Here is a 57671-nt window from a genome sequence, read left to right on the forward strand (position 1 = left end):
GCGCGATACAGCGCGATCATGAACTGGGCCTGCAGGTCCTCGTGCAGCGGGTGGCGGGCGGCCAGGCAGCCCAGCTCGCCCAGGATCTCCCGGTGGCGGCCCAGCGCCAGGTCGGCGTCGATGCGCTGCTTCCAGGTGGCCAGCCGGGCCTCCTCCAGGCGCTGCGCCTCGACCCGCAGCACCGGGCCGAGCCGCACGTCGACCAGCGCCGAGCCGCGCCACACGGCCAGCGCCGCGCCGAGCAGGCGCGAGGCGTGCTCGTGGTCGCCGCAGAGCTGGGCCAGCCGTCCCTGGTCGGCCAGCCGCTCGTACTCGTGCAGGTCGAGCGAGGCGTCGTCCAGGTGCAGCTGGTAGCCGTCGGCGTGGGTGACCAGCAGTTCGCGGGCCACCCGGGCCGGGTCCATGCCGCAGGTGCGGGCCAGCATCCGCCGGATCTGCAGGATGTAGGTCTGCAGCGTGGTCAGCGCGCTCGCGGGCGGCTCGTCGTCCCACAACTCGGTGGTGAGCAGGTCGATCGGCACCACCCGGTCGGCGTGGACCAGCAGCAGCGCCAGCACCTTGCGCGGTTTGGGTGCGGTCAGATCACCCGCCACCCCGCCACTGCGTACATCCAGCGGGCCGAGTACTCGACATTGCATGTCCACTCCCGAATGGCTCGTCGCGCTCGCGATGTGCGAAAGCCGCCTCCACCACTATTAGTGCTCGCAAGGGGCGATCTGTCCCATTCGGCGGAACTGGTGACGATCTTTCTCGGGTGGTGCCAGGGCCGGTCCGTGGACCCGCGCTGATCGCGGCGTGGTGGCTTGACCTGGGCATTCAAGCAGGTTTCCACCGGTCCTCAAGTGGCCGGCTGCGACGGTTCATGGCAGACCGGTTCGCCGCGGACTGACCGCGTGCGGCCGAAATCCCCATCCCGGCCCGTAGAGGAGCGCCGATGTCCAAGAACAAGGTGTACACCGAGACCCAGCGCGCGGAGGTCGACGCGCCGGCCGCGGTCGCCTTCGAGCTCATCAACGACCTGCGCCACTGGCCGCAGTTCTTCCCTGACGGCGTACACGCCGAGCCGGACGCCGACGGCGCGAACGTGCGCTGGTGGGCCCTGGACGGCGACGAGGTGCGCCAGTGGAGCACCACCCGCACGGTCGACAGGGCCGGGCTGCGGGTCGTCACCGAGCAGCGGGACTGCGCCGCACCGCTGGTCTCGGTGCGTACCGAGTGGACCTTCGCGCCGCGCGGCGAGCAGGCCTGCGAGGCCGAGCTGACGGTGACGGTGACCGCCGTGCCGGGCGAGCAGGGCGCGGACGCCGCCGCCGCGCAGCTGGAAGGCGCCGAGCAGATCGTGTCCCGGGTCAAGGCCCTGGCCGAGCAGTGGGACGAGCTGGAGCAGCTGGTCATCTCCTTCGAGGACCCGCTGTTCATCGCCGGCCAGCCGCAGCAGGTCTACGAGTTCCTGTACGCGGCCGACAAGTGGCCCGAGCGCGTCCCGCACGTCACCGCGCTGTCGATGACCGAGGACCAGCCCGGCGTGCAGTTCTTCGACATGGACACGGTCACCCCGGAGGGCCGCGCGCACACCACCCGCTCGGTGCGCGTCTGCCTGCCGCACAAAATCATCTACAAGCAGATCGGCCTGCCCAAGCTGCTCGACGCGCACACCGGTCACTGGCACTTCGTGGAGACCCCCGAGGGCGTCACCGTGCACGCCCGGCACACCGCGACCATCAAGCCGTCGGCGCTGAACCTGCTCGGCGAGGACACCACCGTCGCCGACGCGCGCCGCTACCTGCGCCGGGTGCTCAGCACGAACTCGCTGCAGACGCTGCGCCACGCGCAGGCGTACGCCGAGGAGCCGGCCCGTGCCCACTAGCACCGACGCCGTCGCCGCGGAGCGGGAACTGGCCGACGTGCTGGCCCGCTCCGGCGGCACCCTCGACGGGCTGCTGCGCCGGGCCGCGGTCAGCGCACCGCACCGCATCGCGGTGCAGGCCGGTTCCCGCGCGATGACGTTCGCCGAGCTCGACGCGGCTGCCGACGGCTTCGCGGCCCGGCTCACCGCGCTGCTCCCGCGCGATGCGGCACCGCCCCGGCCGGGCCTGCCCGGCGCGGTCGTCGGCGTCGCGTCGGCGCTGCACCCGGCCTTCGCGGTGGCCTACTACGGGACGATCAGGGCGGGCCACGTGTGCGCTGTGATCAACCCGCTGCAGGGCGAGGAGGAGCTGGCGTACGCGCTGGAGTCCGCCGGGGTGCAGGTGCTCGTCGGGGTCGCCGACATGGCGGACCGGCTGCAGCGGATCCGGCTGGACCTGCCGCGGCTGGCGCACGTGTTCTACCTGGACCGTCCGGGCGAGCACTGCGTGCCCGCGGCGGGGGCCCCGGCGGGCCGCTCGGCCCGGTTCGACTCGCCGGTCGGCGACCCGGACGCGGCGGCGGTGATCCAGTTCACCAGCGGCACCACCGGGCGGCCCAAGGCAGTCCTGCTCACCCACCGCAACCTGGTCTTCAACGCGGCGCAGGTGGTGGGCGTGCACGGGCTGGGCCCGGACACGGTGACGCTCAACCACCTGCCGACGTACCACCCGATGCACCTGAACTCGGCCGTCTGCGCCGGGTCCACCCAGGTGCTGTGCCCGGACGCCGACCCGACGCAGGCCGTCGCGACGGCGGCCCGCACCGGCGCGACGCACTTCTACAGCCTGCCTGTGCGGCTGGCCCGGATGGCCGCCGACCCGCGGCTGCCCACTTGGCACATGCCCGGGGTGCGGGCGATCCTCTCCGGAGGGTCCGCGCTGGCCCCGGCCGCCGCGGCCCGGCTCTGCGCCGGGCTGGGCATCCCGGTCATCCAGGGGTACGGCCTGGCCGAGACAGCGCCGCTGACCCACTGCGACCGGATCGACCGGCCGTCGGCGGGTTCGGTCGGCAGGCCGGTCGCCGGGACCGAGTGCCGGGTCGTCGACCTGGACACCCGGCAGCCGCTGCCCGCCGGCACCCCCGGCGAGGTGCAGCTGCGCGGGCCGCAGCTGATGGCGGGCTACCTGACCCCCGACGGGGTGCAGCGCCCGTTCGACGCCGAGGGCTGGTTCGACACCGGCGACGTGGGACGGCTCGACGAGGAAGGCACGTTGTTCCTGGTCGACCGGCTCAAGGACGTCTTCAAGTGCGACAACTGGCTGGTCTCACCCGTGGAGCTGGAACGGGTGATCATGCGCCATCCGGCGGTGACCGACTGCATGGTCGTCGACATGCCGCACGAATACCGCGGCGCGGTCGCGTACGCCCTGGTCGTCACCGACGACGAGCAGGTCGGCCCGGACGAGATCGTCACGTTCGTCAACGCGGGCCTGCCCGAATACCAGCACCTGCACGGCATCGAGCTGGTGCGGGAGATCCCGCGCTCGCCCAACGGCAAAGCCCGCCGCCGGGACGTGCGCACCCATGTACACACGCGGCACGCCGCCGCGTCCACCCGAAGGAGCGACCACATGGTCACGTTCATCAACAAGATCACTGTCAGCGGCGACGTCGCCCGGTTCGAGCAGGTCCTGGAGGAGATCTCGGCGTACATGGGCGGCCAGCCCGGCTTCATCGGCCGGCAGCTCTACCGCTCGCGCCGCCAGCCGGAGGTCTTCATCGAGACCGTGCAGTGGGCCGACGCCGCCGCGCACGCCAACGCCGTGCAGACCCCGGGTTTCCGGGAGCAGGTCATGAAGCTGGCCGGGCTCGCCGTCCCGGAGCACGACCTGTACGACGCGATCGGCGAGCACGCGCCGCTCGCCGCTGCCTGAACCAGCCCGCCGATGCCTGAACGGAAGGGAGCGCGTCATGAACGACTTCACCATCGAGGACGTGCGGCGCATCCTGCGCGATGTCGCAGGGGCGGACGAGAGAGTGGACCTGGACGGGGACATCGCCGAAACCAGCTTCGCGGACCTGGGGTATGACTCCCTGGCGCTGCTGGAGACCACGGCCCGGCTGCAACGCGACCTCGGCATCCGCCTGCCCGACGACGCGGTGCTGGCGGTGAGCACGCCTGGACAGCTGATCGACCTGGTCAGCTTGACCCGGGCGGGAGCCTTGTCGTGACCGGGGACGGGGCCGGGCCGGGCGACACGCCCGGCCCGGCCGGCCCGGCCGCGTCGTGGGTGTCCTGCGGCCGCTGCCAGGCCGTCGTCTACGGCAAGCGGCTGGCCCGCAGCAACGGCATCTGCCCGCAGTGCGGCTACTGCCGCCCGCTGGCCGCCTGGGACCGGCTGGCGCTGCTGGCCGATCCCGGCTCCGTCGAGCCGCTGGACCTGGTCGCCGAGGCCGCGGACCCGCTGCGGTTCGTCGACGACAAGCCGTACCCGCAGCGCATCGCCGAAGCGCGGCACGCGACCGGGCTGGCCGAGGCGGTGGTGTGCTGCAAGCTGCGGATGGCGGGCACGCCGGCGATCGCCGCGGTGATGGACTTCCGCTTCATGGGCGGCAGCCTGTCCGGCGCGGTCGGTGAGCTGATCACCTGCGCGGCCGAGACCGCGCTGGCCCTGCGCCTGCCGCTGCTGCTGGTCACCGCCTCGGGCGGGGTGCGCATGCAGGAGGGCGTCATCGGCCTGATGCAGATGGCGAAGACCGCGCAGGCGCTGCACCAGCTCGACGAGGCGGGGCTGCCCACGGTCTGCCTGGTCACCGACCCGACCTACGGCGGGGTGGCCGCCTCGTTCGCGATGCTCGGCGACGTCGTGGTCGCCGAACCCGGCGCGCGGCTGGGCTTCGCCGGTCCCCGGGTCATCGCCCAGACCATCAAACAGGAGCTGCCGCCGGGCTTCCAGACCGCGGAGTTCCTGCTGGACCGGGGTTTCCTGGACCTGATCTGCCCGCGCCCGGCGCTGCGCCACCGGATCGGGCGGCTGCTGGCCATCGGCACCCGCCGCGACGCCGTGCCGCCGACCCCGGTCGAGGGCGGCGCGTCCACGGTGGTCCGTGATCCCGCGCTGCTGCCCGAGCGGCGGGCCTGGGAGGCGGTCCGCCGGGCCCGCAACGTCGCCCGGCCCACCACCTCCGACTACCTCAGCATGATCCTCGACGACTTCGAGGAGCTGCACGGCGACCGGGTCGGCGGCGACTGCCCGGCGATCGTCGGCGGGGTCGGCCGGCTCGGCGGCACGCCGCTGGTCGTGATCGGCCACGAGAAGGGCCACACCACCCGCGAACTGGCCCGCCGCAACTACGGCATGCCGGGCCCGTCCGGCTACCGCAAGGCCGCCCGGCTGCTGCGGCTGGCCGCCAAGTGGGGCCTGCCCGTGGTCACCCTGGTCGACACGCCCGGTGCGTATCCGGGCGTGGACGCCGAGGAGCAGGGCCAGGCGACCGCCATCGCCGAGAACCTGCGCCTGATGGGCTCGCTGCCGGTCCCGGTGGTCACCGTGATCACCGGTGAGGGGTGCAGCGGCGGGGCGCTGGGCATCGCCGTCGCCGACCGCGTACTGATCATGGAGAACGCGGTCTACACCGTGATCAGCCCCGAGGGCTGCGCGGCGATCCTGTGGCGGGACGCCGCCGCCGCGCCCACGGCCGCCGAGGCCCTGCGGGTCGACGCGCGCTCCCTGCTCGAACTCGGTGTGGTGGAAGGCGTCATCCCGGAACCGCCGGGCGGCGCCGAGGCCGACCACACCGGTGCGGCCGCCGCGCTGCGCGCCGCCGTCCATGCCGAGCTGGCCGAACTCGCGGGGCTGGACCAAGCCCGCCTCGTCGCGCAGCGGCGTGCCCGCTTCCGCCGTTTCGGCAGCTCGCGACGGCCCGATGGGGCCGTACTGATCCCGACCGAAGGAGGTTCGTGGTGACCGGTCTGCTGGATCCACACCTGCGCGTGCCACCCGTACCGGTGGACACCGCCGACGTCTGCTCGATGCACGACGCGCTGCCCGACACCGCCCGCACCGTCGCCGACGACCTCGACGACGTACGCCGCAGCGCCCAGCAGTTGCTGTCCGGCGTGGACCGGCAGCCCACCGCGCTGCGTATCCGGGCCGGTGACGTCCTCGTCGAGCTGGAGTGGGCCGACGAGAACGCCGTCGTGCCGATCGAGGCCGCGCCGGTCGCGGCGGTGGCCGCCGTGCGGACGGAGACGTCCACGACGGTCGCGGTCGCCGCCGCCCCGGCCCCGCCCGCCGACGACGGCTTCGCCGACATCTGCGCGAACACCGTCGGCACGTTCTACCGCGCGGCGGAGCCGGGCACGGCCCCGTTCGTGACCGAGGGCGACCACGTCCGGCGCGGCCAGCAGGTCGCGATCATCGAGGTGATGAAGCTGATGATCCCGGTCGAGGCCGAACGGGACGGGCAGATCGTCGCCGTGCATGTCACCGACGGCACCTCGGTGGAGTACGGCGACCGGCTGCTGACCCTCGCCCCGGCGACCGGGCGCTAGGGGGCGGGCGTGTTCACCACCGTGCTCATCGCCAACCGGGGCGAGATCGCCCTGCGCGTCGCCCGTACCTGCCGCGAGCTGGGGCTGCGCGTGGTCGCCGTCTACTCCACCGAGGACCGTGACGCCGCGGTGGTGGACCTCGCGGACGAGTCCGTCTGCATCGGACCCGGCCCGGCCCGCGCCAGCTACCTGAACATGTCCGCGATCCTGGAGGCCGCCCGGCGCACCGGCGCGGACGCGGTCCATCCCGGATACGGCTTCCTGTCCGAGGTGCCCGACTTCGCCGAGGCCTGCGAGGCCCACGGCATCACCTTCGTCGGCCCGCCCGCGCCGGTGATCGAGCGGCTGGGCGACAAGGCCGCCGCGCGCGCCGCGATGGCCGCCGCCGGGCTGCCCATGCTGCCCGGCAGCGACGGGCCGGTGCAGTGCCCGGACCTCGCCGTCAAGGTCGCCGCACAGATCGGGTACCCGGTCATCGTCAAGGCGGTGGCCGGGGGCGGCGGGCGCGGCATGCAGGTCGTGCACGAGCCCGGCGACCTGGTCCGGCAGTTCCGGGAGGTGAAGTCGGCGGCGCAGTCGCTGTTCGGCGACGACCGGCTCTACCTGGAGCGCTACCTGCCCACCGCCCGCCACGTCGAGGTGCAGATCCTCTGCGACCAGTACGGCCACGGCGTCTACCTGGGCCTGCGCGACTGCTCGGCGCAGCGGCGGCGGCAGAAGATCATCGAGGAGACGCCCGCGCCGGGCCTGGCGCCCGAACTCGCCCGCCAGATGGGCGAGGCGGCGCTGCGCGGGGCGCTGGCCACCGGCTACGTCGGCGCGGGCACCTTCGAGTTCCTGGTCGACGGCGACGGCGGCTTCCACTTCATGGAGGTCAACTGCCGCATCCAGGTCGAGCACCCGGTCACCGAACTGACCCACGGCATCGACCTGGTACGCGAGCAGCTGCTGATCGCGGCAGGGGAGCGGCTGACCCTGCGCCAGGAGGACCTGGCTCCCCGCGGCGCGGCCATGGAGTGCCGCATCAACGCCGAGGACCCGTCCCGCGACTTCGTGCCCGCCCCCGGCCGGCTGACCGAACTGCGGCTGCCCGCCGGACCGTTCGTACGCGTCGACACCGACGCCTATCCGGGCGGCCGGGTGTCCCCGGCGTACGACCCGCTGCTGGCCAAGGTCGTGGTGTGGGCCCCGGACCGGCCGCAGGCGCTGCTGCGCATGCGGCGGGCGCTCGGGGAGTTCCACGCCGCCGGGCCGGGCCTGGCCACCAACCGCGACTTCCTGCTCGCGGTGCTCGACCACCCGCAGTTCATCGAAGGAACCCACGACACCTCGCTGGTCGGCGGCATCAGCTGCCCCGGCGCGCGGGGTCTGACCGAGGAGGCATCCATTGGCTGACAGGGACAGCGACGTCCTCACCGATGTCTGCGTGATCGGCGGCGGGCCGTCCGGGCTGGCGCTCGCGCTGCTGCTGGCGCGATCCGGCGTCGACGTCACCGTGGTGGAGAAGTCGTCCAGCTTCGAACGCGCCTACCGGGGCGAGATCCTGCAGCCCAGCGGGCTGGCGGTGCTGGCCGAACTCGGGGTGCTGGCCGCGGCCCGCAACCGGGGCAGCCACGTGCACGACCGCTTCCAGCTGGTCAACAAGGGCCGGGCGGTGCTCGGGGTCGACTACCGCGAGCTGCCGGGGCCGTACAACTACATGCTCAGCGTGCCGCAGCAGTACATCCTGGAGGAGTTGCTGGCGGCGTGCCGCCGCGAGCCGACGTTCCGCTACCTGGCCGGGACCCGGATCACCGACCTGGTGCGCGACGGCGGCGCGGTGCGCGGCGCGGTCGTCTCCGGCCCGCGCGGGCAGCGCACGGTCCGGTCCCGCTGCGTCGTCGGCGCGGACGGGCGCTACTCCAAGACGCGGCAGCTGTCGGGCATCCCGTACGACCGCCGCGACGTGTTCACCTTCGACCTGCTGTGGTTCAAGCTGCCCGCGGCCGGGGACGCGGTGCGCGACGTGACCATCCGGGGCGGCGGCGGCCGGATGCTGCTCAGCTACAGCAGCTACCCCGAGGGCATCCAGCTCGGCTGGGCGCTGCCGCACGGCGGCTACCGGCAGTTCGCGGCCCGCCCGTTCACCGAGTTCCGCGACCAGCTCTGCCAGGCGGTGCCGGAGTACGCCGGGCGGGTCTACGAGAAGGTGCGCGGCCTGGCCGACCTCAGCCTGCTCGACGTGTTCGCCGGGACGGCCCGCGAATGGGCGCGCGACGGGCTGCTGCTCATCGGCGACGCCGCGCACACGCACAGCCCGCTCGGCGCGCAGGGCCTCAACCTGGCCCTGCAGGACGCGGTGCTGGCCCACCCGGCCCTGGTCGCGGCGCTGCGCAAGCCCGGCACGGTGAGCGCGGCCGCGCTGGCGGGCTACACCACCACCCGGGGCGCCGACATCAGCAAGGTGCTCAAGTTCCAGCACCTGCAGGCCAAGGGGATGCTGGGCAGCCCCAGCCGGGCGCTGGAGGTGGGCCGGCAGGCGGTGGCCTCGATCATGCACCGCACTCCGATCGGCCACAAGCTCACCCGGATGGTCGCCTTCGGCAACCCGCGCTGCCGGGTACGCACCGACCTCTACGCCACCGCGACCGGCACCGGCGCGCCCTCCCCGGGCTGACCGCCGCCGCGCACGCCCGCGCCGCTCACCCCGGGTCGCGCCGCCCGGCCGCCCGGAATCCATCCGTTCCAGCGAGGAGACTGCACATGCCCATCATCGACCTGTCCACGCCCGTGGACGCCGCGGCCTGGGAGCCCGAGCCGGTCATCCACGACGTCATGACGCCCGCGCAGGGCGCGGTGCACATGGCCGAGGAGATGGCGCTGCACTTCGGCGTCGACTTCGACCCGTCCGTGCTGCCCGACGGCGAGCTGCTGTCGGTCGACACGCTCACCCTCACCACGCACACGGGCACGCACATCGACGCGCCGTCGCACTACGGCAGCAAGGCCAGCTACGGCGTACCGCGCCACATCGACGAGATGCCGCTGGACTGGTTCCACCGGCCCGCGGTGTGCCTGGACCTGCGCTCGGCGACCGGCCCGACCGTCGACGCGGACTTCCTCGACAAGGAACTGGCCCGCATCGGCTACCAGCCGCAGCCGCTGGACATCGTGCTGCTGCACACCGGTGCGTCGGCCTGGGCGGGCACCCCGCGCTACTTCACCGAGTTCACCGGCCTGGACGCCAGCGCCACGAACTTCCTGCTGGACAAGGGCATCCGGGTCATCGGCACGGACGCGTTCAGCCTGGACGCGCCGTTCGGCGCGATGCTCAAGCGCTTCAACGAGACCGGCGACCGCGGCGTGCTGTGGCCCGCCCACTTCACCGGCCGCGACCGCGAGTTCTGCCAGATCGAACGCCTGGCCAACCTGGACGCGCTGCCCCAGCCGTACGGCTTCACCGTGTCCTGCCTGCCGATCAAGATCAAGGGAGCGGGTGCGGGCTGGACCCGCGCCGTGGCCATCGTCTGACCTCACCGACCATCCGCAGTCTTCCCATCACCGAAGGAGCGAACCATGGCGATCACCGCCCTGCCCGAGGTCACCGACACCTCCGCGATGTACCTGTCCGTCCAGCAGTTCTACGCCCGCCACATGCACCTGCTCGACTCCGGCCGGGCCCGCGAGTGGGCCGACACCTTCGCGGCCGACGGCACCTTCACCGCCCCCGGCCTCGACGCCCCTGTCCGCGGCCGTGAAGCCCTCGCCGCCGCCGTCGAGCAGACCCACGCCCGCCTGGCCGCGTCCGGCGAGACCCACCGCCACTGGCACGGCATGGTCTGGGTCACCCCCGCCGCCGACGGTCGGGCCCACGTCCGCTGCTACGGCATGGTCATCGCGATCACCGCCGACGGCACCCCGCGTATGCACCGCCACTGCATCTGCGAGGACGTCCTCGTCCCCGCCCCCGCCGAACCCGAGGGCTGGCTGGTCCAGTCCCGCCACGTCACCCCCGACGCGGCCCCGCCCACCCACTGACCCACCCACCACCGCACCGCCCACCGCGCCTCCCACGCGTCGCGCCGCGCCGCGCCGCGCATAGACGGTGGCCTATTACGTTGACTTTGATCTACGTTTTTTCAACGTAATAGGCCATCGTCTATGGAAAAAACGGACCGGGGCCACGCCGCGTGCGGCAGGGCCCCGGTCCGGGTCGGGTCGGGCGGGTGGTGGGTCAGGCGGGGAGGCGGAGCTTCATGACGCTTCCCGTGGTGGCGCAGACCGAGCAGGTGGTGATGAACGCGCTGCGGTTGCGGATGGCGATGCCGCCGGGGTGGTCGACCTTGTCGAGGACCATCTCGGGGGCCTTGCCCTCGCCCTTGATGCGCATCAGCGCGCCGACGCCACGGCTCGGGCCGAACATCGACGTGTGCGTGAACTCCAGGGCGTACAGGGAACCGTCGGGGCCGAAGGCGATGTCGACGACCGTGGTCAGGCCCTCGGTGTACACCGTGGGCTCGTGGCCGGGCACGACCTTGAAGATGCGGGCCGAGCCCTGGGTGAACGGGCGTCCGGTCAGCTCGGCGACGTAGTACGCACCGTCGCGGTAGACCACGCCCATCGGCACCGACTGCATCGGCAGCATGGTGCCGGGCGGCAGGTTGAACGAGGGCGGTGCGGGCATCTGCCGGTCGGGGAAGACCGCCAGGGTGCTCACCTGGCCCGCGGGCGTGACGAACAGCAGCGTGTTCGCGCCCGCGTCGACGACCGCGGCCCCGCCGGGCCCGAACGCCACCGACTGCGCGTTGGAGTCCAGCTCCCCGCCGTCGGGGTTGTTGGCGGCCTCGTGGGCGGTGATGTCGGCGATGCGCTGGGTGGTGAGGTGCTGCGAGAACCAGTCGCCCGACCAGTCCCGGCGCACCGACAGCAGGCGGCCCATCTGGCTGCCGGGCTCGGGCAGGCCGTCGCGGACGGCCGGGGCCTCGCTGAGGCCGACCGTGAGCAGGGCCCGGTCGTTGCGGTTGAACGCGATGTCGTCGGGCCCGATCGCCTCGGTGCCGTCGGGGCCCGCCAGCGAGGGCAGGCCGGTCAGCACGCGGGTCACGGTGCCGTCGCGGCCGACGCGCGACAGTGCGCCGGTCGCGCCCAGGCAGCCGATGCCCTGGGGCCGGGGCAGGCAGACCGGGTTGGCGGCACCGTCGGCGCCCCGCCCGGCCTCGGTGACGTACAGCGTGCCGTCGCGGTCGAAGGCGAGGCCGCGCGGGTTGCTCAGCCCGGTGGCCAGGACGGTCACGTCCGGCGCGGCCGAGGCGGGCACGCCCTGGGCGACGGCGGACAGGAGCACGGCCGACGCGATGGCCAGCCGTTTGATGGATACGAACACGAAGTTGCCTCCGGCGGGCAGGGTCAGGTGTCCGTACCAATAAAACCCATATCGCCTCATTTACCCTGCGTGACGCGCCCGCCACGCTGTGCCATCTCGACGCGGCACCCGGTCAGCAGGGGGCGGGCTCGGTCGCGGGGACGGCGGCCGGGGAGGCGGTGGCCGGGGCCGGGGTGCGGCTGTGGACGGTGAGCATGGGCAGGAAGAACTGCGCCAGCGGGCCGATGGCCAGGGCGTACAGGATGGTGCCGAGTCCCGCCTTGCCGCCGAGCGCGAAGCCGACGGCGACCACGGCGATCTCCAGCACGGTGCGCCAGCCGCGCAGTGACCAGGTGCGAGCCGCGAGCCCGGTCATCAGCCCGTCGCGCGGTCCCGGACCCAGATTGGCTCCGATGTAGAGGCCACTGGCGAAGCCGCACAGCACGATGCCGCCGATCATGAAGGCCCAGCGCACGAGCACGTGTGACGGCTCGGGCAGCACCTGGTTGGCCACGTCCACGACCAGCCCGATCACCACGATGTTGGCGATGGTGCCGATGCCGGGCCGCTGGCGCAGCGGGATCCAGCACAGCAGCACGGCCGCGCCGACGATGATCAGCACGGTGCCGACGCTGAGCCCGGCGCGCAGCGCGACACCCTGGTGGAGCACGTCCCAGGGCTGGTTGCCCAGGTGCGCGCGCAGCATCAAGCTGATGCTCACGCCGTACCCGAGCAGGCCGACGAGCAGCTGGAACAGGCGGCGGGGGAGGCGTTCGCGCAGGGGCATCGGCGCCGGGCGGCGCGAGGCGGGGGCGGTGGCGACCCGGCGCTGGGTCGACCCGAGTGGCATGGGCAGTGGCTTGCGTGCGCCTGTCATGTCTGCCAGTCTGGAGGCCAATCGAGAAGCCAGAAAGGGCCAATCCGGAGGGACTGGCCTTACCGGCAGGGGAGTAGCGATGACCGTCTCCGTCCGCGGGGTGCAGCTGGCCCGGCTGCTCGGCCGCTGGCACGCCCTGCCCGCCCGGCGGCGCAGCCCCGACTACGCGGCGCTGGCCTCCTCCGTGCGTGGCCTGCTCGCCGACGGCCGCCTGGCCCTGGGCGTACGCCTACCCGCCGAGCGCGAACTCGCCGACGCCCTGGAGATCTCCCGCACCACGGTCAGCGCCGCCTACCGGGAGCTGCGCGACTCGGGCCACCTGACCAGCCGCCGCGGCGCGGGCAGCTGGACGACCCTGCCCAGCGGCCACCGGGTGGCCAGCAGCGGCCTGTGGATGGCCGACGACGAACTCGACCTGATCGACCTGAGCTGCGCCGCGCTGCCCGCACCCGAGCCGCTGATGGCCGCGGCCCGCGAGGCCGTCGAGGAGCTGCCGCACTACCTGGGCGGGGTGGGCTACCACCCGAGCGGCATCACCGAGCTGCGTGAGGCCGTGGCCGACCAGTACACCGAGCGCGGCCTGCCGACCAGCCCCGAGCAGATCATGATCACGAACGGGGTGCTGCACGCGCTCGACCTGATCCTGCGGCTGCAGGTGCCCGTCGGCGCGTCGGTGCTGGTCGAGTCGCCGACCTACCCCAACGCGCTGGCCGCGTTCGCCGCCCGCCGCGCCCGGATCAGCACGCACGGGCTCGACGAGGGAGGCTGGGACGCCGAGCTGCTGCTCGGCGCGCTGCGCCAGACCCGGCCGAGCCTGGCCTACCTGATCCCCGAGTTCCACAACCCGACCGGCCACGTGATGCCCGCCGGGCTGCGCGAGCAGCTGGTCGCCACCGCCCAGCGCACCGGCACCGACCTGGTCATCGACGAGTCCTTCGTGGACCTGCCGCTGGACGGCCAGCCGATGCCGCCCGCGGTGGCCTCCTTCGACCGGCACGGCCGGGTGCTCACCATCGGCGGCATGAGCAAGCCGTTCTGGGGCGGCCTGCGGGTCGGCTGGATCCGCGCGTCGGCCCCGATCGTGCAGCGGCTGGCCGCGGTGCGGGTCGGCGTGGACACCGCCGGGCCGGTGCTGGACCAGCTCGTCGCGGTGCGCCTGCTCAGCCGCGCCGCCGAGGTCATCCCGCAGCGCCGGGCGCTGCTGGCCGCGCAGCGCGACGCGCTGGTCGCCGCGGTGCACGAGCACCTGCCGAGCTGGCGGGTGACCGTGCCGTCGGGCGGGGTCACCCTGTGGGCCGAGCTGGACGGCCCGGTGTCGAGCGCGCTGGCGCGCGCGGTGGAGCCCCTGGGCGTACGCCTCGCGCCCGGCCCCCGCTTCGGCGTGGACGGCACCCTCGAACGCTTCATCCGGCTGCCCTTCACCCAGCCCGTCCCCGAACTCGTCGACGGCGTACGCCGCATCGCCGCCGCCCGCTACGACCTGGACCGCACCGGCCGCCCCCAGTGGAGCGAACCCGCCCTGATCGCCTGACCCGAGACGTGCAAAAACGTAGGGGCGGCTTGTGGCCGCCCCTACGTACCTCACTGCGTGGGAAAGAAAGACCTCGCCGGATCAGATTTCGACGAGGGAACCCTGGTACATCTTCTCGATATCCGAGGCGAAATTGGTCTCCACTGTGCGTCGCTTCAGCTTCATCGAGGGGGTGATCTCGCCGTGCTCGATGGTCAGGTCGCGCGGCAGGATGGTGAACTTCTTGATGGTCTCCCAGCGGTTGAGCTTCGCGTTCAGCTCGTCGATGTGCCCGCCGACCATGGCCTTCGCCTCGTCCGAGGTCACGATCTCCTGGTAGCTCCTGCCCTCCAGCGGCGTGCCCGCCGCCCAGCCGGTGATCGCCTCGGGGTCGAGGGACACCAGCATCGAGCAGTAGTTGCGCGAGTTGCCGATCACGAGCACCTGCGAGGTGTACGGGCACAGCGCCTTGAACAGGCCCTCGATGTGGCTCGGCGCGATGTACTTGCCGCCTGAGGTCTTGACCAGGTCCTTCTTTCGGTCCGTGATCTTCAGGAAGCCGTCGGCGTCGAGCTCGCCGATGTCGCCGGTGCGGAAGAAGCCGTCCTCGGTGAACACGGCCGCGGTCTCACCGGGCAGGTTGTGGTAGCCCCGCATGATCGGCGCGCCGCGCAGCAGGATCTCGCCGTCCTCATCGATCCGGATCTCCAGGTCGCCGAGCGGCTGGCCGACCGTGCCGATCTTCAGCGCGCCGGGCCGGTTGACGAACGCGCCCGCGCAGTTCTCGGTCAGGCCGTAGCCCTCGCTGATGGGCAGGCCCGCGGCGGCGAAGAACTCCGCGATCGGCACGGACAGCGCGGCCGAGCCGGACACCATGTAGCGGATGTTGCCGCCCAGCCGCGCGTGCAGCTTGCTGAACACCAGCTTGTGCGCGATGCCGTACTTGCGCATCAGGCCGCTGGGCACCGGCTTGCCCGCCTGCTCCAGCGCGACCCGCTCGCGGCCGACCCGCACCGCCCACGCGAAGATCTTCGCCTTGAGCCCGCCCGCCTCGGTGGCCTGGCTGACGACGCGGTTGTAGACCTTCTCGAAGATGCGCGGCGCGCCGCACATCAGCGTCGGCTGGACCAGGCCCAGGTTTTCGACGATCTTGTCGACCCGGCCGTCCACGTACGTCGGCACGCCGACGTGGATGATGCCGCAGATCAGGGTCTTGCCGAACGAGTGCGACAGCGGCAGCCAGAGGAACTGCACATCGGTCGGCAGCAGCACGCCGACGTCCGACTGCGCCACGCCCTCCCAGGTCCAGCCGCGGTGCAGCAGCTCGACGCCCTTCGGGCGGCCGGTGGTGCCGGAGGTGTAGATCAGGGTGGCCAGGTTGTCCGGGCCGATGCCCGCGATCAGGTCGTCGACCAGCGACGGGTTGGCCGCCAGCGCCTCGGCCCCGCGGCGCTCCAGGTCGGCCAGCGTCAGCTGCGGGAACTCGGCGGCCGGGTCGGCCTCGCCGTCGATCAGCACGATGTGGGTGAGCGTCGGCACCGCGGCGCGGCTCATCTTGGCGGCCTGCGCCGGGTTCTCCGCGATCAGCACCCGCGACCCGGAGTCGGCGACGATGAAGCACGCCTCCTCGGGCTCGGTGGTCGGGTACACCGTGGTCGTCGCGGCGCTGGAGCACATGATGCCGAGGTCGGCGACGATCCAGTCGAGCCGGGTGTTGGCCAGGATCGCGACGCGGTCCTCGCTGCCGACGCCGAGCGTGGTCAGACCGGCGGCGATTGCCTTGGCGCGCTCCGCGATCTGGGCCCAGGTGTACCAGACCGGCGCATTGTTCGCGTCCGGGCCGCCGAAGGCGCGGGCGTCGGGGGACGCCGCCACTCGCTGCAGGAACATGTCCGGAATAGACCGGTAGGGCACATCAATGGTCATGAGTCGGGGCCGCCTCTGGTAGGCAAGAGTGACGGGGGACACGTTAACTTGGTGTTACCGAAGGGTAATGCTGCGCACGGGCTTGGGGAACCCCTCGAGAAGATCTTTTCTAGGGGTCAGCAGGGCTGTCACCGGCCCGCGGGCCTGCCGCTCAGACGCCCAGCCGCGCCCCGCGCAGCCGGGCCGCCTGCTCCGGCGGGCCGTCCAGGCTGGCCCGCGCGTGGCCCTGCCGGCCGGACAGGAACATCAGCAGCTCGCCCGGCGTGCCGGTGAGGTTGAGCGGCTGCGTGCCGGCCCGCCCGGTGGTCACCGTGCCGTGGCCCGGCGAGATCACCCGCACCTGCACCGGGTAACGGCGCAGGACCAGCGACGCGCGCCGCCGGGCCTGCCCCCACAGCGCCTCCGACAGTCCCGGGCCCAGCTTGCGGGGTGCCCAGTCGGCGACCGCCCGGCGGATGTCCTCCAGGTGGATGAACATCTCGGCCAGGTTGACGGCCTCGTCCAGCGGCCCGAGCCCGGCGGGGCTCCACCGCGGCGGATGCCGCAGCTCGGTGAGCAGGGTGTCGAAGTCGCGGGCGGCATAGCGTCGCTGCACCCTGGCGGTGTGCCCGGCGAAGCGCTTGATCAGGATGCCCGCGGCGGCGTCGGGGCGGCGCTCCCGCAGCAGCAGGTGCGCCAGGAGATCGCGCACGGTCCAGTCCCCGCACAGCGTGGGGGCGTCTGGTCCGACCTCGGCCATCAGGTCGGCCAGGGCTAGCCTTTCAGCGAAGGCGTACCGGGTCATGTCGGCGATCCTACGTACCCGCGAGGGCGGTGTGATGCCCGGCACAGGCCATACCCGCTCGCCTGGAGCAGCGGCGTCGGTAAGGATAGGAAGCCAAGCTAAATACTTACCGACCTTGACGACGGGGATACCAGTGGCAGGGCAGACTGCCGGCGACGCGCCGGCTAAACCGGAGATCACCGGTCGCGACGTGCTCGCCCGCGGGGCGCGGGTGATGTGGCGCGGAATCCGGGACGAGCCGCGCCGGTTCACCACGGCCGTGCTGGGCAGCTGCCTGTTCGGCGCGCTGGTCATCGGGCAGGCCATCGTGGTCGGCTGGCTGGTCGACGAGCTCATCCAGCCCGCCACCACCGGCGGCGACGTCACCGCGGGCGCGATGGCGCTGGGTGCGACGGTGCTGATCGCGATGGGCCTGGGCCGGGTCGCGGGCATCTTCGGCCGCCGGCTGGGCGCGGGCTTCATGCAGTTCGCCCTGCAGGCCAGGTACCGCCACGAGGTGACGCGCCGCTACCTGCAGTTGCCGGTCTCCTGGCACCAGCGCCACGCCACCGGCACGCTGCTGTCCAACGCCAACTCCGACGTCGAGGCCGCGTGGTTCCCGGTCGCGCCGCTGCCGTTCGCCGTCGGCACCATGTTCATGCTGGTCGTCGCGGTCGGCGTGCTGTTCTCGGTGGACTGGGCGCTGGCCCTGGTCGGCCTGGTGGTCTTCCCGGTGCTGTTCGTGATGAACGTGGTCTTCTCCCGGCGGATGGCCCCGCGCCAGGCCCGCGCGCAGCACCTGCGCGCCGAGGTCGCCGCGATCGCCCACGAGAGCTTCGACGGCGCGCTGGTGGTCAAGACCATGGGCCGCGAGGACCTGGAGACCCGCCGCTTCGCCGCGCGGGCGGGCGAGCTGCGCGACGCGCTGATCAGCGTCGGGCGGCTGCGCGGCCTGTTCGACCCGCTGATGGAGTCGCTGCCGTTCCTGGGCACGCTGCTGGCGCTGCTGGTCGGCGCGTGGCGGATGGACCAGGGCGCGATCGGGCTCAACGAGGTCGTGCAGGTGACCTTCCTGTTCACCGTGCTGGCGTTCCCGGTGCGGGCCATCGGCTGGGTGCTCGGCGACCTGCCGCGCTCGGTCGCGGGCTGGGACCGCGTCGAGCACGTGCTCCAGTCGACCGGGCAGATGCCGTACGGCGCGCAGGACCTGCCCGGCTCCGGCGCCGCCGAGCTGAGCTTCCGCAACGTCGACTTCGCGTACGACCCGGCCCAGCCGGTGCTGCGCGACGTCACCTTCACCGTGCCCGCCGGGCGCACCGTGGCACTGGTCGGCCCGACGGGCTCCGGCAAGTCGACCATCGCCACCCTGGCCGCCCGCCTGCTCGACCCCGAACAGGGGCAGATCGCGCTCGACGGCACCGACGCGCGGGGGCTCAGCTCCGCGTCGCTGGCCCACGCGGTGGCGCTGGTGCCGCAGATCGCGTTCGTCTTCGACGACACGGTGCGCGGCAACGTCGCGCTGGACCGGCCCGGCATCGACGACGACCGGGTGCACGAGGCGCTGGCCACCGCGCAGGCCGACACGTTCATCGCGCGCCTGCCCGAGCACCTGGACACCCAGCTCGGCGAGCGGGGCACCTCGCTGTCGGGCGGGCAGCGCCAGCGGGTCACCCTGGCCCGCGCGCTGGCCGGGCAGCCGCGGCTGCTCATCCTCGACGACGCGACCAGCGCCGTCGACCCGCGCGTGGAGGCCCGCATCCTGGCCTCGCTGCGCGGGTCCGCGCAGAGCACGACGATCCTGGTCGTCGCGTACCGCCGGGCCACCATCGCGCTGGCCGACGAGGTCGTCTACATCGAGTCCGGCCGGGTGATCGCCACCGGCACGCACGAGCGGCTGCTGGCCACCGTCGGCGGGTACGCCGACCTGGTCACCGCGTACGAGAAGGCCGAGGAGGAGCGCGAACGCGACCGCCTCTACGACGAGGCCTCCGCCGCCGAGCAGGAAGAGGAGGTCGCCGCGTGAGCGAGCTAAGTGAGCGAACCATGACGCAGCATTCTCACGCTGCCGACGAGCGCAGCGAGGAGAAGGCGTGAGCGCGTCCGCTGTCACCCAAGAGAGCCGGTCCGAGTCGGCCTGGGCCACGTTCCGCCGGGGCATCTCGCTGTCGCCTGAGCTCAAGGCGGGTCTGGCGGGCACGCTGGGGCTGGCCCTGATCGCGATGATCGGCCGCGCGGCGGTGCCGGTCGCGGTCCAGCAGGGCATCGACCGCGGCCTCGGCGTGCAGACCGGCCACCTGGACATGGGCGTGATCGCGACCGTCGTCGGCATCACCGCGCTGATCCTGGTCGTCACCACGATCTGCGGCTACTTCATGATGCGGCGGCTGTTCACGGTCAGCGAGACCGCGCTGGCCAACATCCGGGTGCGCACGTTCCGGCACATCCACGACCTGTCCATGCTGCACCAGCAGTCCGAGCGCCGGGGCACCATGGTGTCGCGGGTGACCAGCGACGTCGACTCGATCACGCAGTTCATCCAGTGGGGCGGCGTGATCCTCATGGTCAACGGCGGCCAGCTGGTGGTCACCACGATCGTGATGGCGTTCTACTCCTGGCAGCTCACCCTGGTGGTGCTGGCCGCGTTCCTGCCCGCGGTGGTCGTCATCAAGGCCTTCCAGAAGCGCCTTTCCGGGGCGTACGCCGAGAACCGCCGCCGGATCGGCGTCATGCTCGGCGCGATCTCGGAGTCCGTGGTCGGCGCCTCGGTGATCCGGGCCTACGGCGTCTCCGAGCGCAGCGGCGCGAAGCTGTCCGCGACCATCGACGACTACCAGCAGGCGCAGCGCCGGGCCATGCGCATCAGCGTGACCAGCTTCTCCGTCGGCGAGATCGCGTCCGCGCTGGCGCTGGCCTCGGTGGTGCTGGTCGGGGTGCGGTTCGGGGTCGCCGGTGAGATCACGTTCGGCGAGATGACCGCGTTCCTGTTCCTGGTCACCCTGTTCATCCAGCCCGTCCAGATCGCCACCGAGGTGCTCAACGAGGCCCAGAACGCTGTCGCGGGCTGGCGGCGGCTGCTCGACGTCGTCGACCTGGAGCCCGACGTGGCCGACCCCGCCGAGCGCGGCGTCGACCTGCCGGAGGGCCCGCTGGACATCAGCTTCGAGCGGGTCAGCTTCAGCTACCCGGTGGACGGCGAGCCCGGCCCGCGGGTGCTGCACGAGGTGCACCTGGACGTCGCCGCCAAGACCCGGGTCGCCGTCGTCGGCGAGACCGGCAGCGGCAAGACCACGTTCGCCAAGCTGCTCACCCGCCTGATGGATCCCAGCGAGGGCCGGGTGCTGCTGTCGGGCACCCCGCTGACCGACGTGCGCTTCGCGTCCCTGCGCAGCCGCGTCGTGATGGTCCCGCAGGACGGCTTCCTGTTCGACGCCACGGTCGCCGAGAACGTGCGCTTCGCCCGGCCCGACCTCACCGACGCCGAGCTGGAGCAGGCCTTCACCGACCTGGGCCTGCTCGACTGGGTCCAGGGCCTGGCCCACGGCCTCGACACCCCCGTCGGCGAGCGGGGCGAAGCCCTGAGCGTCGGCGAGCGCCAGCTCGTCGCCCTGGCCCGCGCCTACGTGGCGGACCCCGACCTGCTGGTCCTGGACGAGGCCACCAGCGCCGTCGACCCCGCCACCGAGGTGCGCCTGCAGCGCACCCTCGACGCGGTGACCCGGGGCCGCACGACGGTGGCCATCGCCCACCGTCTCTCCACGGCCCAGGCTGCCGACGAGGTCATCGTCGTGGACAAGGGCGTGGTCATCCAGCGGGGCCCGCACGACGAACTGCTGACCCTGCCGGACTCCGTCTACGCCAAGCTCTACGCGTCCTGGCTCGAACAGACCCGCTGACACGACGATCGCGACGGCCGCAGTGGCCGTCGCGATCGTCGTTTACGGGGTCAGCGCGAGTAGAACTCGACGACCAGCTGCTCGTCGCAGATCACGGGGATCTCGGTGCGCAGCGGCTCGCGGGTCAGCGTGGCGCGCAGGTCGGTGAGGCTGACCTCCAGGTACGGGGCGGTCGGCCCGTCGAGGTGCCCGCCCGCCGCGGCGATCTGGAACGGGGGCTTGGTGCGGCTGCGCTCGCGCACGGTGATGGTCTGCCAGGGCTTCACCCGGTAGGACGGGCGGTCGACCTTCTGGCCGTCGACGGCGATGTGGCCGTGCCCGACGGCCTGGCGGGCCTGGTAGATGGTGCGGGCGAAGCCGGCGCGCAGGACCAGGGCGTCCAGGCGGCACTCCAGGGCGACGAGCAGGGTCTCGCCGGTCTTGCCGGAGCTGCGGGCGGCCTTGTCGAACTGGTTGCGCAGCTGCGTCTCGCTGATGAAGTACTGGTGGCGTAGGCGCTGCTTCTCCAGCAGCCGGACCTGGTAGTCGGAGGGCTTCTTGCGGGCCCGTCCGTGCACGCCCGGCGGGAACGGCCGCCGCTCGAAGTACTTGACGCACTTGCGGGTCAGCGGGATGCCGAGAGCCCGGGACAGCTTCGCCTTGGGCCGCGCTTGGTTCACGAGGGTGCCTCCAACGTCCGGATGTCATAGGTTAGGCTGGCCTAACGAAGGTAAGCCTAACCGACGTTGGAGGACCGCCGTGCCGCACCCCGCCGAGATCGCCCGCTCCATGACAGCCGGCCGCCTGCCCGGCGTGGCGCAGGTCCCGTTCCACGCCAGCCCGTACCGGGTGCGCCACGCCACCGACCACGAAGGACGCCCGCTGCTGCTGTGCCGCGACGGCGGGCAGCTCGACAACGCGCTGCGCCCGCGCGACGGCGAGGGTGACGACACCGCCGTCGTGCTCGCCGTGGGGGAGTCGCGCGGGGCGCGGGTCTGGGTGTCCGGCTGGGCCACCGCGCTCGAGGACATCGAGGCGCGCGCCGCCGCCCTGGAGTTCGCGAGCGTGAACCCGGTCAGCGACCTGCTCGACGTGGGGCGCGGCTTCCGGCTGTACCGGATGGACGTCGCCGAGGTGCGGCTGGAGTGCCCGACCGGGCACCTGACCGAGATCGACGTCGAGGACTACGCGGCGGCCGAACCGGCCGCGTCGGTGGCCTAGCTCCCGCTGGCGGCCGAGCCGAGGTCGCCGGTCAGGTAACGCTGCAGGTTCGGCGCGACGGCGGCGACCACCTGCTCGGCAGGCAGCGAGGCCAGCGGCTCCAGTTTCACGATGTAACGCATCAGGACCAGCCCGCCGATCTGGCTGGCCACCAGCGACGCGCGCAGCGGGGCCTGCGCCGGGTCCAGTTTCAGCTCCGCCTGGACGCGGCGCAGGATCTGCGTGGTCACGAACTCGCGGAACAGGCGCATGCTCCACTCGTTGGTCATCGCCGAGCGGACCACGGACACCCCGACGGTGCCGACCGGCGAGTCCCAGACGGTCACGAACAGCCGGGCCAGGCGTACGCCCGCGTCGTCCTTGCCGCCCGCCACGACCTGGTCGATCAGCTCCCGGGGATCCATCGGGAACTGCATGGTCGCGACGAACAGCTGCTCCTTGGTGCCGAAGTAGTGGTGCACCAGGGCCGGGTCCACCTCGGCCGCGGCCGCGATGGCACGCATCGTCGCGGCGTCGAAGCCCTTCTCCGCGAACAGCTGGCGTGCCGCGGCGAGGATCGCCTCGCGGGTGTCGGGGTTGCCCGGCCGTCGCCCGGTGCGGCTGCGCTTCATCTGGCCCTTCCAGCGCGTCCCCGGCACGCCGCTCGGTGCGGCAGGCCGGGGACGTCCGTGCTCGTCGTCGCCGATGATTCTCCCGGACGGGGCCGGGCGCGGCGGTCAGGGGGTGCGGCGGCGCAGCGTGCCCGCGGCGGCGACCAGCGCCACCACCACCGCACCGGCGACGATGGCGAAGTCGCGCCACATCGTGCCGGTCGGCTCGGCGTGCGCGCCGACCTCCTGCAGCGCCTCGACGGCGTACGTCAGCGGCAGCACGTCGCTGATCGCCTGCAGCCAGCCCGCCATCAGGTCACGCGGCACGAACAGCCCGCACAGCAGCAGCTGCGGCACCGCCAGCACCGGCATGAACTGCACCGCCTGGAACTCCGTCTTGGCGAACGCGCTGGCCAGCAGGCCCAGCGCCATGCCCAGCACCGCGTTCGCCACGGCGATCATGACGACGTACCCGGCCGCGCCCTGGGTGTCCAGGTCGAGCACCAGGTAGGCCAGCGCGCTGGCGAAGCCCGCCTGAACCGCCGCGGCCACCCCGAACGCGAGCCCGTAGCCGAACAGCAGGTCGGTCTTGCGCAGTGGCGTGGTGAGCAGCCGCTCCAGCGTGCCGGTGGTGCGCTCGCGCAGCATGGCGATGCTGGTGATCAGGAACATGATGATGAACGGGAAGACGCCCAGCATGATCAGTGCGATGTGGTCGAAGACGCCCGGCTGGCCGTCGTACATGAAGTAGAGCAGTGTCAGCAGCAGCGTCGGCACGGCCACCAGCATCGCCACCGTACGGCGGTCGTGGCGCAGCTGGCGCAGGATGCGCCCGGTCGTGTGCAGCAGGATCATGACGGGACCTCGCTCGTCTCGCCGGCGGCGCGCGGGGCGGGCACGCCCTGGCGCCGGATCAGGGTAAGGAAGGCCTGGTCGAGGTCGTCCGTGCCGGCGGACGCCTTGACCGCGGCGGGGGTGTCGTCGGCGATCAGCGAACCCTCGCGGATCAGCAGCAGCCGGTCGCAGCGGTTGGCCTCGTCCATCACGTGGCTGGACACGACCAGCGTCGAGCCGTTCTCGGCCAGACCCCGGAACTGCGCCCACAGCTCGTCGCGCAGCACCGGATCCTGGCCCACCGTCGGCTCGTCGAGCACCAGCACCTTCGGCTTGCTGACGATCGCGCAGGCCAGCGAGGCCCGGCTGCGCTGCCCGCCGGACAGGTTGCCGACCAGCTGCGAACCGGCCTGCTCCAGGCCCACGTCACGCACCGCGGCGTCGGCCTCGGACTGGCCCAGCCCGTAGAGCGCGGCGAAGTAGCGGGCGTTCTCGCGGACCGTCAGGTCGGCGTACACGCTGGGGGCCTGGGTGAGGTAGCCGATCTGGCTGCGCAGTTTCGCGTCCCCGGCCGGGCGGCCCAGCACGGTGACCGTGCCCGACCGCACCACCTGGACGCCCACGATCGCGCGCATGAGCGTGGTCTTGCCACTGCCCGACGGGCCCAGCAGGCCGGTCACGCTGCCCTCCGGGATGGTGCAGCTCAGGCCGTGCAGCACAGGCCTGGCTCCCCGGTGTACGACGAGGTCGGCGACCTCGATCGCGGATGTCATGGGAGTCCTCCGTAGAATTCAACGCTTGATGAACTCAACGGTAGGTGAATTGTTCGCGCATGGCAATGCGCTCGTGTGGACCCTGGTCCCGGGGGTGTGCGCGCTCCCCGGGACCAGGAATCACCTCAGAGCGCCAGCACCCGGTCGAGGAAGTTCTTGTACCCGCGCATCGCGACGCGCATCGCCTCGGTGTCCGTCGCCGCGCCCTGCCGCGGGTCCAGCTCGCCCTGCTCGGCCAGCAGCTGCGCGGCCAGCGCCGACACCGCCTCGCCGACCAGCGACTGCGCGTCGTTCAGCGCCGACTCCGGCTCGTCCACGAACCGGATCTGCACCTCACGCCACGCGTCGCGGAAGCGCTGCGCCTGCTCCGCCTCCCACACCGCGATCGACGTCTCGGCCACGTCACCCGGCCGCAGCGCGGTCGCCGTGGGCGCGACCTGTGCCACGTCCAGCGGCTCGTCGTCGTCCTCGTCGTCGGTCTCGCCGGCCGCCGCGTCGAACTGCCCGGCCGCCACCAGCGCCGGTGCGTCGTCCTCGGCCGCGTCGGCGACCGGAGCCTGCTCGGTGTCGGCGGCAGGCGTCCCCTCGACGTCCGCCTCCGCCACCTCGGCCTGGTCGCCGATAGCTTCCGTCCCGGCGTCGACGACATCGGCCGCAGCCTCGGCCTGCTCGTCGGCCTCAACCTCAGGGGCGTCAACTGCCTCGTCGGCCTCCACGACCGCGGTCTCGGCGTCCACCTCCGTGTCGGCCGCCGCATCCGGGGTCTCGTCCCCGGCCTCGGCCACCGCGTCGGGGGTCTCGTCGCCCTCCGCGTCGACCACCGGCTCGGTCTCGGCGTCGGGGGTCTCGTCGGCGGCCGCCTCGATCGCGTCCTCGTCGTCGTCCTCGGCGAGCTCGTCCAGTTCCGCTTCCGGGGCGTCCGCGGCGTCGGCCAGCGCCTCGGCCTCCGCATCGTCGCCTTCGGCGTCAACGCCGTCCACGGCCGTGGCCTCGGCATCCACCGTGTCGGCCGCGTCCTCGGCGTCCACCGTGTCGGCCGCGTCCTCGGCGTCCACCGCGTCAGTCAGGTCATCGGTGTCCGCCTGGTCGTCGGTCAGCGCCACCGCGTCCACCGCGTCCTCGGTGTCCGCGTCGTCGTCGGTCACCGCCTCAGCAGCTACCGCGTCCTCGTCGTCGCCGGTCACCGCCTCAGCGTCCACCGCGTCGGTCGCAGCCTCGGCATCCGCATCTTCGTCGTTCGCCGCCTCGAACGCTGCGTCAAGGTCCGCGTCCGCCTCCGCGTCGCCGTCGGTCTCGGTTTCCGCCTCAGAGGATCCGTCAGCGTCGGCTTCCGCGTCGGGGCTCTCCGCGTCCGCTTCGCCCGCCGGGGATTCGGCGGTGTCCGGGTCCGTTTCGGACTCGGGGGACGCATCGGTGTCGGCTTCCGCGTCGGGCGTCGCGCTGTCGGCGGCCGCATCGGGGGTGTCCTCCGCGTCGGCTCCGGCGGACTCGTCCGCGTCAGCCTGGGCGTCGGGGGTCTCGTCGTCGGCTTCGGCCTCGGGGCCGTGCTCGGCCTCGGTGGCCTGCGGGGGCACGATGGCCAGCTCGGTGGTGTGTTCCAGCAGTGCGGCCTGCTCGTGCGGGCTCAGCTGCAGGGTGGGCTCCAGCTCGTCGACGGTCTCGGCGGCGGGGGCCGGCGGCTGGGCCGGGGGGATGAAGGTGGGGATGTGCGCCGGGAGTGGCGCGAAGTGGGGGTTGGTCATGCGATCCTCGGCTCTCGCGGTGGGGGAGAGCGCCCGCGGGCGCTGCGCGCAGATGCCCGTCAAGGTACCGCCGGGCTGCCCGTTCCCGCGTCATACCAGCGTCCATAACTGTGACCGGGGCCACCTCGATCATCGGACTCGCCTGGCAGGCGGGGGGATGCGCGGTCACGATACGCACGGGTGCCGGACAGGTCGGACGATCTTGGTGGGTGAGACGTCGGCCGCACCTGCGCGGCGGGGTGATCGGCGGTGAGGGAGAATTCCGGTGTGTCAGGGACCGAGCAGCTGGATCCGGCGATCGCCGCCCGTTTGAAGCGTGACCGCGACGGGCTCGTCGCGGCCGTGGTGCGTCAGCACGACACCGGTGAGGTGCTGATGCTGGCCTGGATGGACGACGAGGCGCTGCGCCGCACGCTGTCCACCGGCCGGGCCACCTACTGGTCACGCAGCCGCGGGCAGTACTGGGTGAAGGGCGAGACCTCCGGCCACCACCAGCACGTCAGGTCGGTGGCGCTGGACTGCGACGGCGACGCGCTGCTGGTCAGCGTGGAGCAGGTCGGCCCGGCGTGCCATACCGGCACCCGCACCTGCTTCACCGTGGAGCTGCCCGTGGCCGTCGTCGGCGAGGCGACGGTATGAGCACGTCGAGCAGCGGGGCGGTCAGCCCCGACCTGGCCGGGTTCCGGACCCGCGCGGCCGGTGGCCGGGTCGTGCCGGTGATCCGCCGCCTGCTGGCCGACGCGGAGACGCCGGTCGGGGTGTACCGGAAGGTGGCAGGTGGCCCGGGGACCTTCCTGCTGGAGTCGGCCGAGCAGGGCGCGGGCGCGTCGGGCACGGCCTGGTCGCGATACTCCTTCATCGGGGTGCGCAGCCTGGCGACGCTGACCGAGCGCGGCGGGCAGGCGCACTGGCTGGGCAGCCCGCCCGACGGAGTGCCGGTCGAGGGCGACCCGGTCGCCGTGCTGCGGGCCACCGTCGCCGCGCTGACCAGCCCCGACGTCGGCGACGAGGGGCTGCCCCCGCTGACCGGCGGGCTGGTGGGCTTCCTGGCGTACGACCTGGTGCGCCGGTTCGAGCGGCTGCCGCGACTGGCCGAGAACGACCTGCACGTGCCGGAGCTGGGCCTGTTCCTGGCCACCGACCTGGTGGTGCTGGACCACTACCTGGGCCAGGCGATCGTGGTGGCCAACGCGGTGCTGCCCGAGCACGCCGACGCCGACCAGGTCGCGGCGGCCTACCACCACGCGATCGGCCGCCTGGACGCGATGACGACGGCGCTGTCCCGGCCCACCCCGCCGATGGTCTCCACGGTGACCGCGGTGCGCCCGGCGGAGCTGGTGTCGCGCACGCCGTCCGGTGAGTTCGGCAAGGCGGTGGAGGTCGCCAAGGAGGCGATCCGGGCCGGTGACTGCTTCCAGATCGTGGTGTCGCAGCGCTTCGAGACCCGCACCGAGGCCGACCCGCTCGACATCTACCGGGTGCTGCGGGCCACCAACCCCAGCCCGTACATGTACCTGCTGCGCTTCGACGACTTCGACATCGTCGGCTCGTCCCCCGAGGCGCACGTGAAGATCACCAAAGGCGACGACGGTGTACGCCGCGCGCTGCTGCACCCGATCGCGGGCACCCGCCCGCGGGGCGAGACGCCCGAGGCCGACGCCGCGCTGGCCGCGGAGCTGGTCGCGGACCCGAAGGAGCGCTCCGAGCACGTCATGCTCGTCGACCTGGGCCGCAACGACCTGGGCCGGTTCTCCCGCGCGGGCACCGTGGAGGTGCCGGAGTTCGCCACGGTCGAGCGCTACAGCCACGTCATGCACATCGTCTCCACGGTCGTCGGCGAGCTGCGCGAGGACACCTCGCCGCTGGACGCGCTGGCCGCCACGTTCCCGGCGGGCACCCTGTCCGGCGCCCCGAAGGTCCGCGCCATGGAGATCATCGAGGAGCTGGAGCCGACCCGGCGCGGCCTGTACGGCGGCACGGTCGGCTACTTCGGCTTCGGTGGCGACCTGGACATGGCCATCGCGATCCGCACCGCGCTGCTGCGCGACGGCGTCGCGTACGTGCAGGCCGGAGCCGGGGTGGTCGCCGACTCCGACCCCGCCCTGGAGGAGCTGGAGACCCAGAACAAGGCCATGGCCGTGCTCGCCGCCATCGCCACCGCGCAGACCCTGCAGGCCGCGCGATGACCGCCCCCGAGCCGACGCCACCGGTGGCGTCAACGCGTGGCGCCCGCCCTCCGCGTACCAGAATGATCGTTTTAGGGGTGCTCGCGGCCCTGGTGGTGCTGTGGTTCGTGCCCGGCGGCACGGTGTCGTGGGTGCGCCCCGCGCTGCTGGCGCTCGCCGCGGGCGTGGTCGCGGTCTGGTACTGGCGGCGCTCCGGCAACCACGCCCGGCGGGCCGCCCCCGCCGCCCCCCGCCCCGACGACCCGCGCGACGTGTGGGACGCCCTCGATCGGGGCGAGGACCTCACCGATGAAACGCGTGTCTGACCGCGCGCTGGTCGTCCGCGTCGACACCGGCACCGCCGAGCTGATCCCCGACCCGGACCTGCCCGACGCGTGGCTGCTGCGCCTGAACGGCACCGCCCAGTCGCACGTCAACCTCAACGATCCGACGCTGATCGCGTTCGACTACATCCGCCGCTTCGCCGACGTCATCGACGCCGTCTGCCCGCCCGGCCCGCTGGACGTGCTGCACCTGGGCGGCGGCGCGATGACCCTGCCCCGCTGCCTGTCCGCGATGCGCCCCGGCAGCACCCAGCACGTAGTCGAGCTCGACCGCGCCCTCGCCGACCTGGTCACCACCCGGCTGCCCCTCGCCGACCCCGACACCGAGATGATCATCGCCGACGCCCGCGCCGCCCTGGAAGCCGCCGACCCCGCCTCCACGGACGTGATCGTCGCCGACATCTTCACCGGCAACAAGGTCCCCCCGCACGTCAGCACCGTCGAGTTCGCCCAGGCCGCCCACCGCGCCCTGCGCCCCACCGGCTGGTACCTCGCCAACATCATGGACGCGGCCCCTCTCACGGTGGCCCGCCGCCAGGCAGCCACCCTCCGCGAGGCCTTCCCCCAGGTGGCAGTGGTAGCCGACGCCGCCCTCCTGCGCGGCCGAGGCACCGGCAACCTCCTCATGGTCGCCGGCAACAACCCCGAAGGCGTCCGCGCCCTCACCCGCCGCATAGCCGCCGACCCCACCCGGGCCCGCGTAGAACACGGGCCCCAACTCGCCGACTTCCTCCGCAACGCCCAACCCCAACGCGACCAGTGACGGCGACAGTTTCCGGGGAAACAGCACGTATCCAGTACCGAATAACCGCACTTTCCCCGAAATCGCACCCGCAACCCGTGTGATGGCCGGAACCACCCTCGGTCATCGTGGAAGTGACCCCAGCCACCGGGTCCGCGACGCGGACGCCGGCAGCCGGGCATTATGCACTAGGCCGATTGGTGAGGCACGCCATACCCCGATTAGCTTGCGCTGGCGGGCAGTGCCTAGAGTCTGGCCATGGCATCCGACGAGCTGAGCAGCATGGAGCCTGGCGAACCGGCCCCGAGCGCATCGATGCGAGACAGCGGCGGCAGCGTGCTCGACGAGATCATCGCGGGGGTCCGTGAGGACGTCGAGGCGCGCCAGAACCAGGTCTCCATGGACGAGATCAAGAAGCGCGCGGCAGCGACCGCGCCACCCCTGGACGCGTACGCGGCGCTGCGCCGTTCCGGCGTCGGTGTGATCGCCGAGGTGAAGCGCTCGTCGCCCTCGAAGGGCGCGCTGGCGGAGATCCCGGACCCGGCGGAGCTGGCCGCGGAGTACGAGGCGGGCGGGGCGCGCGCGGTGAGCGTGCTGACCGAGGGCCGCTGGTTCGGCGGCTCGCTGGACGATCTGGCCGCGGTCCGGGCCCGGCTGGCGATCCCGGTGCTGCGCAAGGACTTCGTGTGCTCGGCGTACCAGGTGCACGAGGCGCGGGCGTACGGCGCGGACCTGGTCCTGCTGATCGTCGCGGCGCTGGAGCAGAAGGTGCTGACGGGCCTGCTGGACCGCATCGAGTCGCTGGGCATGACCCCGCTGGTCGAGGTGCACACCGAGGAGGAGGCCGACCGTGCCCTGGAGGCCGGCGCGCGCGTCATCGGCGTGAACGCCCGCAACCTGCGCACGCTGGAGGTGGACCGGTCGGTGTTCGAGCGGATCGCCCCGGGCCTGCCCAACAGCGTCGTCAAGATCGCCGAGTCGGGCGTCCGGGGTCCGCTGGACCTGATCAAGTACGCCTCGGCGGGAGCCGACGCGGTGCTGGTCGGTGAGGGCCTGGTGACCCAGAAGAGTCCGCGCGACGCCGTCGCCGAGCTCGTCAACGCCGGCAACCACCCCGCGACGCCGCGGCCGACCCGCTGACGTTTCCTCCGCGCTGACCGCCCCGATCCGACGGGGCGGCTTACGCCGAAGGAGCCCTCGCGAACGGCGGCCTGCCCGCCCGGCGGGCGCTCACCCAGGATCTCCGGTCGGCTCTGACGCGGTGGCGCGGTCGTGGTTCGATCGCGCCATGAGCGCACGCGGTGACGGACCCAGCGGCTTCCGGTAGCTGCCAGGAACAACCTGGCGGCTACCGGAAGGAGCCGCGTTGTCCCGTTCTGTCCGACATCTCACCGCGAATCACCACCTCCCACTGCCGCTGACCGGCACGGCACTGCGTGTCGCGGAGCTCTTCGACCTGCGCTACAGCGACGCGTGTCTGCGTGACGCCCACCGGGAGGGCCGGCGCCCGCGCCCGCGCAGACTGCGCCACCGCATCGAGGTGCACCGCTGGGCCCGCTGGCGACCCGGTGACGGCGACGCCGCCCGTTTCGCCGCCCAGGGTGAGCGTCAGGCCCGCCAGCGCCTGCGGCTGGCTCTCCGGGCGGCCGTACGCGATCCGCGCGACCCCGATCTCGACGTGCTTCCGTACCACCATCACCACGGGGCACAGTGGCTCGTCTGACCCGCCGCTCGGCCGATCATGAACTGACGGGCGTGACACCGCCCGCAAGTTCATGATCAGCGAAAATGATCGGACGGCCGGGGGTGTGGAGTTGGGGGTCGGGGACGGTAGTGTTCTGGCCCGTGAACCTCGCCTCCATCCCGTCCCCGTCCACGGCGGTCTGGCAACTCGGACCCGTGCCGCTGCGGGCGTACGCGCTGTGCATCATCGCGGGCATCGTGCTCGCCTGCTTCGTCACCGACCGGCGGATGCGCAGCCGGGGAGCCCCGCCGTGGGCCGTGCTCGACATCGCCGTGTGGGCGGTGCCGTTCGGCATCGTCGGTGCGCGGATCTACCACGTGCTCACCTCTCCCGAGGCGTACTTCGGGCAGGGCGGTGACCTGGTCAAGGCGCTCTACATCTGGGAGGGCGGCCTCGGCATCTGGGGCGGCGTCGCCGGTGGCGCGGTCGGCGCGTGGCTGGCCTGCCGCCAACTCGGCATGTCGTTCAGCTTCGTGGCCGACACCATGGCCGTCGGCCTGCCGCTGGCGCAGGCCGTGGGCCGCCTGGGCAACTGGTTCAACAACGAGCTGTACGGCGGCAAGACCGACCTGCCGTGGGGCCTGCAGGTGCACGTCATGTCCGACACCCAGCCGGGGCAGGCCATGCTCGGCCCGGACGGCCAGCCGGAGCTGCGCGAGGGTCTCTACCACCCGACGTTCCTCTACGAGCTGCTGTGGAACCTCGGCGTCGCCGGTGTCGTGTACGCCCTGGACAAGCGCTTCAAGTTCGGCCGGGGCCGCGCCTTCGCCCTGTACGTCATGCTCTACACGCTGGGCCGCGGCTGGATCGAGGCGATGCGCACCGACACCGCCACCATGATCGGCGGCATGCGCCTCAACGTCTGGACCTCGATCATCGTCTTCCTGGGCGCGGCGATCTTCTTCTTCCTCCGCAAGGGCCAGCAGGAGTTCCTGATCCCGAACGTCGACGCCGACGGCGAGCCCGCCAAGGGCTTCACCACCGTCACCGAGGCGCAGTACCAGGCCTACCTGGCCGACGGCACCCGCCCCGACGCCGTGTCCGCCGACAGCGACGGGGACGGTGCCGCCGACGACACGCCACGCGCGGTGTCCGACGAGTTCGACGACCCCTCCGACGAGGGTGCGGACCTGTCCACGCAGAAGTCCACCGCGACGAAGGACTGAGGCGATGCGCAGCGCGGTGGTGGTCGGTGCGGGCATCGGAGGCCTCGCCACGGCGGGTGCGCTCGCGCGCACCGGCTGGCAGGTCACCCTGCTGGAGCGGGCGGACCGGCTGCGGGCCGACCCCGCCGCGCTGCTGCTGTGGCCCAACGCCGTCGCCGCGCTGCGCTCCCTCGGGCTGGGCGCCGGCCTGGCCGCCATCGGGACCCGGGTGCCGATGGGCGGCCTGCGCCGCGCCGACGGCCAGTGGCTGGCCCAGCCCTCGCCGACCGCGGCCCTGGCCGCGCCGGTCGTGGTGCACGCTGAGGACCTGCACGACACGTTCATCGCCGGGCTCGGCGACCACATCGAGATCCGCACCGGCATCACCGTGCGCAGCATGCACGCCCGCGCCGGTGACCGCCCCGCCGTCGGCGACGGCCGGCACACCTGGGAAGCCGACGTCATCATCGCCGCCGACGGGGCCGACAGCACGCTGCGGGCCCGGCTCGCGCCGCAGTCGATCGCGGTCAGCTCCGGCTACGCCGCCTGGCGGGCGGTCATCCCCTGGTATCGCGCCCCGAAGCTGCCCGACGACCTGGTCCTGGCCGGGGAGACGCTCAGCGGCGGCTACCGCTTCCTGGCCGCCTCGCTCGGTGACCGGGGCAGCTCCGGCGCGTCCAGCCGGGGCGGCATCTACTGGACCGCGACCGTGGCCGGGGCGGCCCGGCCGGAGTCGAAGGCGACCCAGCTGACGCTGCTCAAGCGCTGGTTCGCGGGCTGGCACGCGCCGATCGCGGACCTGCTGGCCGCCACCGAACCCGACGACCTGGTGCAGCAGGACGGCCGCCAGCTGCGCCCGCTGCCCAACGAGCTGGCCTTCCCGGTCGGCACAGGTGGCTTCGCGCTGGTCGGCGACGCCGCCCACGCCATGCCGCACCACCTCGCCCAGGGCGCCGGGCTGGCCCTGGAGGACGCGGCCACGCTGCGCGCGCTGCTGCTGCCCGCGATCCCCGGCCCGGCCTGCAACGCCGCCCTCGCCGCGTACTCCGCCGCCCGCCGCTCCCGCGCCGCCCAGGTGGTCCGCCAGACCCAGCGCGTCGGCGCGGTTCTCGCCCCGCGCGGCAACCTGGTCACCCGCGCCCGCGACCGCGCCTTCGGCACCCTGGCCCCCCGCGTCCTCGACCGCGCCGCCACCGTCGCCGCCGACTGGCAACCCCCCACCGCCTGACAGCCCCCGAGACGTCGGCCATGATCGCTGTCTCCGGTCAGAAGGTGCGGTCTGACCCCATTCTCTGACCGGAAACAGCGATCATGGCGAGGTTCGCGAGGGGTCGGGGCGGCCGGGTCAGAGTTCGGGGCCGGATTTCATGTCGTTGCGCAGGGCGGTGGCCTTCTCGGTGAGTCTGTCGGCGGATTCCTTGGCCGAGGGCTTGGTGTCGGAGGGGGTCTCGCCGGGGTACTTGGGCTGGACCATGGTGTCGCCGCGGTCCTTGGACAGGGCTGCGGTGTCGGTGGCGCGCTGCTCGGCGGCGCGGGTCTTGAGGTGTTCGGAGACGCGGGAGCTCTCCTCCTCGACCTTGTTCAGCGCGCGCTCCCAGCGCTCGCGCATGGGGCCGATGAGGCCGCCGCCGACGCCGACGATGAGGATGCCCGCGATGGTGCCGAGGATCGCGATCAGCACCGGCATGGTGATGGTGGTGGCGACGCCGATCTGGTTGAGCGCGGCGATCACGCCGAACGCGATGATCACGACCTGGGCGATGCGTCCGATGGTGCGGCCGTACGAGAAGTGCGAGAGCGCGTTGGTGATCACGTCGAACACGGCGTTGGCGATGGCGACCGCGACGACCAGGATCACGCAGGCCACGATGAGGCGTGGCAGCCAGCTGATCACGGTGTCGATCAGGTTGCTGATCGGGTTGGGCCCGAACACGCTGAACGCGAGCTGGAACGTGAACAGCAGCAGCGCGTAGTAGACCAGCTTGCCCACCAGCCCGCTGGGGGTGTAGCGGCCGGTCCACCGGTCCATGCCGGTGCGCTGGGCGAGGTGGTTGAACCGGGCCTTGGCCAGGCCCTTGTCGACGAGGCTGCCGATCGCCTTGGCGATGATCCAGCCGATGATCAGGATGGCCGCGCAGGCGAGCACCTTGAGGGCGATGTACGCCAGCGCGCTGAGCAGAACCTGCACGGTCGGATTCACGGTCGTCCACCTTCCAGCGGCGCGGGACCTTCCAGCCGCAGACTAAGCCCGATAACGGAGCAGATCAGCCGAAATGTCGAAACGTTCCGGGACGACGTGGTGATCAAGTGGCGGCCGTCGATACAGCGCGTGGCGGGTGTCGATGTCTCGGTGCGGTGGAGGGCGCGGCGCGGCGGACCCGGCGGCGCGGCGTTAACGTCGGCGACGCGCCCGACACGCGCGGGAAACATGCCCGCCACCGGCGTGAAGACAGGCGGGGCAGGACTCCTGTGACATTCGCGCTTACTTACTAACTGGGATGTAGCTTCCCAGAATGTGGACGTGTGATCAATCTGTGTCTGGTGGACACCCAGGGCGTTTAACGTAGACTCAACACTCACAGACTCGTCCCCATACTCGTGCGACCGCGCGAGGGAGTCGGTGTACCGCTGAACCTGCGGGTTCATTCAAGGGCCGACGTCGTCCCGCTCGGATAAGGCACCGCTGACGAACCCGGCATAGCCCCCGCGCCATCGCAGTCGCGGTTTTCAGGCATCCATCCCGTTCGTGGCCGATACCGATGTTCATTCCCCGTGACGACAGGAGGCCCGGTGGCATCGCCGTACCCGCACCCCCTGCAGCCTGGTATGACGGCCGCTCCGGCCGCGACGCAGCCTGGTATGTCGGCCGCACCGGCCGCGGTCGGTCTCTATGACCCGGCCTTCGAGCACGACTCCTGCGGCGTGGCCTTCGTGGCCGACGTGCACGGCCGGCGCAGCCATTCCGTGGTGGCCCGCGGCCTGTCCGCGCTGTGCCGCCTGGACCATCGCGGCGCGCGTGGCGCCGAGACCACGACCGGTGACGGCGCGGGCATCCTGCTGCAGGTGCCGGACGCGTTCCTGCGCGAGGTGGTCGACTTCCCGCTGCCGCCCGCGGGCCAGTACGCGACCGGTCTGGTCTTCCTGCCGGTCAACGGCGCCGACGAGGCCCGCGCGCTGACCGTGCTGGAGAAGTACGCCCTGGTGGAGGGCGCGCAGATCCTCGGCTGGCGCGACGTGCCGGTTGACGCCGAGGGGCTCGGCGCGACCGCCGACGCCGCGCGGCCCCGCATCCGGCAGGTGTTCCTGGCCGCGCACAGCATCAGCGCGCACCGCTACGGCGAGGCCCTGAGCGGCCTGGAGCTGGAGCGCGTGGCGTACTGCGTGCGCAAGCAGACCGAGCGGGAGACCCGCGAGCGCGGCGTTCCGCTGTACTTCCCGTCGCTGTCCGGGCGGACCATCACGTACAAGGGCATGCTCACGCCCGACCAGCTGGCGAGCTTCTTCCCGGACCTGTCCGACGAGCGCGTGGTCAGCGCGATCGCGCTGGTGCACTCGCGGTTCTCCACGAACACCTTCCCGAGCTGGCCGCTGGCCCACCCGTACCGGTTCATCGCGCACAACGGCGAGATCAACACGATCCGCGGCAACAAGAACTGGATGCAGGCCCGCGAGGCGCTGCTGAACAGTCCGCTGCTGCCGGGCAACCTGCGGCGGCTGTTCCCGATCTGCACGCCGGAGGCGTCGGACTCGGCGAACTTCGACGAGGTGCTGGAGCTGCTGCACCTGACCGGGCGCAGCCTGCCGCACGCGGTGCTGATGATGATCCCCGAGGCGTGGGAGAACGACCCGGTGATGGACCCCGCCAAGCGGGCGTTCTACCAGTTCCACGCGAGCCTGATGGAGCCGTGGGACGGCCCGGCGGCGGTGGCCTTCACCGACGGCACGGTCGTCGGCGCGGTGCTGGACCGCAACGGCCTGCGCCCCGGGCGCTGGTGGCGCACCGAGGACGGCCTGGTCGTGCTGGGCAGCGAGGCGGGCATGATCGACCTCGACCCGGCGACCGTGGTGGCCAAGGGCCGCCTGGAGCCGGGCCGGATGTTCCTGGTCGACACCGAGCAGGGCCGGGTCATCTCCGACGAGGAGCTCAAGAGCGACCTCGCCGCGTCGCAGCCGTACGCCGACTGGCTGCACAGCGGGCTGATGCACCTGGAGGGCCTGCCCGAGCGCGAGCACATCGTCTACACCCACGACTCGGTGCAGCGCCGCCAGCAGACCTTCGGCTACTCCGAGGAGGAGCTGAAGATCCTGCTGGCGCCGATGGCGCGGGCCGGGGCGGAGCCGCTGGGCTCGATGGGCACCGACACCCCGATCTCGCCGCTGTCGAGCCGCCCGCGGCTGCTCTACGACTACTTCCACCAGATCTTCGCGCAGGTCACCAATCCGCCGCTGGACGCGATCCGGGAGGAGATGGTCACCAGCCTGGCGTCGACCATCGGCCCGGAGGGCAACCTGCTGGACCCGGGCCCGACCAGCTGCCGCCAGATCGTGCTGCCGCACCCGATCATCGACAACGACGAGCTTGCCAAGATCCTGTCCATCGACGAGGACGGCGACCTGCCCGGTTTCAAGGCGGTGCGGGTCTCCGGCCTGTACCCGCTGCGCGACGGCGCGCAGGGCCTGCGGGCCCGGCTGACCGAGATCCGGCGGCACGTGTCCGAGGCGATCGAGGACGGCGTGCGCATCCTGGTGCTGTCGGACCGCGACTCCACGGCCGACCTGGCCCCGATCCCGTCGCTGCTGCTGACCGCGGCGGTGCACCAGCACCTGGTGCGGGAGCAGACCCGCACCCAGGTCGCGCTGGTCGTCGAGTCCGGCGACTGCCGCGAGGTGCACCACGCCGCCGTGCTGGTCGGCTTCGGCGCGGCCGCGATCAACCCTTACCTGGCCTTCGAGAGCGTCGAAGACCTGATCACCACGGGCATCCTGCCGAACATCGCGCCCGAGAAGGCCGTGCGCAACGTCGTCAAGGCGCTCGGCAAGGGCATCCAGAAGATCATGTCCAAGATGGGCATCTCGACCGTGTCGTCGTACTGCGGCGCGCAGGTGTTCGAGGCCGTCGGCCTGTCGTCTGACCTGGTGGAGCGCTACTTCACCGGCACGCCGAGCCGCATCCAGGGCATCGGCCTGGCCGAGATCCACGCCGAGGTCGCGGCGCGGCACGCGGTGGCGTACCCGACGAACCCGGCGGAGCAGTCGCACCGGCGGCTGGAGGTCGGCGGCGAGTACCAGTGGCGCCGCGAGGGCGAGGTGCACCTGTTCAACCCCGAGACGGTGTTCCTGCTCCAGCACGCCACCCGCTCCGGGCAGTACGACGTGTTCCAGCGCTACACCGAGAAGGTCGACGGGCTGGCCGCCGCGGCGGGTTCGCTGCGCGGGCTGTTCCGGTTCGCCGACACGACGCCGATCCCGATCGAGGAGGTCGAGCCCGCGTCGGCGATCGTCAAGCGGTTCGCCACCGGCGCGATGTCGTACGGCTCCATCTCTGCCGAGGCGCACGAGACCCTCGCCATCGCGATGAACCGGATCGGCGGCAAGTCGAACACCGGTGAGGGCGGCGAGGACGTCGAGCGCCTGTACGACCCGGCCCGCCGCTCGGCGGTCAAGCAGGTCGCCTCCGGCCGCTTCGGCGTGACCACCGAGTACCTGGTGCACGCCGACGACATCCAGATCAAGATGGCGCAGGGCGCGAAGCCCGGCGAGGGCGGGCAGCTGCCCGGCAACAAGGTGTGGCCGTGGATCGCCAAGACCCGGCACGCCACGCCGGGCGTCGGCCTGATCTCGCCGCCGCCGCACCACGACATCTACTCGATCGAGGACCTGGCGCAGCTGGTGTTCGACGTCAAGTGCGTCAACCCGGGCGCGCGGGTGCACGTCAAGCTGGTCAGCGAGGTCGGCGTCGGCACGGTCGCGGCGGGCGTGGCCAAGCTGAAGGCCGACGTCATCCTGATCTCCGGCCACGACGGCGGCACCGGTGCGTCCCCGCTGAACTCGCTCAAGCACGCGGGCACCCCGTGGGAGCTGGGCCTGGCCGAGACGCAGCAGACGCTGCTGCTCAACGGGCTGCGCGACCGGGTCACCGTGCAGGTCGACGGCCAGCTCAAGACCGGCCGCGACGTGATCGTGGCGGCGCTGCTGGGCGCGGAGGAGTTCGGCTTCGCCACCGCTCCGCTGATCGTCGAGGGCTGCATCATGATGCGGGTCTGCCACCTGGACACCTGTCCGGTCGGCATCGCCACCCAGAACCCGGTGCTGCGCGAGCGCTTCACCGGCAAGCCGGAGTTCGTGGAGAACTTCTTCTGGTTCCTCGCCGAGCAGGTGCGCGAGCAGCTGGCCGCACTGGGCCTGCGCAGCATCGACGAGGCCGTGGGCCGCGCCGACCTGCTCGACCTGGCCCCGGCCACCGAGCACTGGAAGGCGCACGGCCTGGACCTGTCGCCGGTGCTGATCGTGCCCACCTCCCCGTACGGCGACGCGCCCCGCAAGGTGCGTGACCAGGACCACGGGCTGGAGCACTCGCTGGACAACACGCTGCTGCGGCACGCCGAGTCGGCGCTGCTCAACGGTGCGCCGGTGCGCTTCGACGTGGCGGTGCGCAACGAGCACCGCAGCGTCGGGGCGATGCTGGGCGGTGAGGTCGTGCGGCGCGCGGGAGGCGCGGGCCTGCCCGACGGCACCATCGACATCACCCTGCACGGCACGGCCGGGCAGTCGTTCGGCGCGTTCGTGCCGCGCGGGGTGACGCTGCGGATGATCGGCGACGTGAACGACTACGCGGGCAAGGGCCTGTCCGGCGGGCGGCTGATCGTGCGCCCGGACGCGCGCAGCCAGTTCGCCGCCGAGGAGCACATCATCGCGGGCAACACCCTGCTGTACGGCGCGACCTCCGGTGAGGTGTACCTGCGCGGCCGGGTCGGGCAGCGGTTCGCGGTGCGCAACTCCGGCGCGACCGCGGTCGTGGAGGGCGTGGGCGACCACGGCTGCGAGTACATGACCGGCGGCACCGTGGTGGTGCTCGGCCCGACCGGGCGCAACTTCGCCGCGGGCATGTCCGGCGGCGCGGCGTTCGTGCTCGACCTGGACCCGCTGCTGGTCAACCGGGAGCTGGTCGACCTCGGCCCGGTCGGCGAGGTCGAGGCGGAGGGGCTGCTGGAGATCGTCGAGCGGCACTTCCAGGAGACGGGGTCGGCGGTGGCGGAGAAGCTGCTGGCCGACTGGGCGGGCAGCGTGGAACGCTTCACCGCCGTGATCCCGCGCGACTACAAGCGCGTGATCGAAGCCATGCGGGCCGCCGAGGCTGCCGGCCGCGACATCGACGCCGCGGTCATGGAGGTCGCACGTGCCTGACCCCAATGGTTTCCTGCGTTTCGGCCGGCGTATGCCGGCCCGCCGGCCGGTGCCGGTGCGCATCATGGACTGGCGCGAGGTGTACCCCTCCGCCGACGACGAGCTGATCCGTGAGCAGGCGGGCCGCTGCATGGACTGCGGCATCCCGTTCTGCCACGAGGGCTGCCCGCTGGGCAACCGGATCCCGGACTGGAACGACCTGGTCCGCACCGGCAACTGGAACGCCGCGATCCAGTCGCTGCACAGCACGAACAACTTCCCGGAGTTCACCGGGCGGCTGTGCCCCGCGCCGTGCGAGGCCTCCTGCGTGCTGGCGATCGGCGACGACGCCGTCACGATCAAGCAGGTCGAGGTCGAGATCATCAACCGGGCGTACGAGAACGGCCGGGTCCGCCCGCAGCCGGCCGTCGCCCCGTCGGGCAAGACGGTGGCCGTGGTCGGGTCCGGCCCGGCCGGGCTGGCCGCCGCGCAGCAGCTGGCCCGCGCCGGTCACGCGGTGACCGTGTACGAGCGCGACGACGCTATCGGCGGCCTGCTGCGCTACGGCATCCCGGACTTCAAGCTGGAGAAGCAGCACATCGACGCCCGCGTCGAGCAGCTGCTGACCGAGGGCGTGGCCTTCCGCACCGGCGTGAACGTCGGCGTGGACGTGTCCGCCGCGCAGCTGCGGGCCGAGCACGACGCGGTGCTGCTGGCCACGGGGGCACTCGCCGGTCGCGAGACCGGGACCCCGGGCCGCGAGCTGGCGGGCATCCACCAGGCGATGGTGCACCTGACGCAGGCCAACGTGGCCGTCGCCGGGGGACCGCAGCCGCAGATCACCGCCGCCGGAAAACACGTGATCATCATCGGTGGCGGCGACACCGGCGCGGACTGCCTGGGCGTCGCCCACCGGCAGGGCGCGGCGTCGGTGACCCAGCTGGACCGCTACCCGCAGCCGCCGGACGCGCGTGACTCCGGCCGGGACCCGTGGCCGACCTGGCCCTGGATCCTGCGCAACTACGCCGCGCACGAGGAGGGCGGCGACCGGGTCTTCTCGGTGGCGGTGCAGCGCTTCACGGGTGATGAGCAGGGCCGCGTCCGCGCGATCGTGCTGGTCGACGTGATCGTCGAGCGGGTGAACGGGCGCGGTGTGGTGACCGAGGTCGCGGGCACCGAACGGGAGATCCCGGCGGACCTGGTGCTGCTGGCCATCGGTTTCGAGGGCACCGACGCCGCCGAGGCACTGGACCAGCTCGGCCTGGCCCGCAGCGCGCGGGGCACCGTCGAGTGCGGCCCGGACTGGCAGACCCCGGCCGACGGCGTCTTCGTCGCGGGCGACGCGCACAAGGGCGCCTCCCTGATCGTCTGGGCGATCGCCGAGGGCCGCAGCGCCGCCGCCGCCATCCACCGCTACCTCGGCGGCGAGGGCAGCCTGCCTGCCCCGGTCGAACCGTCGTCGCGTCCGCTCATCCCCGCCTGAGCAGCGAAAGGGCGCCTTCCGCGACACTCAGTGTCGCGGAAGGCGCCCTTTCCCATGTCTAGGCCGGTTGAGCTGCGGGTCAGCGGGTCTTCGGCTCCGGGCCCCGGCGCACCGGCAGCACGGTCACGTTGTCGGCCTGCATGCGGGTGACCACTTCGAACAGTTCCTCCTGGTCCTCGCGCAGCAGGTCGACCATGGCGCTGAGCTTGCCCAGGTCCTCGCGTACGTGCAGCTGCGGCGACTCGGCGCCGGTGGTCCGCCCGGCCGTCTCCTCCAGCGTCTTGCTGAACTGGGCGAGCTGCTGGACTATGTCGCTCAGCGCGGTGATCACGATGCGCATGTGCTCGCCGCGCTGGTGGTCGCGGGCCAGCTGCCGGGTCTCCGCCTCGTGCAGGCGGTTGACGAGGTGCTGGTTGGACAGTGCCACCGCACCGGCGAGCATGAGCACCACCCCGATCGCGGTAGCCGCGATGACCCTGGCGAGCACGCTCGTCTCCCGGCTCACCCCCTGACCGGCCGGCCAGACGACGAGATACGCCGCCAGGACGAGCACCAGGGCGAGGCCGAGAATGGACAGCCAGAAGGCCCCACTCTTGACTTTGACAATCAACTGTCTTCCCTTCCGGGACCGCTGGGCGTCCGGGCGCACGCGCCGAATGAACGAACACTCAGCGTGCCTCCAGGGACGCTGATGCGCTAGTAACACAGAGCGAATTCACTTCCGACGCCGAATTGTGGACTGCAGGTCAGCGCGCCATCATCCGGACGTATCGACTCCGGGCGCTGGGGACAACACCGATTCAAAGAAGACGCATGTTGCAATTCGCACGTGCATGGAGGGGCTAAAAATACCTTTATCGTCAGCTTTAGGCGCATGCTTCGCCCGCTACGCTGCGTGATGGTCCGAGTGGACATCGACGCACATTAAAGAGGTGTTACGTCGAATCGGGCAGTTGCCTTCAAAAGCTCGGTTACGCAAAGTAGTACTGGATCACTCTGTGCTGATCAATGGACCAGGGCGAGCGCGGTGGTGAACACGCCGAAGGAGACGAACACCCCCAGCCCGAAGATCAGTCCCTCGGTGAACAGCAGCAGCATCGCCCGCAGCCGGGGGCTGCCGTGCCTGCGGCGGTAGAGCTCCGAAGCCATCGACCCACTCCTTCAGCGTGGCACCCAGCCGTGCTTGACCAGCAGGGCGGCGACGTCCTCGCGCAGATACCGGCGGTGCCCGCCGGCGGTGCGGGTGACGCGCAGCAGGCCGCGGTCCGCCCAGCGCTTGACGGTCTTACGGTCCACCGGCAGTAGCGCGAGCACCTCGGCCGGGGTCATCATGTCGCGGCGGCCCGCGCGCACCCCGGCCCCGTCGCGCAGCCCCGCGGCGTAGACGGCGGCCAGCGCCGTCACCAGCCGCGGGGTCAGCTCCGCGCCGCCGCTGGCGTGCAGCGCCGCCTCACGTACGTGCGCGGGCAGCCGGGGAACGGGCGTGGGGGAGTCAGACACCGGCGTGCTCCCTCGCGTCGGGCCGGTCGTCGGCCGGCCACAGCGGCCACCACTGGTCCCCGCCGGAGATGAGGTCGCGCACCGCGGCCAGCTCGGCGTGCAGCGCCGCCGCCTCACCGCGGTAGCGGTCGCGTTCCCGGCAGGCCCGGCGCGCCAGCTCCTCGGCCCGCCGGGCGAGCACGGCCTCGGCGACCAGCGCCGAGCGCAGCGCGCTGACCTCCACCCCCGCGCGCATGGCCTCCCGGTCGCACAGCCGGGCCAGCCACCGCCACCAGGCCCGACGCCTCACGGGTACGCCTGCCGGGTGGACGGGACCTGCGGGTACGCCCCGGTCGCGGTGTGCCTGCCGTGATAGTCCACGGCCGGGTAGGGCGGCACCGCGTCGAGATACGCGGTGACCTCGGGATCGGCCTCCGGCCTGCGCACCGGGCTGGCCTGGCCGACCGCACCGGGCTGGTGCGTGGGGTCGCCGGCCGGTCCGGCGGGGCGCCGCCGGGATCCATCCGGCCGGCGCCGGTCCAGGGCGCGCCGCCAGAACGCCACCACCGCGCGCCGCCGCGCGGTCCGCGGATCGTCGTCGCTGCCCCACCACTGCTCGCCAACCTCGTCGGCCTGGTCCAGGATCAGTCTCGCCTCCTCGACCAGGGTCAGCCGGTCGCGCATCACGAACAGCGTGGCGGAGAAGGTCACCGAGGCCACGGCCGCCGTGTACAGCGAGAGCATCGTGGTGGACAGGGTCATGACCTGCCCTCCTGGAAGCCGTCGGGCAGCAGGCGGCCGAGCATCCGTACCGCGCGGCACTGCAGGGCCTTGACCGCGCCCTCGCTCTTGCCCATCGACTGCGCGGTCTCCGCGGTGGACAGTCCGACCAGGAACCGCAGCGCGATGCAGCGCTGCTGCGACGGGTTGAGCTTCTTCACCGCCGCGAGCAGCGCGAGGTTGTTGACGTGGTCCATGGCGACCCGGTCCGGAGCGCCGTCGAGGCTGAACTCCTCCTGGTCGAAGTCGAGGACCTCGCCGCTGACCTCGAAGCGGTAGCGGCCCGACTTGTAGTAGTCGGCCACGATGTGGCGGGCGATCGTGATCAGCCAGGCCGCGAAGTCGCGGCCCTGCCAGCGCACGCTGCCGATGCGCTTGAGGGCGCGCAGGAACGTGTCGGACGTCAGGTCCTCGGCGGTGGGGCTGTGCCGGACCCGGAAGTAGATGAAGCGGAAGACCGCGGGGGCGTACTGCGCGTAGATCTTCCCGAACGCCTCGGTGTCGCCCTGCTGCGCTCGTGCGACCAGGTTCCAGACGTACGACTGCTCCTCGGGCACCGCATCGGCGAGGGCGGTGCGGGCTTGCTGCGTGACGACGGTCATCCGCGCGACACCCGGCCCTTGCATGTCATGAGCACGTGGTTGCTCCTCTACTGGCGGGGGATTGCTCGCTGGGGGTCCGCCGGACCGGGGTTCACGACCCGGCGGACCCGCGGTGTGGCCGCCCAGTGCCTTGGACGGCCACACCGCGAGGGGGGAGCAGCGGCGTACCGCTGCGGCGCCTGCCGGCCGACCTCGCGACGGTGACGCGGTCCGGGCGCGGACCACGTTGTTTGCGGGCGACGCACCGTCATCTGGATCTGTCGGTCTGGCGCTGGAGGTCACGGTAACCGTCGCCCATGCACGACGCAAGTAACGTCGTGTCGAGGAGTCGATTACGCTCGAACGGGTGACCGCCGACCGGCTCATCGCGCTTCCCACGACCAGGCCATTACGTCGCTTGTTCACGACGTGTGGGCGATGCCGGCGTTGCGGTTCGCGCCGGTAGCCTGTTAGGTATGGGCGACGTATCAGCGGCGGCGGGCGACAGAGCGCAGCCGGACACCGAGTGGGGGCGCTACCTGCGCCGGATGACACGGCGTCCCGGCTGGTCGGTGGCCAAACTCGCCCGGGACTCGGGCATCGCCCGGCAGACGATCTTCGACTGGATCCGCGACGGCGGCGAGTCGGTGACCGTCGGCTCGGTGCGCCGCGTCGCCGAGGCGCTCGGCGACGACGTGGTCAGCGCCCTGACGGCCGCCGCCAACGTGGCCCACCGCGATGCCGACGCCGAGATCACCCCGATCCTGCAGTCCGACCTCGACCCGCAGGCCAAGGCCGAACTCGTCGAGTACGTCACCGGGCTGCGCGAGGCCCAGCGGCACGCCCGCAACACCGAGATCACCGCCATGCTCAACCGCCCCCGCCGAGCGGCCGCGTAACCGGCGCGGGTGCGGTCGGCGGGCACCCCCGCTGCTACGGTCGGATGAATGCGAGTCTCCGCGTTGATCCTGCCCGTGTACCCCTGGCGCGAAGGCCGGCACATCTGGCGGGAGGCCGAGGACGCCGGCTTCCACGCCGCCTACACCTACGACCACCTGTCCTGGCGTACGTTCCGCGACGGCCCCTGGTTCGGCGCGGTGCCGACGCTGACCGCCGCCGCCGGGGTCACGCGGCGGCTGCGGCTGGGCACCATGGTCACCTCGCCCAACTTCCGGCACCCGGTCACGCTCGCCAAGGACGTGATGACCCTCGACGACGTGTCGGACGGGCGGATCACGGTCGGCATCGGCGCGGGCGGGATCGGGTTCGACGCCGCGGTGCTGGGCCAGGCGCCCTGGTCCACCGCCGAGCGGACCGAGCGCTTCGAGGAGTTCGTGCCGCTGCTCGACCGGCTGCTCACCGACGGCGACACCACCCACCACGGCAAGCACTACTCGGCGTACGAGGCCCGCATGCTGCCCGGCTGCGTGCAGCGCCCGCGGGTGCCGCTGGCCGTGGCCGCCACCGGCCCGCGCGGGCTCGCCCTGGCGGCGCGGCACGGCCAGGCCTGGATCACCACCGGCCCGGCCCGCAAGGGCGACGAGACCGACCCCGAGCTGCTGCCCGGCATCATCGCGGGCCAGCTCGACGGGCTGGCCAGGGCGTGCGCCGCGCAGGACCGGGACCCGGCGGAACTGTCGCATGTCCTGCTCACCGGATTCACCCGGGAACAGCCGCTGGACTCGGTGCAGGCGTTCGTCGACTTCGCGGGACGCTACGCCGCGCTCGGCATCGACGAGATCGTGGTGCACCGTCCCATTCCGGGCACCTGTTTCGACCCCGGCCAGGGCATTTATGAAGAACTCCCGGCCGCGCTGACGGCGGCGTTCGGGGCGTGAGGCGACGTACCGGACGTCCCGTTTCGGCCCACTGAACGATCGATCAGTGTCTCCCGTGCATCCGGGATTTGTCGAGACGTCGACGCCCCGTTGCAACCTAGGTCACATCAACGGACTAGGCTTGCCGGTCGTGACACGCCGCGCAAAGATCGTCTGTACTCTCGGACCTGCCACCTGGTCCCCCGAGCGCCTCCGCGGGCTCGTCGAGGCCGGGATGGACGTCGCCCGCATGAACTTCAGCCACGGCTCCCACGCCGACCACGAGCAGGCATACCTGCGGGTCCGCGAGGTGGCCGCCGCCACCGGCAAGGCTGTGGCGACGCTGGCCGACCTGCAGGGCCCGAAGATCAGACTTGGCAAGTTCGCGGACGGCCCCCACGAGTGGCGTACCGGTGACAGTGTTGTCATCACCAGCGACGACATCCTTGGCACGGCCGACCGGGTCTCCTGCACCTATCGGAAGCTGCCGGCCGAGGTCAAGGCCGGCGACCGCCTGCTCATCGACGACGGCAAGGTCGCCGTCGAGGTGACGGCCGTAACCGGACCGGACATCCGCTGCCTCGTCATCGAGGGCGGGCCGGTCTCCAACAACAAGGGCGTCTCACTGCCGAACGTGGCCGTGTCGGTGCCCGCCATGTCCGAGAAGGACGCCGAGGACCTGCGCTTCGCGCTCGCGCTCGGCGTCGACCTCATCGCACTGTCGTTCGTGCGCTCGCCCGAGGACATCAAGCTGGTCCACGCGATCATGCACGAGATGGGCATCGTCCGCCCGGTCATCGCGAAGATCGAGAAGCCCGAGGCGGTCGACAACCTCGAGGCCATCACGGACGCGTTCGACGGCCTCATGGTCGCCCGCGGCGACCTCGGCGTCGAGCTCCCCCTCGACCAGGTCCCGCTGGTGCAGAAGCGCGCCGTCCAGCTCGGCCGCGAGTACGCCAAGCCGGTCATCGTCGCCACGCAGATGCTCGACTCCATGATCGAGAACTCGCGGCCCACCCGCGCCGAGGCCTCCGACGTCGCCAACGCCGTCCTCGACGGCGCGGACGCCGTGATGCTCTCGGGCGAGACCAGCGTCGGCAAGTACCCGGTGCTGACCGTCAGCACCATGGCGAAGATCATCACGACCACCGAGGCCGGTCAGATCGCCGTGCCGCGGCTGCAGCACGACCCGCGCACCCGTGGCGGCGCGCTGACCGTGGCCGCCTCGCAGATCGCCCGCGCCGTCGGCGCCAAGGCCCTGGTCGCGTTCACCGTCACCGGCGACACCGTGCACCGGCTCGCCCGCCTGCACTGCGACCTGCCGCTGCTGGCCTTCACCCCCGAGCGGGCCGTCCGCGACCAGCTCGCCCTCGCCTGGGGCGTGGAGACCTTCCTCATGCCGTTCGTGCACCACACCGACGACATGTTCCGCCAGGTGGACGAGCGGCTGCTCGGCCTCGGCCGGGCCAACGTCGGCGACTACGTCGTCGTCGTCGCGGGCAGCCCGCCCGGCACCCCCGGCTCCACCAACACCCTGCGCGTACACCAGCTCGGCTCGCTGGCCATGCCGCAGACCCTGGCCCAGGCCGCCCCGCCCGCCCAGAGCTAGGGTGAGCGCGACGCCGAGCGCAGTTCGGCCCGCGCGAACGGAAGTGACATGAGCGAGCCCATCACCGGTCAGGCCGCCGTGGACAGCCTGGTCGAGCTGCTGGACCTGGCCCCGGTCGACGAACTCGTCTTCCGGGGCCAGAACCCGCCGATCGGGCCGCCGCGCGTCTACGGCGGCCAGGTCGCCGCCCAGGCCCTGGTCGCCGGGGGCCGCACTGTCGACCCGTCCCGCCACGTCCACTCGCTGCACGGCTACTTCGTCCGCGCCGGGAACATGGCCGAGCCGATCGACTACCACGTCGAGAAGATCCGCGACGGGCGTTCCTTCTCGGTACGGCGCTCGGTGGCGATGCAGCGGGGCAAGCCGATCTTCCTCATGTCGGCCTCGTTCCAGGTACGCGAGGAAGGGCTCGACCACCACGATCCCGCCCCGGTCGACGTGCCCGGCCCCGACGAGCTGCCGACCATGGCCGACCGGCTCTCGCCGTACCCGGAACGCCTGGGCATCTGGAAGATCCTGCCCCGGCCCATGGACGTGCGCTACGTCGACGAGCCCGGCTGGGTGCGCCCCGGCAAGCGCGTCGCCAACGACCTGCAGCGGGTGTGGATGCGCCTGGACGGCAAGCTGCCCGACGACCCCCTGCTGCACGCCTGCGCGCTGACCTACCTGTCCGACCTGACGCTGCTCGACGCGGTCCTGTCGGTCCACGGCGAAGTGTGGGGCCCCGGCGGTGTCATCGGCGCGAGCCTCGATCACGCCCTCTGGTTCCACCGGCCGTTCCGCGCCGACGAATGGTTCCTCTACGACTGCGCCAGCCCCTCGGCCTCCGGCTCGCGCGGCCTGGCCACCGGCCGCATGTTCACCCGCGACGGCCGCCACATCGCCACCGCCGCCCAGGAGGGCCTCCTCCGCCCCGTCGGCGCCTGACCCCTCCCTCCCACTCCGTTTCGGCGAAGATCGCTATTTGGTGTCAAAACCTGGGGTCACACCGCACTTTCTGACCTCAAACGGCGATCTCCGTCCGAAACGTCAGCACCAGAAAAGGGATGAAGGGGAGGAGTCGGGCAGCCGGCGGGTGGGGCGGGTCACGGGGTGGGGATCGTTCGGGTGGGCGGAGCGGCCGTTCGGGCGATAATCGGGTCATGCGACTGTCCGCCCGTGTCGATTACGCGTTGCGTGCCGTGATCGAACTCGCCTCCGGGGGCGATGGCCCGGTGACCTCCGAGCGGATCGCCCGCGCGCAGGAGATCCCGCCGAAGTTCTGCGAGAGCATCCTGCTGCAGCTGCGCCGGGGCGGCATCGTGTTCGCCCAGCGCGGGCCCGAGGGCGGATACTGGCTGGCCCGGCCGGCCGAGCAGATCTCCCTGGTCGAGGTCGTCGAGGTGATCGACGGGCCGCTCAGTTCGCCACGGGCCGTGCAGGCCGACGCCCCACTGGGCGCGGCGCAGGCACTGCAGCAGGTGTGGACCGCCGTGGAGGAGTCCGAGCGGGCCATCCTGACCCAGGTCACCATTGCGCACGTCATCGCCGGAGTGCTGCCCGAACCCGTAGCCGCCCACCTGCCGCTCGCCGCCTCCTGACAGATTCCGGACAGCGTCGTTTCATCAATACTCAACACCCGGGTCTTGCCTCGCCTACCATTCCTATTAAACTGATCGGAAATACCAAGAAGCTGGGATCAGTAGGAGGCAGCGGCCGTGAGAAAACTCCTGGTCATGGCACTAGTGGGGTTCGCCGCCCAGCTCGTCGACGGCTCCCTCGGCATGGCCTACGGCGTCACCTCCAGCACCCTGCTCCTCATCGCCGGCATCTCCCCGGCCGCCGCCTCCGCCTCCGTGCACCTCGCCGAGGTCGGCACCACCCTCGCCTCCGGCATCTCGCACTGGCGCTTCGGCAACGTCGACTGGCGCGTCGTACGCAACATCGCCCTGCCCGGCGCCCTCGGCGCGTTCGCCGGCGCCACCGTGCTGAGCAACCTGTCCACCGAATCCGCCGTCCCGTGGACCGCCGGCATCCTGCTCGCGCTCGGCATCTACCTGCTGTACCGCTTCTCCCGCCCGCTGCGGCCCACCCGGCCCCGCGCCCTGCCGCGCCGCTTCCTCGCCCCGCTCGGCCTGTTCGCCGGGTTCATCGACGCCACCGGCGGCGGAGGATGGGGCCCCGTCGCCACGCCGACCCTGCTCGCCTCCGGCAGCATGGAACCCCGCAAGGTCATCGGCTCCGTCGGCACCTCCGAGTTCCTCGTCGCCGGTGCCGCCAGCGTCGGCTTCCTGCTCGGTCTCGGCTCCGAAGGCTTCGTGCTGCCGACCGTCGCCGCCCTGCTCGTCGGCGGCGTACTCGCCGCGCCGATCGCCGCCTGGCTGGTCCGCCACGTGCCCGCGCAGCTGCTCGGCGCGTTCGTGGGCGGGCTCATCATCCTCGTCAACACGCGCAGCCTGCTGCGGGCGTTCAAGGTCGAACCCGAGCTCGGGCCGTACCTGTACCCGCTGGAGGTGGCGCTGTGGGCGCTCGCCATCGGCTTCTCGGTACGCGCCTGGCGCCGCGGCAACCGGGCCGCCCAGCAGGTTCCGGCCGCCGAGCCGGAGCTCGTGCCCGCCGCCTGACCAGCGCACCTTCCAGTCCTTAGATTCCAGCCCGTAGCCGTGCGCCCCCAGTGGCCCGGCTACGGGCTGGAATCCTAGGACGGTCTAGGGGGAGTGGGGCACGCCGCGCGGATCGGTCGACCGGCGACGGTGAGTGATCAGGACTTCGAGCCGACATGTTCGTCGAGGCGGGCGACGGCTTCGCGCCGCGCCACCGACAGCGAGTTGCGGCGGTTCAGCCGCCAGGCGACACCGAGCAGGTCCAGCGCCCAGCCGCACAGCGCCAGGATGTCCGCCGACTCGTTGGCGAACAGGTAGCGGGGGTACTCGTACGTCCTGCCGTCCTTGGTGATCCGGTTGAGGGCGCGGCATCCGTCGGAGTGGAACAGCCCGCGCACGAAGTCTCCCGGCACCGCGGTGACGATCTCCCGCTGCCAGTCCACCAGTTCGATGCGGCGCTGGTGCTTCTTGCCCGGCCCAGCCTGGGGCAGCAGGCAGGGCCAGTGTTTGGCGACGCTCTGCACGGTCGTGCAGCCGATCGCGTGGACCCGGGACACCCGCCGGGCCAGGACGGCCAGCATCGCCTGCTCGCAGCGGTCCATGATGGCGGGATACGCGTCGGCGCAGGCGATCCGGAGTACGGGAACCCGCGCGGTGAGAGCGAGGTGCCCGTCGCCCAGATACTGTCCCAGCAGGTAGGCATAGGCGGGCAGGTCGTCGGGCAGCCGCGGCGTTTCCTGGCAGCGCGGGCACCGCTGGACGATGTCGTCGGTGGGCATGGGCCTGCGGCACCACTCCCAGACGGTCCGGTAGGGCAGGTCCATCCGGCGGGAGACCTCGGCGACCGTCAGACCGGCGTGGTGAAGGTCCCTGGCCGCGTTACGCACGGGGTGGGGGCGCACACGAGCAGCCTGCCGCAGGGGTGCGACAGGGAGTCTGAACAGGGAGTGCCCCCGGTGGGATTCGAACCCACACTGTCGGAGGTTTGAGCTCCGTCTCTCTGCCGGTTGGAGTACGGGGACTACGGCAGGCATTAGCGTACCTACTAGGCTGACGTGTGCGGCACCCGGTTACGGGTTGCCCGGTTCCGTTCGTGGTGTGGGGGTTGTGGTTCCGGTGACCGAGAAGCAGGCTGGTGTCGTGCGCAAGCGCGTGCTGATCGCGGAGGATGAGGCGCTGATCAGGCTGGACCTGGCCGAGATGCTCGGCGAGGAAGGCTACGACGTGGTCGGCGAGGCCGGTGACGGCGAGACCGCGGTGAAGCTGGCCGAGGAGCTGCACCCCGACCTGTGCATCCTGGACATCAAGATGCCGATCATGGACGGCCTGGCCGCCGCGGAGCGCATCGCCGGCGCGCGGATCGCCCCGGTGATCATCCTGACCGCGTTCAGCCAGCGTGACCTGGTCGAGCGGGCCCGTGCGGCCGGTGCGATGGCCTACCTGGTCAAGCCGTTCCAGCAGAGTGACCTGGTGCCCGCGATCGAGATCGCGCTGTCCCGGTTCGCCGAGGTCGCGGCGCTGGAGGCCGAGGTCGCCGGGCTCAACGACCGGCTGGAGACCCGCAAGGCAGTGGAGCGGGCCAAGGGCGCGCTGATGACGCAGTACGGGATGAACGAGCCGCAGGCGTTCAAGTGGATCCAGCGCACCGCGATGGACCACCGCCTGACGATGCGCGAGGTCGCCGAGCGGATCATCGTCGAGGCGGCTGACGCGGAGTCCGCCGAGTAGCAGCTCATGCGCGTGCCGCGGCCGGGGTCTGCGCGGTCGCGGCGGCGCGCCTACGATCGGTCGATGCTGTCCGGTCGTGGCCTGGTCGCGCTGACACTCCTCATCACGCTGGTGGGCGGGTGCACCGCGGCAGCGCCGTCGCCGGCTCCCGAGACCGTGCTGCGCCCGTCGTGGCGTGAGCTGACGCTGCCCGCGCCACCCGGCCCGCCGGGCCGCCTGGTGCTGCGCGACGCGACGGTCTGCGCGGGCCGCTGGTACCTGTCGGGGGCGCTCGCCGATCCGGCCGGGGTCACCCGGCCCGTGGTCTGGACCAGCGCGGACAGCGAAAGCTGGCGGACGCTGGACTTCCTGGGGACCACCTACTACGGCGAGCGGGCCGCGATCTACGCGCTCGGTTGCCGGGGGGACCGGATCGCGATGCTGGGGGCGCGCAGCGGTGGCGCGCACGGCAACCCCCGGATCACCCAGTGGTACGGCGGCCCGGACGGCCCGCTGCACGAGGTGATCGCGGGGTTCCAGCTGTTCGGAGGCCCGGACGCGGTGAACGTCGCGCGGCTCGCGGGTGGTGCGAAGGGCTGGGCGATCGCCGGGAACCGGCTGGCGGGGGCGGCGGTGTGGACGTCGCCGGACGCGACCGGGTTCGTCATCCGGGAGGGTCTGCCGGAGCTGGCCCGCGACGGCCGGGGCGAGACGATGGCGTACGACGTGGTGGCGACTGCGGACGGCTGGCTGATGGTCGGGGCGCTGAGCCCCGCGGACCGGCTGGACCGGGACGCGCTGGCGTGGGCTTCGCCGGACGGCGTGCACTGGACCCGCCTGCCCGCCCCGGCGACGGGGGAGTACGAGCAGTTCGACCGGGTCGCCCTGGTGGGCGGGGTGCCGTACGCGGTGGGCCTGCGGGGCGCGCGGTTCGGGGCGTGGCGGCTGGTGGACGGTGGGTGGGCCGACGCGGGGGTGTTCGGGTCGACGCGGCCGGGGCCGGTGGCGTGGGTGGCCGGTCTGGCGGTCACTGACGGGGGGCCGATGGCGGTCGTCTCGGATGGCGGGATGTACCGGTTGTGGCTCATGTCACCCGATCAGGGCTGGGTCGCGGTGGCTTCGCCTGCGCCGATGTCGGCGGCGGGGGTGTCCGCCGCGGGGGTCGCCGGGGCGGGGCGGCGGGTTCTGGTGATCGGCGACGACGGCGCGGGGGCGCATGTCTGGATCATGGACCTGCCGGCGAAGCACAGATAATACCCGCAGCTCACCGGGGGGTACCTCGGAATGGTGCTGCTCACGTAACGGTTGGGTCAACCCTTAGGCGAGGTCTTACCGATCCGGGTGTGAGTGGGATAACGTCCCTGGCCAGATCGTGGTTCACGATCTGTTCCGGTCTGCTTGCACGCACAGTGGCGTCTGCGGGTCCGGATCTCGGATGGAGGAGGGTTCTAGCCTTGAGGCAACGACTCGCGCGGGTGCTCGGAGGCGTCGCCATTCTGGCGCTCGTCGCCGGTGGCGCCGCCGCATGCAAGAAGGAAGAGCCGACGACGCCGGGCGGCAGCACCGTCTCGGGTCTGAAGATCGGTTTCTTCGGCGCACTCACCGGTGACGCCGCTGGCCTCGTGACGCCGGGTAAGAACGGCGCCGAGCTGGCGATCGCTGAGTACAACGCGGCCAACCCGGGCGCCAACGTCACCCTGGTGCCGTTCGACTCGCAGGGTTCGGGCGACAAGGCCGCTCCGCTGGCCACCGCCGCCGTCGCCGACGAGAAGATCATCGGTGTCGTCGGCCCGGCGTTCTCGGGTGAGTCCGAGGTCGCCAACCCGATCTTCGACAAGGCCGGCCTGCCGATCATCACGCAGTCCGCGACCCGCCCGAGCCTGAACAGCAAGGGCTGGAAGATCTTCCACCGTGGCGTCGGCAACGACCTGTCCCAGGGCCCGGCCATCGGCCGCTACCTGAAGGACGTCGCCAAGGCCGAGAAGGTCTTCCTGGTCGACGACCAGTCCGCGTACGGCACCGGCCTGCGCGACGAGGTCGAGAAGGTCGTCGGCGCCGCTGTCGTCGGCAAGGACAAGGTCACCGAGAAGCAGGTCGAGTTCGGCCCCGTCGTGACGGCTGTCAAGAACAGCGGCGCGACCGCGGTGTTCTACGGCGGTTACACCCCGGAGGCGGCCCCGTTCCTGAAGCAGCTGCGTGCCGGCGGCTTCAAGGGCACCTTCATCGGTGGCGACGGTCTCTACGACGCCAACATGCTGAGCGTGACCGGTAAGGCCGACGTCGAGGGCGCGGTCGTGACGTGCCCGTGTGGCCCGGCCACCGCGGCCAAGGGCAACTTCGTGGCCGACTTCAAGGCCAAGTTCGGCACCGACCCGGGCGTGTACGCCGACGTGGCGTACGACCTGACCAAGGTCTTCCTGGAGGGCTTCAAGGCCGGCAAGACCACGCGTGCCGACATGCAGGCGTTCCTGGGCACCTACAACGGCGTCGGCACCGCTACCGGTGTGACGTACAAGTGGGAGGCCAACGGCGAGCTCGACCCGGCGCAGGTCTCGATCTGGGCGTTCGTCGCCAAGGACGGCGCGTGGGCGAACCCGACGCAGCTCCCGAAGAGCTGATCTTTCCCGATCGGTAAGTGATTCGCAGTTGATACCCGGTGCGGCCGGAGGTTCCCCCTTCCGGCCGCACCCGGCTTTTCAGAAACCCTTTCGGGAGCCCCCGTGAATTTCGATGACCTGATCCAGGGTTTTCCTGATCTGACCACCACCGGATTGGCCCAAGGGTCGATCTACGCGCTGGTGGCGCTCGGGTACACCCTGGTCTACGGCGTCTTGCGTCTGATCAACTTTGCCCACTCCGAGGTCTTCATGTACGGCACCTTCGCCGCGCTGTGGACCTGGGGCCTGATGGGTTACGACAGCAACTCGGCCCGCCCCGACCTGGGGACGGCGCTGCTGCTGATCGTCGTCTCGCTGGTGGTCGCCTCACTGTTCTCCGGTGGTGTGGCGATGGTCGTCGAGGCGGTGGCCTACCGGCCGCTGCGCAAGCGCAACGCTCCACCCCTCGTCTTCCTGATCAGCGCCATCGGCGCGTCGTTCGTGCTCGCCGAGCTGATGGGTGCTTTCACCGAGCGCCGCCAGCAGGGCATTCCCGGCCTGCTGCCGACGGAGCCCCTGTTCTCGGCTGGTGGCTGGACCGTCTACCCGCTGCAGCTGATGACCTTCGTGGTCGCGCTGGCCGTGATGTTCGGCCTGGACTGGTTCGTGTCCAAGACCCGGTTCGGCCGGGGTATCCGGGCCGTCGCGCAGGACGCTGACACCGCCGCCCTGATGGGCGTGAACAAGGGCCGCGTGATCGGGCTCGTGTTCCTGCTCGGTGGCCTGCTGGCCGGTGTCGCCGCGGTCTTCTACAGCATGAAGCAGGGCAACACCCGCTTCAACGTGGGCTTCCTGATCGGTTTGAAGGCGTTCTCGGCCGCGGTGCTCGGCGGTATCGGCAACCTGCGCGGTGCGCTGGTCGGCGGTCTGCTGCTGGGCCTGGTCGAGGCGTACGGCGCGGCGCTGTTCGGCTCCAACTGGACCAACGTCATCGCGTTCGTGGTGCTGCTCGTCCTGCTGATGTTCCGCCCCACCGGTCTGCTGGGAGAATCGCTGGGGAGGGCCCGCGCATGACGACCGAGACTGTCAAGAAGCAGCGCTGGAAGCTGAACCTGCGGGATCGCTTCCAGGACCTGCCGCTGCCGGCCCGGATCACCGCGATGGCGGTGTTCGTGGTGCTGCTGTACCTGCTGCCGACGAAGGCGTTCTACGAGAACCTCGGCTTCCCGATCCCGATGGGCAGCGGCTACCTGCCGTTCTACACGACCGGCTCGGACATGGCCGGTGTGCTGTTCCAGTGCGGTTACTACATCCTGCTGGCGCTGGGCCTGAACGTGGTGCTCGGCTACGCCGGTCTGCTCGACCTCGGCTTCTTCGGCTTCTTCGCGGTCGGCGCGTACACGGTGGCGCTGCTGACGTCGCCGGAGAGCAAGCTGATCACGGAGTACAACTGGTTCGAGAGCCCGTGGCCGTGGCTGGTGACGGTGCCGATCGCGATCGCGCTGGCGATGCTGTCGGGTGTGCTGCTGGGCTGGCCGACGCTGCGGTTGCGCGGTGACTACCTGGCGATCGTGACACTGGGCTTCGCCGAGATCATCCGGATCGTGGCCAAGAACCAGGACTGGATCCTCAACGGCGACCGCGGCATCCCGAGCGTCGGGCACCCGCCGGGCACCTACTCCAACGGCGAGGCGATCTTCGAGCTGGACTTCGCGCCGTACTACTGGCTCGTGCTGACGGTGATCATCGTGGTCATCTTCCTGATCCGGAACCTGGCCAACAGCCGGGTCGGCCGGGCGTGGGTGGCCATCCGCGAGGACGAGGACGCGGCCGAGCTGATGGGCGTGCCCACGTTCAAGTTCAAGCTGTGGGCGTTCGCGATCGGTGCGGCGATCGGCGGCCTGTCCGGTTCGCTGTGGGCGGGCCAGGCGAACTTCGTCAACTCGGCGACGTTCAGCCTGGAGAACTCGATCCTGGTGCTGGCGGCGGTCCTGCTGGGCGGCGCGGGCAGCATCGGCGGCGCGATCCTGGGCGGCTTCCTGGTCATCTACCTGCCGGAGTGGCTGCGCTCGGTCGGTGACGTGTTCGGCTGGCCGACGCAGGTCACGGTGGGCGGCATCCACATCGACGTCAGCCCGACGTCGCTGCGGTTCGTCATCTTCGGCGCGCTGCTCATCGTGGTGATGATCTACCGCCCACAGGGCCTGTGGCCCAACCGCCGCCGCGCGGCGGAGCTCAAGGACCGGCAGAAGGAGGTGGCCCCCGTTGAGTGAGCGCAAACCTCTGCTGGAGGTCGACAACGTCACGCTGCGCTTCGGCGGTGTGGTGGCGCTGAACCAGGTCGACTTCACCCTCTACGAGGGCGAGATCCTGGGTCTGATCGGCCCGAACGGCGCCGGCAAGACGACCTGCTTCAACGCCATGACGGGCGTGTACCTGCCGACCGAGGGCCAGATCCGGTTCAAGGGCGAGCAGGTCAGCGGCAAGAAGCGCAACAAGATCACGAAGATGGGCATGGCCCGGACGTTCCAGAACATCCGTCTCTTCCCGGAGATGACGGCGCTGGAGAACGTCCTGGTGGGCGCGGACGCGCACAACACGACCAGCGTGCCGACGGCGCTGCTGCGGCTGCCCAAGCACTGGCGCGAGGAGCGCCAGAGCAAGGCGCGGGCGCTGGAGCTGCTGAACTTCGTGGGCATCACGGGCCGCAGCGACGACCTGGCCCGTAACCTGTCCTACGGTGACCAGCGGCGGCTGGAGATCGCCCGCGCGCTGGCCACCAATCCCGCGCTGCTCTGCCTGGACGAGCCGGCTGCCGGCTTCAACCCGGCGGAGAAGGTCGCGCTGCTGGAGCTGATCAAGAAGATCCGCGACTCGGGCGTGACCGTGCTGCTCATCGAGCACGACATGCGGCTGGTCATGGGTGTGACGGACCGGATCGTCGTGCTGGAGTTCGGCAGGAAGATCGCTGAGGGTACGCCCGAGGAAGTGCGGGACAACCCGAAGGTGGTCGCTGCGTACCTGGGGGTTCCCGATGCTGCTTGAGATCGACGACATCACGCTGCACTACGGGCGGATCCAGGCCCTGCACGGCATCAGCCTGCACGTCAACGAGGGTGAGGTCGTCGCGCTGATCGGCGCGAACGGGGCCGGCAAGTCGACCATCATGCGGGCCATCTCGGGCCTGCGGGCGGTGTCGAGCGGGGCGATCCGGTTCCAGGGCGAGGACATCAGCAAGGTCCGGGCGGACCTGCGGGTGGCCCGTGGCATCTGCCAGGCGCCGGAGGGCCGGGGCGTGTTCCCGGGTATGACGGTCCAGGAGAACCTGGAGATGGGCGCGTACATCCGGCGCGACCATGCGGCGATCGCGCAGGACATGGAGCGGGTCTACGGCCTGTTCCCGCGTCTGCTGGAGCGGCGCAAGCAGGCCGGTGGCACGCTGTCGGGCGGCGAGCAGCAGATGCTCGCGGTGGGCCGGGCGCTGATGGCGCGGCCGAAGCTGCTGCTGCTCGACGAGCCGTCGATGGGCCTCGCCCCGATGATCATCCAGCAGATCTTCACGATCATCACGGAGATCAACCAGCAGGGCACCACGGTGTTGCTGGTGGAGCAGAACGCGCAGCAGGCGCTGTCGCGCGCGCACCGGGCGTACGTGTTGGAG

General features: G+C 71.8%; 54 protein-coding genes and 1 tRNA gene (2 of these 55 only partly in view). 36 read left to right on the top strand and 19 right to left on the bottom strand.

Going from position 1 to position 57671, the window contains the following annotated elements; genetic code table 11:
* On the bottom strand, positions 1-638 hold the 5' portion of the coding sequence (locus HAV40_RS17510; RefSeq protein WP_166382499.1) for an AfsR/SARP family transcriptional regulator. 235 nt of this gene lie to the left of the window's left edge; the window shows 638 of its 873 coding nt (coding positions 1-638); it begins with the start codon at positions 636-638; its stop codon lies beyond the left edge, outside the window.
* A 296-nt stretch (positions 639-934) separates the two neighbouring features.
* Between HAV40_RS17510 and HAV40_RS17515 the strand changes: the two genes are divergently transcribed.
* The 9 genes from HAV40_RS17515 (at position 935) to HAV40_RS38895 (ending at position 10420) form a co-directional block, all read left to right on the top strand.
* On the top strand, positions 935-1867 hold the full coding sequence (locus HAV40_RS17515; RefSeq protein WP_166382501.1) for an SRPBCC family protein: 933 nt from the start codon (positions 935-937) through the stop codon (positions 1865-1867).
* Positions 1857-3782 carry an AMP-binding protein gene (locus tag HAV40_RS17520; RefSeq protein WP_166382503.1) on the top strand — a complete coding sequence of 642 codons (1926 nt, stop codon included), beginning with the start codon at positions 1857-1859 and terminating at the stop codon, positions 3780-3782. The genes HAV40_RS17515 and HAV40_RS17520 overlap by 11 nt, the downstream gene beginning before the upstream one ends.
* A gap of 37 nt (positions 3783-3819) precedes the next feature.
* A complete protein-coding gene (locus tag HAV40_RS17525) occupies positions 3820-4080 on the top strand; it encodes an acyl carrier protein (RefSeq protein WP_166382505.1) in 261 nt (86 codons plus the stop codon).
* Positions 4077-5816: an acetyl-CoA carboxylase carboxyltransferase subunit alpha gene (locus tag HAV40_RS17530; protein ID WP_166382507.1), complete on the top strand. Its 1740-nt coding sequence runs from the start codon at positions 4077-4079 to the stop codon at positions 5814-5816. The genes HAV40_RS17525 and HAV40_RS17530 overlap by 4 nt, the downstream gene beginning before the upstream one ends.
* Positions 5813-6403, top strand: coding sequence for an acetyl-CoA carboxylase biotin carboxyl carrier protein (locus tag HAV40_RS17535; protein WP_239085808.1), 591 nt, complete (start codon positions 5813-5815; stop codon positions 6401-6403). Before HAV40_RS17530 ends, HAV40_RS17535 begins: the two co-directional genes overlap by 4 nt.
* Before the next feature lie 9 nt (positions 6404-6412).
* A complete protein-coding gene (locus HAV40_RS17540) occupies positions 6413-7798 on the top strand; it encodes an acetyl-CoA carboxylase biotin carboxylase subunit (RefSeq protein WP_166382509.1) in 1386 nt (461 codons plus the stop codon).
* The gene (locus HAV40_RS17545) at positions 7791-9059 is read left to right on the top strand and encodes an FAD-dependent oxidoreductase (protein ID WP_166382511.1); all 1269 of its coding nucleotides are present in this window, start codon (positions 7791-7793) and stop codon (positions 9057-9059) included. The genes HAV40_RS17540 and HAV40_RS17545 overlap by 8 nt, the downstream gene beginning before the upstream one ends.
* Before the next feature lie 86 nt (positions 9060-9145).
* Positions 9146-9913, top strand: coding sequence for a cyclase family protein (locus HAV40_RS17550; RefSeq protein WP_166382513.1), 768 nt, complete (start codon positions 9146-9148; stop codon positions 9911-9913).
* Between the two features lie 45 nt (positions 9914-9958).
* The gene (locus HAV40_RS38895) at positions 9959-10420 is read left to right on the top strand and encodes a nuclear transport factor 2 family protein (protein WP_166382515.1); all 462 of its coding nucleotides are present in this window, start codon (positions 9959-9961) and stop codon (positions 10418-10420) included.
* A 196-nt stretch (positions 10421-10616) separates the two neighbouring features.
* Here HAV40_RS38895 and HAV40_RS17560 read toward each other — a convergent pair whose 3' ends face one another.
* Both HAV40_RS17560 and yczE read right to left on the bottom strand, forming a co-directional pair.
* Complete coding sequence (locus HAV40_RS17560; RefSeq protein WP_166382517.1) at positions 10617-11825, bottom strand: ScyD/ScyE family protein; 1209 nt, start codon at positions 11823-11825, stop codon at positions 10617-10619.
* Between the two features lie 52 nt (positions 11826-11877).
* Positions 11878-12531 (bottom strand): membrane protein YczE, encoded by a 654-nt coding sequence (gene yczE, locus HAV40_RS17565; RefSeq protein WP_166382677.1) that lies wholly within the window; start codon positions 12529-12531, stop codon positions 11878-11880.
* Positions 12532-12700: 169 nt separating this feature from the next.
* Between yczE and yczR the strand changes: the two genes are divergently transcribed.
* Positions 12701-14152: a MocR-like transcription factor YczR gene (gene yczR / locus HAV40_RS17570; RefSeq protein ID WP_166382519.1), complete on the top strand. Its 1452-nt coding sequence runs from the start codon at positions 12701-12703 to the stop codon at positions 14150-14152.
* An 81-nt stretch (positions 14153-14233) separates the two neighbouring features.
* Here the strand turns inward: yczR and HAV40_RS17575 are convergent, their stop codons facing one another.
* Both HAV40_RS17575 and HAV40_RS17580 read right to left on the bottom strand, forming a co-directional pair.
* Complete coding sequence (locus HAV40_RS17575; protein ID WP_166382521.1) at positions 14234-16057, bottom strand: AMP-dependent synthetase/ligase; 1824 nt, start codon at positions 16055-16057, stop codon at positions 14234-14236.
* Positions 16058-16208: 151 nt separating this feature from the next.
* Positions 16209-16841: a TIGR03085 family metal-binding protein gene (locus HAV40_RS17580; protein WP_166382523.1), complete on the bottom strand. Its 633-nt coding sequence runs from the start codon at positions 16839-16841 to the stop codon at positions 16209-16211.
* A 214-nt stretch (positions 16842-17055) separates the two neighbouring features.
* Between HAV40_RS17580 and HAV40_RS17585 the strand changes: the two genes are divergently transcribed.
* Complete coding sequence (locus HAV40_RS17585; RefSeq protein WP_203671073.1) at positions 17056-18843, top strand: ABC transporter ATP-binding protein; 1788 nt, start codon at positions 17056-17058, stop codon at positions 18841-18843.
* 67 nt (positions 18844-18910) lie between these two features.
* Positions 18911-20713, top strand: a complete 1803-nt coding sequence (locus tag HAV40_RS17590; protein ID WP_166382525.1) for an ABC transporter ATP-binding protein — start codon at positions 18911-18913, stop codon at positions 20711-20713.
* Positions 20714-20763: 50 nt separating this feature from the next.
* On the opposite strand, the gene rpsD is transcribed toward HAV40_RS17590, so the two are convergent.
* Entirely contained in the window at positions 20764-21372 is a 609-nt protein-coding gene (gene rpsD / locus HAV40_RS17595; RefSeq protein WP_166382527.1) for a 30S ribosomal protein S4, read from the bottom strand.
* Positions 21373-21451: 79 nt separating this feature from the next.
* Here rpsD and HAV40_RS17600 point away from each other — a divergent pair, with 79 nt between their 5' ends.
* Positions 21452-21913: a hypothetical protein gene (locus tag HAV40_RS17600; RefSeq protein ID WP_166382529.1), complete on the top strand. Its 462-nt coding sequence runs from the start codon at positions 21452-21454 to the stop codon at positions 21911-21913.
* Here HAV40_RS17600 and HAV40_RS17605 read toward each other — a convergent pair.
* The 4 genes from HAV40_RS17605 to HAV40_RS17620 form a co-directional block, all read right to left on the bottom strand.
* A complete protein-coding gene (locus HAV40_RS17605; protein WP_166382531.1) occupies positions 21910-22524 on the bottom strand; it encodes a TetR/AcrR family transcriptional regulator in 615 nt (204 codons plus the stop codon). The genes HAV40_RS17600 and HAV40_RS17605 overlap by 4 nt on opposite strands.
* A gap of 105 nt (positions 22525-22629) precedes the next feature.
* Positions 22630-23358 carry an ABC transporter permease gene (locus HAV40_RS17610; protein ID WP_166382533.1) on the bottom strand — a complete coding sequence of 243 codons (729 nt, stop codon included), beginning with the start codon at positions 23356-23358 and terminating at the stop codon, positions 22630-22632.
* Positions 23355-24110 carry an ABC transporter ATP-binding protein gene (locus tag HAV40_RS17615; protein WP_166382535.1) on the bottom strand — a complete coding sequence of 252 codons (756 nt, stop codon included), beginning with the start codon at positions 24108-24110 and terminating at the stop codon, positions 23355-23357. Before HAV40_RS17615 ends, HAV40_RS17610 begins: the two co-directional genes overlap by 4 nt.
* Before the next feature lie 125 nt (positions 24111-24235).
* Positions 24236-25852, bottom strand: coding sequence for a hypothetical protein (locus HAV40_RS17620; protein ID WP_166382060.1), 1617 nt, complete (start codon positions 25850-25852; stop codon positions 24236-24238).
* 267 nt (positions 25853-26119) lie between these two features.
* Between HAV40_RS17620 and hisI the strand changes: the two genes are divergently transcribed.
* The 8 genes from hisI (at position 26120) to HAV40_RS17660 (ending at position 33220) form a co-directional block, all read left to right on the top strand.
* On the top strand, positions 26120-26491 hold the full coding sequence (hisI, locus tag HAV40_RS17625) for a phosphoribosyl-AMP cyclohydrolase (protein WP_308440996.1): 372 nt from the start codon (positions 26120-26122) through the stop codon (positions 26489-26491).
* A complete protein-coding gene (locus HAV40_RS17630; protein WP_166382537.1) occupies positions 26488-28038 on the top strand; it encodes an anthranilate synthase component I in 1551 nt (516 codons plus the stop codon). Before hisI ends, HAV40_RS17630 begins: the two co-directional genes overlap by 4 nt.
* 77 nt (positions 28039-28115) lie before the next feature.
* The gene (locus HAV40_RS17635) at positions 28116-28343 is read left to right on the top strand and encodes a Trp biosynthesis-associated membrane protein (RefSeq protein ID WP_166382539.1); all 228 of its coding nucleotides are present in this window, start codon (positions 28116-28118) and stop codon (positions 28341-28343) included.
* Positions 28327-29124: a spermidine synthase gene (locus HAV40_RS17640; protein ID WP_203671052.1), complete on the top strand. Its 798-nt coding sequence runs from the start codon at positions 28327-28329 to the stop codon at positions 29122-29124. Before HAV40_RS17635 ends, HAV40_RS17640 begins: the two co-directional genes overlap by 17 nt.
* Before the next feature lie 261 nt (positions 29125-29385).
* Complete coding sequence (trpC, locus tag HAV40_RS17645) at positions 29386-30243, top strand: indole-3-glycerol phosphate synthase TrpC (RefSeq protein ID WP_166382682.1); 858 nt, start codon at positions 29386-29388, stop codon at positions 30241-30243.
* A gap of 226 nt (positions 30244-30469) precedes the next feature.
* Positions 30470-30826 (top strand): hypothetical protein, encoded by a 357-nt coding sequence (locus tag HAV40_RS17650; RefSeq protein ID WP_203671050.1) that lies wholly within the window; start codon positions 30470-30472, stop codon positions 30824-30826.
* A gap of 65 nt (positions 30827-30891) precedes the next feature.
* A complete protein-coding gene (gene lgt / locus HAV40_RS17655; protein ID WP_166382541.1) occupies positions 30892-32013 on the top strand; it encodes a prolipoprotein diacylglyceryl transferase in 1122 nt (373 codons plus the stop codon).
* Entirely contained in the window at positions 31910-33220 is a 1311-nt protein-coding gene (locus HAV40_RS17660) for an FAD-dependent oxidoreductase (RefSeq protein ID WP_338076421.1), read from the top strand. Before lgt ends, HAV40_RS17660 begins: the two co-directional genes overlap by 104 nt.
* Positions 33221-33337: 117 nt before the next feature.
* Here HAV40_RS17660 and HAV40_RS17665 read toward each other — a convergent pair whose 3' ends face one another.
* A complete protein-coding gene (locus tag HAV40_RS17665) occupies positions 33338-34192 on the bottom strand; it encodes a mechanosensitive ion channel family protein (RefSeq protein WP_166382545.1) in 855 nt (284 codons plus the stop codon).
* Between the two features lie 590 nt (positions 34193-34782).
* Between HAV40_RS17665 and gltB the strand changes: the two genes are divergently transcribed.
* Both gltB and HAV40_RS17675 read left to right on the top strand, forming a co-directional pair.
* Positions 34783-39396 (top strand): glutamate synthase large subunit, encoded by a 4614-nt coding sequence (gltB, locus tag HAV40_RS17670; protein ID WP_409364926.1) that lies wholly within the window; start codon positions 34783-34785, stop codon positions 39394-39396.
* A complete protein-coding gene (locus tag HAV40_RS17675; protein ID WP_166382547.1) occupies positions 39389-40858 on the top strand; it encodes a glutamate synthase subunit beta in 1470 nt (489 codons plus the stop codon). The genes gltB and HAV40_RS17675 overlap by 8 nt, the downstream gene beginning before the upstream one ends.
* A 79-nt stretch (positions 40859-40937) precedes the next feature.
* On the opposite strand, the gene HAV40_RS17680 is transcribed toward HAV40_RS17675, so the two are convergent.
* From HAV40_RS17680 to HAV40_RS17705, 6 genes are all read right to left on the bottom strand, one after another.
* The gene (locus HAV40_RS17680) at positions 40938-41468 is read right to left on the bottom strand and encodes a DUF6239 family natural product biosynthesis protein (protein WP_166382549.1); all 531 of its coding nucleotides are present in this window, start codon (positions 41466-41468) and stop codon (positions 40938-40940) included.
* A 395-nt stretch (positions 41469-41863) separates the two neighbouring features.
* Positions 41864-42007: a hypothetical protein gene (locus HAV40_RS17685; protein WP_166382551.1), complete on the bottom strand. Its 144-nt coding sequence runs from the start codon at positions 42005-42007 to the stop codon at positions 41864-41866.
* A 12-nt stretch (positions 42008-42019) separates the two neighbouring features.
* A complete protein-coding gene (locus tag HAV40_RS38900) occupies positions 42020-42358 on the bottom strand; it encodes a helix-turn-helix domain-containing protein (protein WP_275413448.1) in 339 nt (112 codons plus the stop codon).
* The gene (locus HAV40_RS17695) at positions 42351-42647 is read right to left on the bottom strand and encodes a hypothetical protein (RefSeq protein WP_166382553.1); all 297 of its coding nucleotides are present in this window, start codon (positions 42645-42647) and stop codon (positions 42351-42353) included. The genes HAV40_RS38900 and HAV40_RS17695 overlap by 8 nt, the downstream gene beginning before the upstream one ends.
* Complete coding sequence (locus HAV40_RS17700; RefSeq protein WP_166382555.1) at positions 42644-43099, bottom strand: hypothetical protein; 456 nt, start codon at positions 43097-43099, stop codon at positions 42644-42646. Before HAV40_RS17700 ends, HAV40_RS17695 begins: the two co-directional genes overlap by 4 nt.
* Positions 43096-43944, bottom strand: a complete 849-nt coding sequence (locus HAV40_RS17705; RefSeq protein ID WP_409364925.1) for a sigma-70 family RNA polymerase sigma factor — start codon at positions 43942-43944, stop codon at positions 43096-43098. The genes HAV40_RS17700 and HAV40_RS17705 overlap by 4 nt, the downstream gene beginning before the upstream one ends.
* A 230-nt stretch (positions 43945-44174) precedes the next feature.
* On the opposite strand from HAV40_RS17705, the gene HAV40_RS17710 reads away from it, so the two are divergent.
* The 6 genes from HAV40_RS17710 (at position 44175) to HAV40_RS17735 (ending at position 49727) form a co-directional block, all read left to right on the top strand.
* On the top strand, positions 44175-44597 hold the full coding sequence (locus tag HAV40_RS17710) for a helix-turn-helix domain-containing protein (protein WP_166382559.1): 423 nt from the start codon (positions 44175-44177) through the stop codon (positions 44595-44597).
* Between the two features lie 48 nt (positions 44598-44645).
* On the top strand, positions 44646-45536 hold the full coding sequence (locus tag HAV40_RS17715; protein ID WP_166382561.1) for an LLM class flavin-dependent oxidoreductase: 891 nt from the start codon (positions 44646-44648) through the stop codon (positions 45534-45536).
* A 130-nt stretch (positions 45537-45666) separates the two neighbouring features.
* On the top strand, positions 45667-47124 hold the full coding sequence (pyk, locus tag HAV40_RS17720) for a pyruvate kinase (protein WP_166382563.1): 1458 nt from the start codon (positions 45667-45669) through the stop codon (positions 47122-47124).
* A gap of 48 nt (positions 47125-47172) precedes the next feature.
* Positions 47173-48051, top strand: a complete 879-nt coding sequence (locus tag HAV40_RS17725) for an acyl-CoA thioesterase (RefSeq protein WP_166382565.1) — start codon at positions 47173-47175, stop codon at positions 48049-48051.
* A gap of 215 nt (positions 48052-48266) precedes the next feature.
* Positions 48267-48704 (top strand): RrF2 family transcriptional regulator, encoded by a 438-nt coding sequence (locus HAV40_RS17730; RefSeq protein ID WP_166382567.1) that lies wholly within the window; start codon positions 48267-48269, stop codon positions 48702-48704.
* 117 nt (positions 48705-48821) lie between these two features.
* The gene (locus tag HAV40_RS17735; RefSeq protein ID WP_166382569.1) at positions 48822-49727 is read left to right on the top strand and encodes a sulfite exporter TauE/SafE family protein; all 906 of its coding nucleotides are present in this window, start codon (positions 48822-48824) and stop codon (positions 49725-49727) included.
* Between the two features lie 137 nt (positions 49728-49864).
* Here the strand turns inward: HAV40_RS17735 and HAV40_RS17740 are convergent, their stop codons facing one another.
* Together HAV40_RS17740 and HAV40_RS17745 are read right to left on the bottom strand one after the other, a co-directional pair.
* Positions 49865-50608: a terminase gpP N-terminus-related DNA-binding protein gene (locus HAV40_RS17740; protein ID WP_166382571.1), complete on the bottom strand. Its 744-nt coding sequence runs from the start codon at positions 50606-50608 to the stop codon at positions 49865-49867.
* 46 nt (positions 50609-50654) lie between these two features.
* Positions 50655-50728 (bottom strand) — tRNA-Leu (locus HAV40_RS17745).
* 94 nt (positions 50729-50822) lie between these two features.
* Between HAV40_RS17745 and HAV40_RS17750 the strand changes: the two genes are divergently transcribed.
* From HAV40_RS17750 to HAV40_RS17780, 7 genes are all read left to right on the top strand, one after another.
* Entirely contained in the window at positions 50823-51434 is a 612-nt protein-coding gene (locus HAV40_RS17750) for an ANTAR domain-containing response regulator (protein ID WP_166382573.1), read from the top strand.
* A gap of 63 nt (positions 51435-51497) precedes the next feature.
* Positions 51498-52667, top strand: a complete 1170-nt coding sequence (locus HAV40_RS17755; RefSeq protein ID WP_166382575.1) for a hypothetical protein — start codon at positions 51498-51500, stop codon at positions 52665-52667.
* A gap of 200 nt (positions 52668-52867) precedes the next feature.
* Positions 52868-54031 (top strand): branched-chain amino acid ABC transporter substrate-binding protein, encoded by a 1164-nt coding sequence (locus HAV40_RS17760; RefSeq protein WP_166382577.1) that lies wholly within the window; start codon positions 52868-52870, stop codon positions 54029-54031.
* Positions 54032-54133: 102 nt separating this feature from the next.
* Positions 54134-55084 carry a branched-chain amino acid ABC transporter permease gene (locus tag HAV40_RS17765; protein WP_166382579.1) on the top strand — a complete coding sequence of 317 codons (951 nt, stop codon included), beginning with the start codon at positions 54134-54136 and terminating at the stop codon, positions 55082-55084.
* A complete protein-coding gene (locus HAV40_RS17770) occupies positions 55081-56283 on the top strand; it encodes a branched-chain amino acid ABC transporter permease (RefSeq protein ID WP_166382581.1) in 1203 nt (400 codons plus the stop codon). The genes HAV40_RS17765 and HAV40_RS17770 overlap by 4 nt, the downstream gene beginning before the upstream one ends.
* Positions 56276-57055: an ABC transporter ATP-binding protein gene (locus tag HAV40_RS17775; RefSeq protein WP_166382583.1), complete on the top strand. Its 780-nt coding sequence runs from the start codon at positions 56276-56278 to the stop codon at positions 57053-57055. Before HAV40_RS17770 ends, HAV40_RS17775 begins: the two co-directional genes overlap by 8 nt.
* Positions 57045-57671, top strand: partial view of an ABC transporter ATP-binding protein gene (locus tag HAV40_RS17780; RefSeq protein WP_166382585.1) — the 5' portion only. It continues 84 nt past the right edge of the window; 627 of the gene's 711 nt are visible here — the first part of the coding sequence; it begins with the start codon at positions 57045-57047; the stop codon falls past the right edge of the window. The genes HAV40_RS17775 and HAV40_RS17780 overlap by 11 nt, the downstream gene beginning before the upstream one ends.

The organism is Catellatospora methionotrophica, from assembly GCF_011297335.1.
Lineage (GTDB): Bacteria > Actinomycetota > Actinomycetes > Mycobacteriales > Micromonosporaceae > Catellatospora > Catellatospora methionotrophica.

What these genes read in the sequence shown, in the direction of transcription:
- HAV40_RS17710 (WP_166382559.1), top strand. Translation starts at nt 44,175, where the DNA reads ATGGGCGACGTATCAGCGGCGGCGGGCGACAGAGCGCAGCCGGACACC.
- HAV40_RS17560 (WP_166382517.1), bottom strand. Translation starts at nt 11,825, where the DNA reads ATGAGGCGATATGGGTTTTATTGGTACGGACACCTGACCCTGCCCGCC.
- HAV40_RS17585 (WP_203671073.1), top strand. Translation starts at nt 17,056, where the DNA reads ATGTGGCGCGGAATCCGGGACGAGCCGCGCCGGTTCACCACGGCCGTG.
- HAV40_RS17770 (WP_166382581.1), top strand. Translation starts at nt 55,081, where the DNA reads ATGACGACCGAGACTGTCAAGAAGCAGCGCTGGAAGCTGAACCTGCGG.
- HAV40_RS17630 (WP_166382537.1), top strand. Translation starts at nt 26,488, where the DNA reads ATGAGCACGTCGAGCAGCGGGGCGGTCAGCCCCGACCTGGCCGGGTTC.
- HAV40_RS17525 (WP_166382505.1), top strand. Translation starts at nt 3,820, where the DNA reads ATGAACGACTTCACCATCGAGGACGTGCGGCGCATCCTGCGCGATGTC.
- HAV40_RS17715 (WP_166382561.1), top strand. Translation starts at nt 44,646, where the DNA reads ATGCGAGTCTCCGCGTTGATCCTGCCCGTGTACCCCTGGCGCGAAGGC.
- HAV40_RS17575 (WP_166382521.1), bottom strand. Translation starts at nt 16,057, where the DNA reads ATGACCATTGATGTGCCCTACCGGTCTATTCCGGACATGTTCCTGCAG.
- HAV40_RS17550 (WP_166382513.1), top strand. Translation starts at nt 9,146, where the DNA reads ATGCCCATCATCGACCTGTCCACGCCCGTGGACGCCGCGGCCTGGGAG.
- yczR (WP_166382519.1), top strand. Translation starts at nt 12,701, where the DNA reads ATGACCGTCTCCGTCCGCGGGGTGCAGCTGGCCCGGCTGCTCGGCCGC.
- HAV40_RS17755 (WP_166382575.1), top strand. Translation starts at nt 51,498, where the DNA reads ATGCTGTCCGGTCGTGGCCTGGTCGCGCTGACACTCCTCATCACGCTG.
- HAV40_RS17580 (WP_166382523.1), bottom strand. Translation starts at nt 16,841, where the DNA reads ATGACCCGGTACGCCTTCGCTGAAAGGCTAGCCCTGGCCGACCTGATG.
- HAV40_RS17615 (WP_166382535.1), bottom strand. Translation starts at nt 24,110, where the DNA reads ATGACATCCGCGATCGAGGTCGCCGACCTCGTCGTACACCGGGGAGCC.
- HAV40_RS17685 (WP_166382551.1), bottom strand. Translation starts at nt 42,007, where the DNA reads ATGGCTTCGGAGCTCTACCGCCGCAGGCACGGCAGCCCCCGGCTGCGG.
- HAV40_RS17725 (WP_166382565.1), top strand. Translation starts at nt 47,173, where the DNA reads ATGAGCGAGCCCATCACCGGTCAGGCCGCCGTGGACAGCCTGGTCGAG.
- HAV40_RS38895 (WP_166382515.1), top strand. Translation starts at nt 9,959, where the DNA reads ATGGCGATCACCGCCCTGCCCGAGGTCACCGACACCTCCGCGATGTAC.
- trpC (WP_166382682.1), top strand. Translation starts at nt 29,386, where the DNA reads ATGGAGCCTGGCGAACCGGCCCCGAGCGCATCGATGCGAGACAGCGGC.
- HAV40_RS17730 (WP_166382567.1), top strand. Translation starts at nt 48,267, where the DNA reads ATGCGACTGTCCGCCCGTGTCGATTACGCGTTGCGTGCCGTGATCGAA.
- HAV40_RS17515 (WP_166382501.1), top strand. Translation starts at nt 935, where the DNA reads ATGTCCAAGAACAAGGTGTACACCGAGACCCAGCGCGCGGAGGTCGAC.
- HAV40_RS17620 (WP_166382060.1), bottom strand. Translation starts at nt 25,852, where the DNA reads ATGACCAACCCCCACTTCGCGCCACTCCCGGCGCACATCCCCACCTTC.
- HAV40_RS17640 (WP_203671052.1), top strand. Translation starts at nt 28,327, where the DNA reads ATGAAACGCGTGTCTGACCGCGCGCTGGTCGTCCGCGTCGACACCGGC.
- HAV40_RS17700 (WP_166382555.1), bottom strand. Translation starts at nt 43,099, where the DNA reads ATGACCCTGTCCACCACGATGCTCTCGCTGTACACGGCGGCCGTGGCC.
- yczE (WP_166382677.1), bottom strand. Translation starts at nt 12,531, where the DNA reads ATGCCCCTGCGCGAACGCCTCCCCCGCCGCCTGTTCCAGCTGCTCGTC.
- HAV40_RS17610 (WP_166382533.1), bottom strand. Translation starts at nt 23,358, where the DNA reads ATGATCCTGCTGCACACGACCGGGCGCATCCTGCGCCAGCTGCGCCAC.
- lgt (WP_166382541.1), top strand. Translation starts at nt 30,892, where the DNA reads ATGATCGGACGGCCGGGGGTGTGGAGTTGGGGGTCGGGGACGGTAGTG.
- HAV40_RS17605 (WP_166382531.1), bottom strand. Translation starts at nt 22,524, where the DNA reads ATGAAGCGCAGCCGCACCGGGCGACGGCCGGGCAACCCCGACACCCGC.